The sequence below is a fragment of the Streptomyces sp. NPDC107522 genome (assembly GCF_055657525.1).
Window position 1 is genome coordinate 336,926 of the sequence record NZ_JBVKAU010000007.1, and the last position, 57,671, is coordinate 394,596.

Consider the following 57,671-nt stretch of genomic DNA (forward strand, 5'->3'; position numbering starts at 1 on the left):
CCCATGCCGTACGAGCCGTGTGCGGCACGGGTGTCGAGCATCTCGCGCAGCCAGTGCGGGGGCAGCAGTCGGCCGCCGAGCAGTGCTGCGTAGAAGCGGTCGAGGTCGGAGAGCGTGGTCACCAGTTCTCCCGCGGCGCCGGCCACCCGCGGGTCGAGCTCGGTGACGTCGGTCCCGCCGGTGGCATAGGCGCGGCCGTGCGGGGAGGGCAGAGAGGTGCGGGAGCCAGGGAAGGAGGTGCCGGTCAGACCCAGGGGGGCGATGATGCGCCGCTCGGCCTCGGCGGCGTACGAACGGCCGGTCACCTGCTCGATGACCAGGCCGAGCAGGACGTAGTTGGTGTTCGAGTAGGAGTAGCTGCCGGGTTCGGCAGGGGGGTGGGTGAGTGCGATGCGTACGGCCTGAAGCGGGGTGACGGGGACGGTGCCTCCCGTCTCGGCGGTGAAGTCGTGCAGGCCGCTGGTGTGGGTCAGCAGGGAACGAAGGGTCAGCGCGCGCCCGTAGTCCCCGGCTCCGCGCAGCAGGCCCGGCAGATGCCGCTCCACCGTGTCGGAGAGGGACAGCTGCCCCTCGGCGGCAAGTTGCAGGACGACCGTCGCGATGAAGGTCTTCGTGATGCTGCCGGCGCGGAAGTGGTCGGTGAGGGCGATGCCCTGGCCGGCCTGGGCGTAGCGGGTGCCGGTCTCGTCGCGGGCGAGCAGGGCCGCGGCGGGGGCCTCGCCCCGCGTGACGAGCAGGGGAAGGAGGGAGCCCGTAGCTCGTGCCGGGGACGCCGACGAGGCGATGGGGGCAAGGCCGAGGAGTGCCACGGACATCAGACCTGCGAGGGACAGACACACAGGGACGCCCACGAGCGTGCGGAACAGCGGCGTCGCCGGTCGTGCCATGAGGGTTCCTTCCCTTGTCGCGGACCATCATGCCGGGCGGCGGAATGTGCGATTCAGCGGGGCTCGGGTGTGTGGTGGCCGGGAGGTCCGGGCCGTGCGGCGGCGCGGTGACGCCAGGGGCACCCTGGGCGCTGGGCACTTGTCGGGTGAGAGACAATGGAGGCTCTGTCAGGGCGGGTTGTATGAGGGGACGCATGTCGGAGGCGGAGCGGGCGGGGACATCTCGTCAGGACACTCGTCAGGACGATCACGAGCGTCTCCTCGCGGGGCGATACAGGCTGGGAGGAGTACTCGGCCGAGGCGGCATGGGCACGGTGTGGCGCGCCGAGGACGAGACGCTGGGGCGGACGGTCGCCGTCAAGGAGCTGCGGTTCCCCTCGAACATCGACGAGGAGGAGAAGCGGCGGCTGATCACGCGCACCCTGCGTGAGGCCAAGGCGATCGCGCGGATCCGCAACAACAGCGCGGTGACGGTGTTCGACGTCGTCGAGGAGGACGACCGGCCCTGGATCGTGATGGAGCTCGTCGAGGGCAAGTCGCTCGCCGAGGTCATCCGGGAGGACGGCCTCCTGGAGCCCAAGCGGGCGGCCGAGGTCGGGCTGGCCATCCTCGACGTGCTGCGGTCCGCGCACCGTGAGGGCATCCTGCACCGCGACGTCAAGCCGTCCAACGTCCTGCTCGAATCCGACACCGACCGGGTCGTGCTCACCGACTTCGGCATCGCCCAGGTCGAGGGCGACCCGTCCATCACCTCGACCGGCATGCTCGTCGGCGCGCCCTCCTACATCTCCCCGGAACGGGCCCGCGGCCACAAGCCCGGCCCCGCGGCCGACCTCTGGTCGCTGGGCGGGTTGTTGTACGCGTCGGTCGAGGGTGTGCCGCCGTACGACAAGGGCTCCGCGATCGCCACGCTGACGGCGGTGATGACCGAGCCCCTGGAGGAGCCGAAGAACGCGGGACCGCTGAAGGACGTCATCTACGGCCTGCTCACCAAGGATCCCGCCAAGCGGCTCGACGACGCCGGTGCGCGGGCGATGCTCAACGCCGTCATCCACGCGCCCGAGCCCAAGGCCGAGCCGGAGCCGATGGACGCGACGAAGGTCGTGCCGTTGCCGCCACAGCCCGGCGCGCCTGAGGGCAAGGGCCGTTCGGGTGCCGGGTCCGGGGGGAAGCGGGGCGAGGAGGCTGGGGAGCGGCTGCGCGGGGCGCTGCGGTCCGTGCGGAAGGCAGCGGTGGCCGCGGGGGCGGCCGGGGCGGCTGCTGCTCGTACCAAGTCCGGGAGCGAGACCGCTGTTTCGGGGGCAGGCGCGCAGGAGCGCGGTGGTGCGGTCGGCGGGTCGTCTGCTGGAGCGGGTGCGGCCAAGGCGTCGTCAGGGGCGGGGGCTTCGGGCCGGTCGTCCGGGGTCGGCGCCGAGACGGCTGCCGGTACCGCTGCCAGTGCCAGTGCCAGTGCCGGCGTTGGCGAGCGGGAGAACGGGAACGGGAACGGGAACGGGAACGGGCAGGACAGCGGCCGGAGTTCGGGATGGCCCGTGGTGCCGCCGCCGGATCTGCCGCCGCGGCCCGTGCCGAGGGCGCCGCTCACCGATGTGGTGCCAAAGCGGACGCTGGTGATCATCGCGGTGGTCGTCGCGCTCGCCGTGATCGGGGCGGTGCTGGCCATCGCGCTCAACGGTGACGACGACTCGAAGGCGTCGGCGAGCGGTGGCGGGGCCGCCAAGTCCTCTGCCAGTGCGAGCGCCGACACCAAGGAGGACAAGAACGGCGGTACGCGCACGGACGGTGAGACGTCCGCGTCGACCGGAGCGGGATCCGGCACCGGGGAGAAGGCCGGCAGTACGCCGAGCGCGGGGGCGAGCGCGAGCGGCGGGAGTGGTGCCGAGGCGGGATCCGGGAGCGACAGCGGGGCCGCGTCGACCCACAAGGGCAGCCAGGGGTACTCGATCGGGCTGCCCAAGGGATGGAAGTTCCAGTCCACGGGCTCGGCGGGGGACCGGTTCACCGGGCCCGACGGGCAGAAGCTGCTCGTCGCCTGGACGTCCACGCCGAAGGGCGACCCGGTGGCGGACTGGAAGAACCAGGAGCAGTACATGACTCGCTCGCAGTACAAGATGATCCGTATAGAGGCGGTGGACTACCGCAGTTGGAACACGGCCGACTGGGAGTTCACCTATGTCGAGGGCGGGACGAAGTACCGGACGATCGACCGTGGGTTCGTCGTGAACGACCATCTCGGATATGCGCTGATGTACACCGCGAAGAGTGCGAACTGGGACAGTGACCTGCGCAAGGAGACATGGCGGACGCTGACGGGTTCGTTCAAGCCGAAGTCGTGAGCTGAGCGGGTCTCGGTTCCGGGTTGCGACGGCCGGGTTTGAGCCGTGAGATACGGCAACCCCTCTTTGCGAGTTGCCTCCGGCACGTATCGTGAATGATTGCGGACCGTACGCATCCAGTCCTGCGTCCGGAACGGGACGCAAGACGAGCGGGATTGACCAACCGGACGGCCGGGGGAGGCAACGTGGACGACTATGCGGGTCGGGTGCTCGCCGACCGCTACCGCCTGCCACTGCCGCCGTCCGACGAGTACGAACTCACCGAGACCCGGGCCTTCGACACCTACAGCGGGCAGGAAGTCCTCGTCCGGCAGGTGCCGTTGCCGGAGGTCGTCGAGGCGGAGGTGCTCGACGCCGAGGGGCTGCCCGACGGGTTCACCGCACGGGACGCGTGGGACCGGGGTGCGGGGCGGCGGACCGCGGCGCGTTCGAGTACGCGCCGGCCCAGTGATCCTGCCGTACGGCGGGCGGTGGAGGCGGCGCAGGCCGCGGCGCGGATCCCCGACCATCCGCGGCTGGACCAGGTCTTCGACGTGTTCGCCGAGGGCGGGTCGCTGTGGATAGTGAGCGAGTTGGTGGCCGCGCGTCCGCTGGCGGCGCTGCTCGCCGAGAAGCCGTTGACGCCGTACCGGGCGGCCGAGGTCGCCTCCGACGTCCTCATGGCACTGCGCGTGCTGCACGGGCATGGCTGGGTCCACCGGAACATCACCGCGCGCACGGTGCTCGTCTGCGACGACGGCCGGGTGATGCTGACGGGGCTCGCGGTCGGGGCCGCGGAGGAGGCACTGTGCGGGTATGACCCGGTGCCGGCCGAGGACGGTGACGGCCACGGCGGCTCCGGGGCCGGGGCGTTCGGTGGCGGACCTGCTTCGGGCGGTGGCTTCGGCGAGGCGGCCGACGTGGGCCGGCCCGGCCCGCTCCCGGGTGCGAATGGGGTCGGCGGGGTCGGAGTCGGTGCCGGTCAGGGGATCGGCGCGCCCAGCGCCGGTGGCACGGATCCCGAGGCCGCCCGGCGTGCCGCGATCCAGGCGCGTCCGGCGGGCGGACTGCCGGTGCCCGGAGCCGGTGCGGCGAGCGGGGCGGGTCCCGGCGGGCCCGGCGGTGCGGATCCCGAGGCCGCCCGGCGTGCCGCCATCGAGGCGCGTGCGGCCGGGGGGCTGCCGGTGCCCGGGGGCGATGCAGGCGACGGGACCGGGGCGGCCGGTGCGGCACCGGGCGGTGCCCTCGAAACCGGCGGCGACATCAGGGCCGCGCGGGCCGGAGCGATCGCCGCGTATCGGGCGGGGGCCCGGGCCGCGGCCCGCGTCCAGGAGTCGCAGCAGAACGGACGGGCCGCGTTGCCCGGGGCCCGCCCGGCGCCGGAAGGCGACCCCGCCACCCAGTCCAACGGCTCGGCGCAGCAGCCGTATCCCTCCCAGCCGTATCCCTCCGGCAACGGCATCGCCACGCCCCCGGGCCGGATAGCCGACCCCTACGGCGTGCAGGCCACGCCCTGGCATGGTGCCGCGCCCCGAAGCGGAGCGGTCGGTGGTGCTCCGACGGACGAGGGCCGCGGCCGCACGGCACTTCCCCCGGCGGGCCCGGGCTCCCAGTCCGGCCTCGGCACACCTCCCGACACGGCCGCACGGGGCGCCGGGCGCGAGCCCGCACCGGGCGTCGGTGGGTCCCCGGCGGGCGGCGTTCCCGCTGCCGACCACGGGGCGTTCCCTGTTGCGGGTGTCCCCGCTCCCGGCGCCGGCGGCTTCCCCACGCAGGGCGTCCGCAGTCCCGGCGCCCCAGGCGCCCCCGTGCACGGCGCACCCGCACCTGGCGTCACCGGCTCCCCCACCCGAGGCATCCCCGCCCCCGCCGGAGCCTCGACTGCTGAAGGCACTCCACCCCTCGCCCCCGACTCCCCCCACCCCCCGACCCGCTGGGACGACCTCGTCTCCCACACCCCCGCCCACCGCGGCCCCACCACCGCGCTCGCCGCGGAGCGGGCCCGGCAGGCGCGGATGGCTGTGGTCGGGCCGGTGACCGAGCGGTGGGCGCCGGAGCAGGCCGGGCCGGTGCACGAGAACTGGCAGCTGGCCGCGCCGATCGGGCCCGCGACCGACCTGTGGGCGCTGGGGGCGCTGCTGTTCCGGGCCGTGCAGGGGCATGCGCCGTATCCGGAGGAGTCGACGGCCGAGCTGGTGCAGATGGTGTGCGCGGAGCCGCCCGCCTTCGCCGAGGAGTGCGGGCCGCTGAGGCCGGTCGTGGAGTCGCTGCTGCGTCAGGACCCCACCGAGCGCCTCGACTTCGAGGAGCTGAGGGGCTGGCTGCGGTCGCTGGTGCGGTCGGCGCCCGAGCCGGATGCCGGTGTCCATGTCGTCGCCGCGCCGCCGGTCGACCCGAACCGGCTGCCGATCGTGCGGCGCCGGGGCGAGCTGGTGCGCCGGCGGCGGGCCGGACTGCCCGCGCATCATGGGCGGCACAAGCGGGCCAAACAGGAGGCGCGTTCGCCGAAGCGGCTCGGCCGTACGCTGCTGGTGCTGGTCCTGCTCGGCATGGCCGCCGCGATCGCGTACGCCATGCTGTTCATGCCGAAGGCCGACCAGGGCAGCGGCGCCACGGCGGACGCCGATCGCACCGGCGCCGCGGGCCAGGCCGATCCGGCGCCCGAGCAGTCCGCGGAGGCGAGCAGCGAACCGCGGCCCGACCAGACCTCCCCGGGTTCCGGCAACAGCCCCTCGGAGTCGGCCGGTTCGACCGAGACGCAGACCACCGGGCCCGAGGTCCCCGACGGCTTCACCCTGCGCAAGGACGCGGCCGGCTTCCAGGTCGCCGTCGCCAACGGCTGGAACCGCACACCGGAGAACGGCCGCGGACAGGTCGTGTACTCCCACGGCGACTTCGACCTCATCGTCGTACCGGGGCGGGACACCGCGGACGAGTACGGCAGCGACCCGATGGTCTACCAGCGGGAGCACGAACGGGAGCTGCAGCCGTACCGCGACTCCAGCTGGGCCTCGTCCAGTGGGCTGAAGACGATCCAGGTCGGCCAGCGGGCCATGGCCGAGGGGCAGTTCACCTGGACCGACGACGAGGGGCGCGAGCTGTTCGTGCGCAACCTCGCGATCCTGATCGACGGGCGGTACCACGTGGTGCAGGTGCGCGGTCCGGAGGCCGAGCGGGACGAGGTGACGCGGCTGTTCGAGCAGGCGTCGGCGACGTACCAGGTGACGGGCTGAACGCGCCTCCTAGACGCCGAGTGACCGTTGAGCGCTTACTGTCGGCGACAACCATCACAGTGCGGTTTCCTTGGTACCCCCGTGGTTCCCCGCTCGTCGGCCGGTCCTTAGTCTGACCCTGTCAAGAGCATTGCGGGGCAACGTGAATCAGATGCAGGGCCAGCTCGTATCGGGGCGCTATCGGCTCGCCGACACGATCGGCAGCGGCGGTATGGGCCGTGTGTGGCGTGCGCACGACGAGGTGCTGCACCGGGCCGTTGCGATCAAGGAGTTGACCGCCGCGCTCTACGTCTCCGAGAGTGACCAGGAGCGGCTGCTCGCCCGTACCCGCGCCGAGGCGCGGGCCGCCGCGCGCATCAACCACTCCGCCGTCGTCACCGTGCATGACGTGCTCGACCACGACGGCCGGCCGTGGATCGTGATGGAGCTCGTCGAGGGGCACTCGCTGGCCGACGCCGTCAAGGAGCGCGGACGTCTCGAGCCGACCGAGGCCGCCCGCATCGGACTGTGGGTGCTGCGGGCGCTTCGTGCCGCGCACTCCGCCGGCGTCCTGCACCGTGACGTGAAGCCCGGCAACGTTCTCCTGGCCGAGGACGGCCGTGTGCTGCTCACCGACTTCGGTATCGCCCAGATCGAGGGCGATACCGCCATCACGCGCACCGGAGAGGTCGTCGGCTCGGTCGACTACCTCGCCCCCGAACGCGTCCGCGGCCACGACCCGGGCGCCGCCTCCGACCTGTGGGCGCTCGGCGCGACGCTGTACACGGCGGTGGAGGGCCGCTCGCCCTTCCGCCGCACCTCGCCGCTGGGCACCATGCAGGCGGTCGTCGACGAGGAGCCCGCCGAACCGCAGCACGCCGGCCCGCTCGGGCCCGTCATCACCGCCCTGCTGCGCAAGGATCCGGCCACCCGGCCCGGCGCGGCGGAGGCCGAGCAGATGCTGGCCGAGGCGGCGGAGGGACGGCGACCGAACTCGGCGCAGGCGTACGTGCCGACGTGGCACGGGTCGTACGGACATCAGGGGACCCACGAGCAGCCGGGGACTGGTGTCACGAGGCTGCACCAGGCCGCCGTCACCCAGGTCGGCCGGTCCGCCGTGCCGCCGAAAAGGGGGCGCCGTCTGCGAACGGCCGCCCTCGTCGTCGCCCTTGCCGCGGTCATCGGCGCGGGAGCCGCGGTCGCGCTGCAGCAGTTCGGCACGGGCAGCCCCGGCGACTCCCCCTCTGTGTCGTCGACTCCGAGCGCCAGTGCCACGCCGAGTGCCGAGGGCGGTCAGGGGATGGTTCCCGCCGGTTGGGAACGGCGCAACGACCCAATGGGCTTCAGCATTTCCCTGCCCAAGGGATGGGAGCGGTCCGTCTCCATCGACCAGGACGGCCTCCGGCAGGTCGACTACTCGCCCGACAAGGGCAAGCACCTCGTGCGGGTCGCCGTCGACACCGCGCCGGACTTCCGCACCTCGTACGAGCACATGAGCAACCTGGAACAGCGGATCTCACGGCTGCATGACTACAAGCGGCTGAGCCTCAAGGAGGAGCTCTTCCGCGACCAGCCGGGCGCCCGCTGGGAGTACACGTGGAACGCGCTGGCCCAGGACGCGCCGCACCACTTCCCGGGGCCCTACCGTGCGATCGACATCGGGTACATGGACAGTGACGGCACCGAGTACGCCATCTACGCGGCCTCACCGGCCGACGACTGGGCCACCACCAGAAAGCAGTTCGACTGGATCCTGCGGGGCTTCCAGGAGGGTTGATCGAGAACGTCGTGACCTTCTGTGGACGACGACTTCACGGAAGGCGGTCGCGTATCGGCCCAACCGGACGTTGCGTGGGCCGATACGTCACTGTCTCACAGCGGTTGTCGCGCGGGAAGCTCAGGCCCAGTCCGTGCAAGAACGGACGATCGTGCTCCCTTCCCTGACCGCGACCTGGACGCCGATGGAGTCGAGATCATCGCCGGACGGTGCCGCATACGTGGTGAAGCTGGTAGTCGCATCCTTTCCGTCGTATTCGGTACGCCAGGGCCAGTCCGTCACCCATCCAGTGCCGTGGTCAATGGATCTGAATCGAATGGCCACATGGTGACCATCTGCAGCGGTGTCCTTGACCCAACCGCTGATGTCCACATAGCTGGCTGACCAGTTGGTGAACGTCATGCTCCCCGAGGCGCCGGTGACCGAGCACGCGGCTCCGCCGCTCGCCGCGCTGGCATTGGTCACTGTGGTCGTGGCGAATATCGCCACCGCCGCGACACTCGTGACGGAAAGGCGCTTCAATGTGTTTCCCATAAAGAAATGTTAAGGCTTCCATGATCCACCTGGCAGCAAGATTCCAGCCACCCGTATTGCCCGGAATGGTGCGTATCGCCTGTTTATTTGCCATGCTTTGCAATCATTCAAAAGCCGGCCATGGCTGAAAACGATCGCCCCTGGCCACCGTTCCGGCATGGTCCGCGCCAAGGCCTGCTACTTGGCCGGTCACCGCCCCGGAAGGCGTTCGTCCGGTGCGGCATGATGAGGCCCATGGGGACCGAGGGGGACAACTTCCGTGTGATCGCGGGGCGTTACCGTCTCGAGGCGAGGCTCGGTCGCGGCGGCATGGGCGTCGTGTGGCGGGCGACCGACCAGTTGCTGGGGCGAGCGGTGGCCGTCAAGGAACTCCCCCTCGACGAGACGCTCTCCGCCGCCGAGGCCCGGCTGCAGCGCGAACGCACACTGCGCGAAGCCCAGGCGGTCGCACAGCTCAGCCACCCGAACGTCATGGTCGTCCATGACGTCGTGGAGGACGACGAACGCCCCTACATCGTCATGGAGTTGATCGACGGCGACTCCCTCGCCGACCGGATCGCGACACACGGGCCCGTCGAAGCGCCGGAGGCCGCCCGGATCGGCGCCGACCTGCTGAACGCGTTGCGCACGGCGCACGCGGCCGGCGTCCTGCACCGGGACATCAAACCGGCCAACGTCGTCATCGAGAACGGCACCGACCGCGTCGTCCTCACCGACTTCGGCATCGCCCAGGTGCCGGGCACGCCCACGCTCACCGAGTCCGGGTCCTTCGTCGGCTCGCCCGAGTACACCGCGCCCGAGCGGATGTCCGGGTCCAGGACCGGTCCCGCCTCCGACCTGTGGTCGGTGGGCGCGCTGCTGTGTGCGGCCCTGAGCGGTGAATCGCCGTTCCGGCGCGACTCGTTGAGCGGCACCGTGCTCGCCGTCGTGTCCGAGGAGATACGTCCGCCGGCGCAGGCGGCGCCGATCCTGCCCGTCGTGCAGGGGCTGCTGGAGCGGGATCCGGGGCGGCGGCTGGATGCGGCGGGGGCCGAGCGGCTGCTGCGGGAATTCCTGGAGACGGGGCAGCCGCCCGTGTCCGCACCTGTGCCGAAACGGTTCGGCAGGGCTGAGCAGCGGTACTCGCCGCGCAGCATCCTGGCCACCGCGGTGCTGGTCGCCGCGATGGCGGTGGCGGGGGTGTCGGCGGCGGCGTTGCTCGTGAACGGAGACGGGAACGGGGGTGTCGCGCCGACCAGTTCGGCGCCGACGAGCCCCTCGACGAAACCCGGTACCGAGAGTTCCTCCAGCACACCCAGCACATCGGCCACACCCAGCACGCCTGGCGTGTCCCCCTCACCCACCACCTCGAGCCCCGTACCCACCAACTCTGAATAAAGGGGAGATAAGTCGCGACCTGAGTCACGGCTCTGTGACCGGAAAGCATTCCCGCTGGATGCCTGACCGCTTGCCGCGATATGGATTGAGCCATGAGCAGCAACGGGGGAGCCCCTTACCGTTCCGACGAGCCGACGAGTTTCGGCCTGCAACCGCCGCAGCCGAACCCGAACCCGTCCGCGCCTGTGCCGCACCCGGACAACCCGTATGCGGCGCCGACCCAGGTCGTACCCCAACAGGCCCCGGCCGCCCAGCCCCCCGCGCCCGCCCAGCCCCCCGCGCCCACCCCGGACCCCGGCACCGGACGTCTGATAGCCGGCCGTTACCGGCTGCTCGCCAAGCTCGGGCACGGCGGCATGGGCACGGTCTGGCGGGCCAAGGACGAGACGGTGGACCGCGAGGTCGCCGTCAAGGAGCCCCGCGTACCGGACCATCTTCCCGAACGCGAACGAGACAACGTCTTCGAGCGGATGCGCCGCGAGGCACGCGCCGCGGCCAGGCTCGACCACCCGGCGGTCGTGAACGTCCATGACGTGGCGGTCGTGGACGGACGGCCCTGGATCGTGATGGAGCTGGTGCAGGGCCGTTCGCTGGGCGATGCGCTGCAGGAGGGCACGCTCGGGGCCCGTGAAGCGGCGAGAATCGGCCTCGAAGTGCTCGGCGCGCTGGAGGCCGCCCACGCGGCGGGCATCCTGCACCGTGACGTCAAGCCGGACAACGTCCTGCTCGGCCGCCATGACCGCGTCGTCCTCACCGACTTCGGCATCGCCCAGATCGAGGGCGAGACCAACCTCACCGACACCGGCGGCTTCGTCGGTTCGCCCGAGTACATCGCGCCGGAGCGGGTGCTGGGCCAGCGGCCGGGTCCGGCGAGCGACCTGTGGTCCCTGGGCGTCGTGCTGTACGCGGCGACGGAGGGCGTCTCGCCGTTCCGCCGCAGCAACACCCCGGCGACCCTCCAGTCCGTCCTGAACGCCGTTCCCGCCCCGCCCGCCTCCGCCCAGGGCCCGCTCGCCGAGGCCATCAACGGCCTGCTCCAGAAGGACCCGGCACGCCGCCCGAACGCCGCGCAGACGCGTGCGCTGCTGGAACAGGCGGCCAATCCGCCGGCGCCGGTCGCCGCCACGCAGGTCGTGCGGGTCGGCGAGGACGCGAAGGGAGGCGTACGGCTGGGGCGCAAGGCGCTGATGGGACTCGGGGCGGCGGTGGTCGCGGGGGCGGTGGCGGCGTATCTGCTGCTGGCGGACCCGTTCGCGGGGCCGTTGCCGGACGGGTGGGAGCAGAAGGACCTCGGCACGAAGGTCGGCTCGAGCGTCGGTGTGCCCGGCGGGTTCGTGAAGAGCGTGCCCGAGGACACGGACGGCACCGTCGTGTACTTCAACGACCCGAGCGGGGCGGTCTGGATCAGTGTGGACCGCGACATCAAGAAGGACGACAAGGACGACGAGATCCCGGGTTCCGCGCTGGACAAGGCGTACGACGACTGGGAGCTGGTCAAGGACGGCGAGTACGGCTGGGGCATCGCCACCGACCCCGCCCCCAAGGGCCAGCCGCACGAGGCCACCTACAAGGAACGCAGGGCCGCCGAGAACACCGTCGTCTACACCAGCACGGACACAACGAACCCGCGCCTGCGCGAGGCCCGCGTCCTCTACTACCGGGCGGACAACGGCGACATGTACCGGCTCTGGATCGACTATCCGGGCAAGGGCCACTTCACCGACGAGGGCCGCGAAATCGCCCGGGCCGCGGTCGAGAGCTGGGACGTCGGCGAGCTCTGAACTGGCCAAGGGCCTGTCCCTCAAGGTAGGCATGGGACATGACCAACGACGGGGGCGGCCCCGGCCGCAAGGGGCGTGTGATCGGCGGACGTTACCGGCTGGTCGAGCGCATCGGCTCCGGCGGCATGGGCACCGTCTGGCGGGCGCTCGACGAACTGGTGGACCGTGAAGTCGCCGTCAAGCAGCCGAGGTTGCCCGGCGACCCGGAGGACGCGACTCATCAGCGCGCCGCCCACCGGCTCTACCGTGAGGCCCGCGCCGCCGCCCGCGTCGACCATCCGGCCGCCGTCTCCATCCACGACGTCGTCGTCGAGGACGGGCTGCCCTGGATCGTCATGGAACTGGTCCGCGGCGAGTCCCTGCACGAGGTCCTCCAGCGCGGGCCGCTCGAGCCCGCCGAGTCCGCCCGCATCGGCTTCGCCGTCCTCGGCGCCCTGCGCGCCGCGCACGACGTCGGCATCGTGCACCGTGACGTCAAGCCCGCCAACGTCCTGCTCGGCCGCCATGACCGCGTCGTCCTCACCGACTTCGGCATCGCCCACATCCAGGGCGAGGAATCCCTCACCGTCAGCGGCGAGTTCATCGGCTCCCTGGAGTTCATCGCCCCCGAGCGGATGTCCGGCCGCGGCGCCGGCCCCGCCTCGGACCTGTGGTCGCTGGGCGTGCTCCTGTACGCCGCCGTGGAGGGCTGGTCGCCGTTTCGCCGTACGACCCTGGAGTCCACGCTCGCCGCGATCCTCTCCGCCGATCCGCCCGAGCCGAAACAGGCGGGGCCGCTCGGGTCGTTGATCGTACGGCTCCTGGAGAAGGATCCCGAACGGCGACCCCGCGCGGAGGAGACGGGCGCGGTTCTGGAGGCGGTGGCGGAGGGGTGGCCGGTGCCGGAGCCCTCCGGGGGTTCGGCACCGGCGGGGCCGCAGGACGCTTCGGGCTTGCGGGAGTTCGCGGAGGATTCGGGGACGGTACGGCTGGGAGGCGCGGCGGTTTCGGGGGGACCGGCGGCGGATGGACCGGCGGGTGAGCCGGGGCCCGGGGCGGCTGCCGGAGGGGCGCCGGAGTCGACTGCCGGGGCGACACCGAAGCCGGTGTCCGAGTCGTCGTCCGACGCGACGTCCCCCACCGTGACCCCATCCCCCTCCGCGTCCCCGTCCCTCAAGCACAGGAGCCGCTTCCTCCTCCGCCCGGTCCCCGTCGCCGTGCTGGGCGCCCTCCTCGTGGCCGGCACCTGGTTCACCACCTCCTCCTTCCTCGTCGACAAGGGTGACGACGTCAAGGAGACGAACCCCACCTACAGCTCGGCCCCCTCGGCCCCGGCCCGAACCCCCAGCCCCACCACCCCGACACCCACCCCCGGCGGCGGCACCTGGATCGCCCACACGGAGAAGGACATGAACGCCGTCCTCTCCCTCCCCGCCGACTACAAGGAGGCCGCGCGGGAGGGCAGCGCCACCGACCAGCCCCGGCTCGTCGTCTACGACATCGAGGCCGGCCTCGTCCAGGTGCGCCTCACCCAGTGGGACAAGTCGCCGGGCCCGTTGCTGGACCAGGCCGAGCAGGCGCAGGAGACCTGGAACAGCTACAACCACGACGCGAGCGGCCAGTACACACGCACAACCTTCAAGGGCTACGACGCCGTCCTCGTCGACACCGCCTACGACAAGGAGGAGTCCCCGACCCGCTGCATGCAACTGTTCGTGGCCACCGCCGACGACCGCATGTACGAGCTGCGCGTCGACATGCCCAAGGGAACGCCCACGGAGAAGAAGGGCACTGCGGTCTTCAAGGGAGCCCGTGACCGACTCGAGATCGGACCGGACTGACCGGCACCCGATCATCGTCGGCAACGCCCTGATCAGCGCGTTTGTTGCCAGTGGACACTGGCGGCATGTGAGCACTCGGTGAATCCGCGTTACCGACGGGTACACAAAGGCCCCGCTCCGGCATACCCTGCGCCTCATGACGGACGCGCAGGCCCCGGCCAAGACCGGCACCAACCCCCTCGCCCCCGCCCCGGAGGGCGCCCGCACCGCCGCCGACGTGGTCACCCCCGAGCTGGTCGCCCAGCTCACCAAGGGCGTGGCCGGTTCGGGCCGTACCGCCAACCACACGCCGTTCACCGGCGAGAAGCTGGCCGACCTGCCCGAGTCGACGCCCGAGGACGTGCAGAATGCCTTCGAGGCGGCCCGCCGGGCCCAGGCCGTCTGGGCCCAGGTCCCGGTGCGGCAGCGTGCCGCCGTCCTGCTCCGCTTCCACGACCTGGTGCTCGAACGCCAGGCCGAGGTCCTCGACCTCATCCAGCTGGAGACCGGCAAGGCCCGCCTGCACGCCCACGAGGAGGTGCAGGCCGTCGCCGTCGCGGCCCGCCATTACGGCCGTAAGGCACCGTCGTATCTGAAGCCGAAGCGGCACGCGGGCGCCATGCCCACGCTCACGCGCGTCACCGAACTGCGCCATCCGCGCGGCGTCGTCGGCCAGATCGCCCCCTGGAACTACCCCCTCGAACTCTCCGTCGGCGACGCGCTCCCCGCCTTCGTCGCGGGCAACGCGGTCGTGATGAAGCCCGACACGGAGACCTGCCTCACCGCGCTGTGGGCCCGTGACCTGCTCATAGAGGCCGGCCTGCCCGCCGATGTCTTCCAGGTCGTCCTCGGCGAGGGCCCGGTCATCGGCCCCGAGGTCGTCCGGCACGCCGACTACGTCTCCTTCACCGGCTCCACCCGCACCGGCCGCGAGGTCGCCCAGGGCGCCGCCGCCCGCCTGGTCGGCGTCTCCCTCGAACTCGGCGGCAAGAACGCCATGCTCGTCCTGGAGGACGCCGACGTGGAGAAGGCCGCCGCGGGCGCCGTCCGCGCCTGCTTCTCCTCCGCCGGCCAGCTCTGCATCTCCATCGAGCGGCTGTACGTCCACGAGTCCGTCGCGGACGCCTTCGTCGAGCGCTTCGCCGCCCGCACCAAGGCGATGCGGCTGGGCAGGTCCCTGGCGTACGGCGCCGACATGGGCTCGCTGGTCGGCGAGCGGCAGCTGGAGACCGTGACCCGGCATGTGGAGGAGGCCGTCGCGAAGGGCGCGAAGCTCGTCGCGGGCGGTGTGGCGCGCCCCGACATCGGCCCGTACTTCTTCGAGCCGACGATCCTCGACGGGGTCGAGTCCGAGATGACCGTGTGCGCCGAGGAGACCTTCGGTCCGGTGGTCTCCATCTACCGTTTCAAGACCGAGGACGAGGCGATCGAGCTCGCCAACTCCACGCCGTACGGCCTCAACTCGTCGGTCTGGACGAAGGACGGCCGCCGCGGCCGCGAGGTGGCGGCCCGCCTGCGCACCGGCACGGTCAACGTCAACGAGGGCTACGCCCCCGCCTACGGCAGCGTCCAGTCCCCGATGGGCGGCATGAAGGACTCCGGTCTCGGCCGCCGCCACGGCTCGGAGGGCATCCTCAAGTACACGGAGGCCCAGACGGTCGCCCAGCAGCGGCTGCTGCCGATGGCGCCGTCACTGGGGATGGACGACGAGAAGTACGCGCAGTTCATGAGCCGGAGCCTGCGGGTGATGAAGGCGTTCCGTTTCCGCTAGGGCCCGCTTTCGAGCCCGCCGCACCACAGCTTTCAGCGAGGAGAGCACGTGTCACAGGAGAACTCTGCCCAGAAACAGGACGACGGCTCCGGGTACGACTATGACGTCATCGTCGTCGGGTCGGGTTTCGGCGGGTCGGTAACGGCGCTCCGTCTGACGGAGAAGGGCTACCGCGTAGGCGTCCTCGAAGCCGGCCGCCGCTGGACCCGCGAGACCCTTCCGAAGAACTCCTGGGACCTGAAGAACTACCTGTGGGCCCCCAAGCTCGGCATGTACGGCATCCAGCGCATCCACCTGCTGGGCAACGTCATGGTGCTGGCCGGAGCGGGCGTCGGCGGCGGCTCCCTCAACTACGCCAACACCCTCTACGTACCGCCGAAGCCGTTCTTCGAGGACCCCCAATGGCGGGACATCACCGACTGGCAGGAGGAGCTGAAGCCGTACTACGACCAGGCCCAGCGCATGCTCGGCGTACGGCTCAACCCGACGATGACCCCGTCCGACGTCCACCTCAAGGCGGCCGCCGAGCGGATGGGCGTGGGCGACACCTTCCACATGGCGCCGGTCGGCGTCTTCTTCGGGGACGGCAAGGACGCGGGCGGGGATGCCAAGGCCGAGCCGGGGGAAGAGGTGTCCGACCCCTACTTCGGCGGGGCGGGCCCGGCCCGCAAGGCGTGCACCGAGTGCGGCGAGTGCATGACCGGCTGCCGCCACGGCGCGAAGAACACCCTCAACGAGAACTACCTCTACCTCGCCGAGAAGGCCGGCGCGGTCGTCCACCCCCTGACGACGGTCGTCTCCGTCACGGACGACTCGCAGGGCGGCTACGCGGTCGCGACGCTGCCGACCGACCGCAGGAAGAAGGGCGAGGGCAGGATCTTCAAGGCCCGCCGGGTGGTGCTCGCGGCCGGCACGTACGGCACCCAGACCCTTCTGCACCGCATGAAGGCGGGCGGCCAACTGCCGTACCTCTCCCCGAAGCTGGGCGAACTGACCCGCACCAACTCGGAGGCCCTGGTCGGCGCGCAGACCGACAACCGGCGCTACCGCAAGGCGACCGGTGAGCCGAAGGTCGACTTCACCCGTGGAGTCGCCATCACCTCGTCCATCCACCCCGACGAGAACACCCACATCGAGCCGGTCCGCTACGGCAAGGGCTCCAACTCGATGGGCGGCCTGTCGATCCTCCAGGTGCCGTACGCGGAAGGCCGGTCGAGGGTCGGCGCCTGGCTGGCGAGCGCGGCCCGCCACCCCCTCCTCGTCCTGCGCTCCCTCTCCAACCGCCGCTGGTCGGAGCGGACCATCATCGGCCTGGTGATGCAGTCGCTGGACAACTCTCTGACGACGTACCTGAAACCGGACGGCGTCGGCAAGGGCCTGCTGACGGCACGCCAGGGCCACGGGTCCCCCAACCCCAAGCAGATCAAGGCCGCTTCTCAGGCCGCGTCCGCCATCGCGGCCGACATCAACGGCTTCGCCGGCTCCAACGTCGGCGAACTCATGGGCACCCCCCTCACCGCCCACTTCCTCGGCGGCTGCCCGATCGGCGACTCGCCCGAGACCGGCGTGATCGACCCGTACCACCGCTTGTACGGCCACCCCGGAATCTCGGTCGTGGACGGCGCCGCCGTCTCCGCCAACCTGGGCGTGAACCCCTCCCTGACGATCACCGCGCAGGCCGAGCGGGCGATGTCTTACTGGCCCAACAAGGGCGAGGCGGACCCGCGCCCGCAGCAGGGAGCGGCGTACGAACGCCTCAAGCCGGTCGAGCCGAAGTCACCGGCGGTCCCGGCGGAGGCGTTCGGGGCGTTGAGGCTGCCGTTCCTGGGGATGCCGGCGGTGCCGCCGAAGAAGTAAGGCGACAGAAGTGCGGCGGCACAAGTAAGGCGACGCTGCCGGACGAACGCCAAAGAAGGACCTGCACCCCCCTCCGAGCGCAGGTCCTTCTCCGTCTTGCGTAGAGCTCTGGTGAGGCTTAGGCCTCCGCACCGACCTTGCGGCGCCTCATGGCGAACACGACACCCGCACCGGCGACGATGGCGACGCCACCGACGGTCGCGATGACCGGGAGGTTGGAGCTGGAGCCGGTCTCGGCCAGGTTGCCGGTGACCTCCGGCGTGTCGCTGCTCGGCTCCTTGTCCGTGATGGGGGCCTTGCCGCCCTCCTGCGGCTTGGTGCCGTCCGTGTTCGTCCCGGCGGGCACGATCTGGAACTTGTAGGCGACCTCGCCGAAGCCGACGCACTCGTCGTCGGCGTCGCCGTAAATGGTCGCGCCGAGCGTGAAGCCGGCACCGACCGGGGCGCTGGACTTCACGTTGAGCCGCATCGGGATGTTGACCTCGTAGTCGGGCTTCAGCTCGTCGGTGTAGCCGACGTAGCCGACCGCCAAGCCCTCCTCGTCGAGCGTCACCCAGGCCTCGGCGTCAGGGTCCCAGGCCTGCAGTTCGACCTGCTTGCTCTGGAACAGCTCCATGCCCTCGGCGTCGGGGGAGGCCCCGGCGAAGAAGTCCAGGTCCTGGAGGGTCGAGTCGGAGTTGTTGAGCACGTTCAGCGAGAACTTGTGCCAGCCGCTGCCCGCGGCGATCTTGCCGGGCAGGCCGGTGAAGGTGACGTCGACCTTGGAGTCCTCGCACGCCGACGGCTCGGGGTCCGGGGTCTCGGACTCCTCGGGAGCGGTGGTGCTCTCCTCCGGGGCCGGGCTGCTCTCCGTGGCGGTGGGCGCGGCGGACTCGGTGGGGGCGTCGGTCGTCGGCGCGTCGGTGGGCGCGTCGCTCGTCGGGGTGTCCGTCGGCGCGTCGCTGGTCGGCGTGTCGGTCGGGGCGTCGCTCGTCGGGGTGTCCGTCGGCGTCTCGGTCACGGTCTCGGTGGACGCCGACGTCGGCTCGTCCGTGGCGAACGCGGCCGGCGCGGACAGCAGCGCGATCGGCGCTATGACAGCCGTCGTGGCTGCGGCGGCCAGGGCACGGCGAAGCTTCATGAAGACCTCAGAAAGTCCGGAGTGCTGCGACGTCGCAACACGCGAGTAAAGGAGGCCTCCGCGTGTGGGGCGCGGGTGTGGCCCGTGATTCGCAGGGTTTGATCGGCGACGGATGTGAAAGGTTGTGCACCCTCTAACAGGTTTCTTATGTGGCCTGCATCACAGTCGGGGAGGCTCTGCTCGGCGGCCCGGAGCTGACGTACGCTCAGCCGGCCGACAGCCCGCTGAGAGGAAGCCCACACCGCCGTGACCGAGAAGCCGTCCGAGGAGTCGTCCATACCGGACGAGGCATGGGAGAAGTTCGTCCAGGACGCCGAGCGCGAAGCCGCCTCCGCCCCGAAGGAACCCTCCGCGCGCGCCCGCATGGTCACCGAGCGCCTGCGACAGCAGGAGGCCCGGGGGGAACTGCCCGCAGGCTGGCGCACCGGCCCCGCCTGGCAGGAGATGAACGGCCGGTCCGGGCGCCGGCGCAAGGTCTGGAGCGCTGTCGGCGTGCTGCTGGCCGTCGGCGTGGCCGTGATCGCCCTCAAGCCGTCCGCCGCGCTGTCCTGGCTGCCGGGTGGTTCGGGCGCCGTCTCGGACACGCCGTCGGCCTCACCGATGACGGCGGAGACGAGCCGGCCCAGCGGTGCGCCCGCCGACGCCGCAGGTCAGCCCACCCGGAAGCGGCCGTTCGCCGGTTCCCCGGCCGAGCGCTGGGCCGCGGGCGCGGATGCCGTCGAGGTGCCGGAGGCCAAGGCCGTCGACGGGGTCTCCGCCGCGCGGGTCGAGACGGCCCTGCGACTCACCAAGAAGTTCCTCGTCGCCTCCAACCTCGACCGCGACGTGCTGTCCGCCGCCGAACCGAAGCAGGCGCTGGCACTCATCGACCCGCTGGCGAAGGACTACCTCGCCGAGCTACGGGCGGGCCTGCGCCGCCCCAGCGTCGAGAACGACCCCAAATGGACCTTCACCCGCTTCGATCCGGACGAGATCGAGCTCGTCGGCACCGAGGTCAAGGTGCGCGGCCGTATGACCGTCGAACGCGGCAAGAGCGGAGACGGAAGAGCGCTGGTCAAGGCCGACTACACCTTCGTGTATCCGGTGGCGAAGGCCGGTGGCGGCGAGGAGGTCACCCGCGCGATCGTCCGCCGGGTCATCCAGGTGGACGTGGTGGACCCCGTCAAGTACCAGGCGACCGAGGGGCGCATCTGGCTGCTCGACGTCAGCAGCCAGATCGGCAACGACGCCTGCCGACAGGGTGACGGCTTCATCCGTCCGAGGTTCCGGTCCGACCTGTACGCCGGCGCCGAGCCGTCCGGCGACGTGGTCGATCCCTACGACCGCAGCAGGGGACTGGGCGGTGCCGGAAAGGAGTGCGGAACCGTCTCGCGCACATGACGGGGCGGTGGCAGCCCGGCAGGCATGACAGCAGCAGGCATGCCTGCACAGCAGACAGCACAGCGGACAAGAGAAGGGCCCCGCAGGCAGGAGCCGCGGGGCCCTTCTTTCGTCAGCACCGACGTCAGGGCAGCATCGGTGCCTGGGAAGCGGCGCCGGGGGGTTGCGCCGCTGGTACGGTCAGGCCTTTCGTGCCGCGGGTCGGCGCCCCGGCGCACGGGGGGGGCGCACGGAAGGTCTCGACCTCTGGCAGTGCCGTCGCGCAGCGGTGCGCGTCGGCTTCTACGCATCGTGCTGGATGGATGCGGCCACCGCAACCGCTCGACCCAGCCTTGTACGCCTTCTTGTGCTTCGTAGATCCTTCTTGCACTTCCGCCGGCCGGCCCCGGGCGTCCCCGGAGCCGACCTCTCTTGGGTGACCGGGCTGCTGTCCCCTGCCGTCCGGTCACTCACCTGGAGCGAGGTCCCACGGCGCACGGCACGATCCCGTACGCCTCATCGCTCCAGCGAGCCACGCGTGGTTCTTCGGGCCCGCCCCTGGCTGGAACGGACACCGGTACCAACGAAGGGCTGCGGGAGGCGTCACGCGCCGTACGGGTGAGAGGGGCCCCGAACTCAGATGCGACCGCGGCACAGTTCGAGCAGCGTCATGGCGAGCGAGGTGCCCGGCTTGCCCAGCGCCTCGCTGTAGTGGCTGAGGACCTCCATCTCACGCGAGAGGTTCACCCGCCGGCCGCCGGAATTGATCCGCGCCTCCTGGATGACGGCCGATACGGCCATGCGTTCCTGGATCAGCCCGATGATCCGGTCGTCCAGGGCGTCGATGCGTTCACGGGCACCGGTGATCACGTCCGCGGCCTCGGTGGTACGGGCGCCGGTCACGTCGATGGCGGTCATTTCGGGGCTCCTCGTGGAGGGGAAGGGCGGATGCCCCGGAGCGACAGGATCCGGAAAACGCCAGGCGCCCCGGACCTTGTCGGCCCGGGGCGCCTGGGAAGTCGCTTGTCAGTTGCTCAAGCAGCACGACCATGGCAGCCGGCGGGCCGGGTGCCATAGGTAAAGAGGAAGGTCGCCATCTTGAGCATGCGGCGAGTATAACCAGCCCGTCCGGGGACGAGGCCCTCTCGGGGCCGAAGCGGGGGTCTGGGGCGGCAGCGCCCAGCAGGCGGGACCGTGCCTGCAGTCACCCCGGTAGAATTGGCCAGCACAGAGACCCCGCCCCACCGCCGGAAGGCTCCCGTGTCACCAGCGACCCCCGCTGCCGCCGCCCCCGACACCGTCCTGGTCGTCGACTTCGGCGCGCAGTACGCCCAGCTCATCGCCCGTCGCGTCCGCGAGGCCCGGGTCTACAGCGAGATCGTGCCGAGCACCATGCCCGTCGAGGAGATGCTCGCCAAGAACCCGGCGGCGATCATCCTCTCCGGCGGCCCCTCGTCGGTCTACGAGGAGGGTGCCCCCCGCCTCGACCGCGCGCTCTTCGAGGCCGGCGTCCCCGTCTTCGGCATGTGCTACGGCTTCCAGCTGATGGCACAGGCCCTCGGCGGCACGGTCGACAACACCGGCGCCCGCGAGTACGGCCGTACGGATCTCCATGTCTCGAAGTCGTCCTCCACCCTCTTCGAGGGCACTCCGGCCGAGCAGCACGTGTGGATGTCGCACGGTGACGCCTGCTCCGCCGCCCCGGAGGGCTTCTCCGTGACGGCCTCCACGGACGTCGTCCCGGTCGCCGCCTTCGAGAACGACGAGAAGAAGCTGTACGGCGTCCAGTACCACCCCGAGGTCATGCACTCCACGCACGGCCAGCAGGTGCTGGAGCACTTCCTGTACCGGGGCGCGGGCCTGACCCCGAGCTGGACGACCGGCAACGTCATCGAGGAGCAGGTCGCGGCGATCCGCGAGCAGGTCGGCGACAAGCGCGCCATCTGCGGGCTGTCCGGCGGTGTGGACTCCGCCGTCGCCGCCGCGCTGGTGCAGAAGGCCATCGGCTCCCAGCTGACCTGCGTCTACGTCGACCACGGCCTGATGCGCAAGGGCGAGACCGAGCAGGTCGAGAAGGACTTCGTGGCCGCGACCGGCGTGCAGCTGAAGGTCGTGGACGCGGAGGAGCGGTTCCTCAAGGCGCTCGCCGGGGTCTCCGACCCCGAGGAGAAGCGGAAGATCATCGGCCGCGAGTTCATCCGGGTCTTCGAGCAGGCCCAGGCGGAGATCATCGCGGACGAGGGTCCGGCGGTGGAGTTCCTCGTCCAGGGCACCCTGTACCCCGATGTGGTCGAGTCCGGTGGCGGCACCGGCACGGCGAACATCAAGTCTCACCACAACGTGGGCGGGCTGCCGGAGGACCTCGAGTTCAAGCTCATCGAACCCCTCCGCAAGCTGTTCAAGGACGAGGTCCGGATGGTCGGCCAGGAGCTCGGCCTGCCGGAGGAGATCGTCCAGCGCCAGCCGTTCCCGGGCCCGGGCCTCGGCATCCGGATCGTCGGCGAGGTCACCAAGGAGCGGCTCGACCTGCTCCGCGAGGCCGACGCCATCGCCCGCGAGGAGCTGACTGCGGCCGGCCTCGACCGTGACATCTGGCAGTGCCCGGTGGTGCTGCTCGCGGACGTCCGCAGCGTCGGCGTCCAGGGCGACGGCCGCACCTACGGCCACCCGATCGTCCTGCGTCCCGTCTCCTCCGAGGACGCCATGACCGCCGACTGGTCGCGGCTGCCGTACGACGTCCTCGCGAGGATCTCGACCCGGATCACCAACGAGGTGCGGGACGTCAACCGTGTCGTCCTCGACGTGACCTCGAAGCCGCCGGGGACGATCGAGTGGGAGTGAGCCCGCTTTTCAGAGCTCAGGTGCGCTTGATCGTGCGCACGGGCTCACCGGGCTTCCAGACCTGGACGACCAGGTACTTGTCGTCCTCGACGTAGGTCCGTACGACCTCCGTCAGCTCGGTGCGGAAGAGGTGGAACGGCTCCGGCGGTTCCACCTCTTCGCCGTATGCGGCCTTGGTCTGCGGATCGTCGATCTCGATCGCCCGACCGCTGATCCGCACGTCACCGCCGCCCATGCTCTGCCCCTCCCCGGGGTTCGCCTGGAGCGCGAAGCGCGGGTCGCGGCGCAGGTCGAGCGCCTTGAGCGAGTCCGGCATCATGCCGAGCCACAGCTCGCCGTTCAGGAAGCGCACCTCCAGACCGGTGGTGCGCGGGGAGCCGTCCTTGCGGAGGGTCGCGAGGACGTGATGGGTGAAGGCGCCGAAGCGCTCCTCCGTGATGCGGGCGAGGTCCGGTTCCGCCTCGGTGAAGGCTGCCCAGTTCGCTGCCGTGTGCGTGGTCATACGGTGAGTGTCGCGCCGATACCCGACATCCGCTGTCTGGTATCCGGCCCGGGTGTCGTCCCCTGTCCCGGCGTCATGCCGCGTACGGCACAGGGCGGACGTATCTCTCCCGGCCCGCCTCGTCCCGGACCGGCGTGCATCCGGCGGCCGTGAGCTGCTGGGCCAGCTTCGCGCGCCGGGTCGTGTTGAGGCGCAGACCGCCCAGCAGGAGCGCCGGCATCAGGACGGCGAGCGGGAGCAGGACGGCGGGCTTGGCGGTCAGCAGGGCCAGGAGCGGGAACAGGACCGCGGAGCCCCACGCCATGGCGAGCAGTCGCTTGCGATCGCCCACGGCGCCGAGGGAGTCGTACTTGATGAGCGCGGTGATCAGGGCTACGTCCGGCTGCGCCTCGGGGACGGGAGTGAGCGAACCCGGCTGCATGCCGGGGACCGGGCCGCCGGCGCCCGCCTGCGGGAACGCGGCTGCGCCGGCCGCCGCGCGCTGCTGTGCCCGGGGGTCGGTGTCGCGGACCAGGTACACGTGCAGGGTCTTGTTCTCCCCGACCCGGCGGACGTCCGCGTACCGGAAGCCGTAGCACTCGGCGATGTACGCGAGTGCGCCGAGGGTCTGCAGCCGGGCGTACGGGTGGACGATCTCGACGACGTCCTGGGAGGCGATCTGACGCATGAGGGCGGTGACGCGGCGGTCGGCGAGGCTCACGGGGACTCCCGGCTGAAAAGTGCCGCTGAATTGCTGATCAGTGACACTGAATTTCTGGTTCCGCACACCAGACCCATGAGCCCGGGCAAGGGTTGCGTGCGTCATCTTCACGGAACATGTCTGTTCTCTTGCGCTGACCGACGGTAACTTCCGCCCCGTAAAGCACCCCAGTGCTGGAGGACACATGCACGGGACGCCCCTCGGGCCCACTCCGCCCACGCCGCTGCCGACCGACCGGCTGCAGTTCGCTATGCCGCCGATGCACGACTCGGTCGAGGAGGAGCGCCGGCACCGCAAGGAACGGCTCGCGGGTGCGTTGCGGATCTTCGGGCGGTTCGGATTCGAGGACGGGGTCTCGGGGCACATCACCGCGCGCGATCCCGAGTTCAGCGACTGCTTCTGGGTCAACCCGTTCGGGATGCCGTTCAAGCACGTCACCGTCAGCGACCTCGTGCTCGCCAACTCCGAGGGACAGGTGATCGACGGCCGCTACCACGTGAACCAGGCGGCCTTCACCGTGCACTCCCAGGTCCACGCCGCCCGCCCGGACGTCGTCGCCGTCGCCCACTGCCACTCGGTGCACGGACGTGCGCTCGCGGCGCTGGGCGAGCTGCTGGACCCGATCACCCAGGAGAGCTGCGCCTTCTACGAGGACCACGCCCTCTACGACGCCTACTCGGGGGTCGCCGTCGACGCCGTGGAGGGCCGCCGGATCGCGACCGCGCTCGGCTCGCACAAGGCGCTCGTCCTGCGCAACCACGGGCTGCTGACCGTCGGCGACTCGGTGGACGCGGCGGCCTGGTGGTTCCTGTCGATGGAACGCTCCTGCCAGGTGCAGCTGACCGCACGGGCGGCGGGCCGTCCGGTCCTCATCGACCACAAGCAGGCCGTGGCCACCCGCGAGCAGCTGGGCGGCGACCTGGTCGCGTGGATCAATTACCAGCCGCTGTGGCAGGACATCAGCCGGAGCGAACCGGATCTGCTGAGCTGACGGGTCTCCTGGGGAGGAGGGGGACGGCTGAGGGCTTGCGGTCAGAAACCCCGGAGAACGACCGCCTTCGTCATCGCGAACTCCTCGTCCGTGAGCACCCCGTCCCGGTGCAGCTCGCCCAACTCCCGCAGTCTGCGGAGCAGTATGTCGTGGTGGTCGGCCGGGGGCGGGACGGACGCCGGCTGGGGGCGGTCGGCGTGGTCGGCGTGGTCGACTCCGGCGCGGGTGGACGGGTGCGGGAGGCGGGCGGTGACCGCGGTGGCGACCAGCGCGGTGAGCAGGTCGCGGCGGGTGCTGCCCCACAGGTCCAGGGCGTACGGGTCCTTCTCCGGCGGCAGTTTGGAGAACACCGTCTCGCGGGTCACGAAGCGCAGGAAGCCGTCCTCGTAGCCGGAGTTGGGCAGCCACTCGACCTGGACGAGGTCGCCGACGTCGATGATCCTCGGGCCGGTCGCCCGTTTGACCCGGTCGGAGGTGTCCGACCAGTCGATCCGCACCTGGCTGCCGTCGAAGGAGACCATGCCGTCGGAGGAGCGGACCGAGACGGGGACGGGCGGGCCGGGGAGGAGGTACGTCTTGGTCGGCTCCTTGGGGATCTGGTCCAGGAGCAGGGCGTGGCGGATCTCCTCGGCGACGTACTCGGCGACCCCGGAACGGTCGATGTCCACCGTCAGCCGGTACGGATCCGCCGTGTCGGGCAGCCGGCCGCCGGTCGCCTGGAGCAGAGGGTCGGCGCCCTCCCGCAGCCGCATGCGCAGGCGTCCGCGCTTGCGTTCGGGTTCGAAGACGATGCCGGACACGGCTTCCAGGGGTACGGCGATCTCTCCGTACGTCTGCCGGAACAGCGGCACGGAGCGGTGGAGTCCCGGCGTGATCCGGACCGTTGTGCCGTCGAAGGCCCAGGTCCCGTCGCGCTGGATGATCTCGGCCATAGGGAAATTCTCGCAGCCGGGTCAACACGGGGGTCGTTCGTCACCCGGGGTGAGGGTGCTGTGGGGCGTGGGGTGGTGAGGTAGGGCACAATTCGCTGTCGGCGTGGGGGAGTTGCGGGTAGTGCGGTGGTGGGCGGTCGCGGGCTCGGTGGTGGCCCGGCGGTCGTCGGTCGGGCATTGGGGCGGCGGTCGTCGTGGCCGGTATCTGAGACGGGCTGCCGATCGTGCGGTCGTGAGGTTATAAGGCCGTGAGGGCTGTAAGACGTGAGGTCGCAGGGAAGGCGGGCGTCGGGCGTGGCGGTGCAGGAGGCTGGGCAGAGCGGCGCGGCAGGGGGCGTGCACGGGGGTGGCTGCGCCTGTGGGGACTGTCCGCACGGGGCGCGTGCGGGGCATCGGCGGGCCGTCGCCGAATTCCTGCTGAAACGGGACGAGTTCGCGGCCGGGCTGGGCCTGCCGGCCGCGGTGGCCCACTCCGCCTCCGCCTCCCGGCAGTGGGTCTCCGAGGAGTTGACGCAGTCGGCGGAACTGGTCGCCGAGCGCGGGCGGGCCGAGGGTGCGGCATGGCTGGCACGGCTGTGGTGGCGTACGGCGTGCGTGGTCTGGGGCCTGGTCGTGGTGTTGCTGCTGGTGCAGGCGCTCACGGCGATCGGGGCGGGGTGGACGGCGGCGCGTACGGCCGGGCTGCTGGCGGCGCTGGTGACCGCCGGGGCGCTCACCGCGGCCTCTTGGTTCCACCGGGCAGGGGGCGGGGCGCTCGCGCCGGTCATCGGTGAGGACAACCGGCTGTCTACGTCGCGTGCGGTGGCCGGGGCATGGGTGCTGTTCGTCGCGTACGCCGTGCTCGTGCTGGCGGGACGTCTGGCGGCGGCGTCCGGGCACGCCGAGCGCGATGCGCTGATCTCGGGTCTCGAGCTCGGGCGGGGCGCCGGGGTGGTGACGGTGCTGGCCGTTGTCTCGGCGATCGCGGTGCTGGTGCGGCGGGTCGTAGGGGTACGGGTGCTCGGGCAGCGGCTGCAGAAGGTGCGGGCGGATCGGCCTCGGGCGGCGGATCTGCTGACGGACGATGCGGGGCGGGGGACGTTCGCGGACATCCAGTACGTCGTGATCGGCGGGGTTGCGTTGCTGTTCGCGGCGGTGCGGTTGGGGCGGCGGCCGGATCAGTTGCCGGATCTTCCGTGGGGGTTGGCGGTGGTTGTGCTGATCTCGGCGGCGACGTATCTGGCCGGGAAGTACGCGGAGGGAGGTCGGCCGGTGATCCTTTCGGTAGTGCGGGCGCGGGAGGCCGGGGATCTGGACGGGCCGATCCGTACCGGGGACGACATCGAGATCCGGGGGGCCGGGTTTGTGCCGCCCGGGGCGCAGGGGGCGGACCGGCTGTCGCGGATGGTGGTGCGGATCGGGGCGGTGCATGTGCATGTGCCGTTGGTGCCGGTGGCCGGGGGGTTCAGCAATCCGACGGACGCGGTGCTGACGGTGCCTGTGCCGGCGGATGTGGAGCCGGGGAGGGTGGAGGTGCAGGTGGTTACTGCGGCGGGGGTGGAGACCAATCGGTACGCGATTGATGTGACCGAGTGACGGTGCCTCCGGCAGTGGGGCCGGGGTGCCGTGCGGCTGGGTGGGGGTGCGGGTTGATGCCTGCGGCGCCTGTGCGGGTTGGGTGGGGGTGCGCGTAGCGCCTGCGGTCGGTTTGTGGGTCGGGGCCGTGCCGGGGGGTGTCCGTCCTCGGACCGGCGGCTGGGGTCGGGCAGGGAGGTGCTGTTTCTTGACGCCGGCCACTGCGGGCGGACACCCCCCGACACGTCCCCTTCCCGCCATGGGCGACTGCGGGCCCGTGGGGATACGCGCCTCCGCTCCGGGATGCCCTGCCCGTCGTCCGGTGACCTCTCAACGCCGGTCGGCATCTTTCAGCCCGTCCGGCGTTTGAGGACGAGGCCCGTTCAGGGCCGAAGCGGGGGTCTGGGGGCCGCAGCAGGGCCCGCGGCGACGCCGGTGTCAGAAAGTCGCGGCGCGTGGTAGTGCGGTCCAGCCGACGCAGTCACGGGGCTGGATCGGGAAGTGCGGGGCGTACAGGATTGAGCCGCGCAGTCATTGCGTACGTATGGTCCTTTGAGGGGTCACGGCGCGGCGGGCGAGAGGCGGCTACTGGCGATGACTCACGGTATGCACACGGACACGCACCTCCCTTACCTCGACGGCGGCCGGGACTGGAGGGATACCGCCACCCGTTACGCACTGCTCCCGCTCCGGGTCTTCCTCGGCGTCACGTTCATCTACGCCGGCCTGGACAAGCTCACCGACAGCGCCTTCATGAAGGACGCCGGTTCGGGGTCGATCGGCGACATGATGCGTGCCGTTCGTGACTCATCGGCCATTCCGGCCCTGGTGGACCTGGCTCTGAAGAATCCCGTCGGCTTCGGCTATGCCATCGCCTTCGGTGAGCTGGCCGTCGGCATCGGCATGCTCATCGGGCTGCTCGCACGGCTGGCGGCGCTCGGCGGTGCGCTCATCTCGCTGAGTCTGTGGTTGACGGTGAGCTGGGCCTCCGATCCGTACTACTACGGCAATGACCTGGCCTATTTGATGGCCTGGCTGCCTCTCGTCCTCGCGGGCGCCCCCATGTTCTCCGTCGACGCCGCCCTGCGCGCACGGCGACGACAGCGGGCAGGGGGCTACCGGTAGGTGGCTCAAGTCGGCGGGCTGTCGGCGGGGGTACTGGTGGCGGAGGTCGGGCCGCCCGAAGTCAGTCGTCAGTGGGGTGCGTCCGGCTGTGGGTCCGGGGGTGTGGTGGTGGGGGTGCGGGGTGATCGGCGGCGTCTGCGTATGCCTCGGGTCACGGCCGCCACCGTGACCGCCAGGAACAGGCCGCCCACGACCAGCGGGATCACCACGAACCACGGCGTCTCCCAGGCGTCGCCCGCGTCACCGGCGTAGAGGATGCCCGCGAGGGTCAGGAAGGCGCCGGCGACCAGTCGGCCGGGCTGGAACTCATGACGTAGCACGGCTCACCTCCGCCTGTCCCACGCCGACACTGAGGTCGATGTCCAGGGTGCCCGACTGCTTGGTGCCCGTGGCCGGTGTCAGGGTCAGCTCCTTGTGCTTGCCCGGTGCCACGTCCACGTCTCCCTTGTCCTCGCCCGGCAATTGGATGTCCCCCACGCCCACGTCGATGCTCGCCTTCACCGTCACGCCCTTGGGGACGATCACCTTCAGCTGTCCCACGCCCACGTCGGCCCTGGTGGTCACGGTCCGGCCCTCGGTGAACTTCACCCGGGTCAGGTCGAGGGTGCCGACGCCGGTGCCGAGGTCGTACTGCTGCTGTACGTCCGCTGCGGTCGCCGGGCGCCAGTTCCGTTCGGTCCAGTGGGTGCTGATGTCCTTGGGCAGTGCTGCCGAGGCGGCCAGCAGGCCCGCGGTGACGACCGCGAGGAATATGGAACCCGCTCCGGTGCGGCCCAGGAACGCGCTGACCGCTATGCCCAGGCCGAGGACGAGCAGTGCGCAGGACAGGCCCGTCTGCAGGCTGGTGCCCAGGGCGTGGTCCTCCCAGGTCGCGCCCGTGCCGAGGGCGCCCGCCAGGACGGCCAGCAGGAACACCCAGCCGCCGATCCAGCGGGGGCCACGGGGCTTCGACTGCTGAGGGCGTCGGGCGCGCATGTCCTCGCGGCTGCCCCAGGTCGTGCCGAGGCTGATGTTGACGGCTGCCGCGATGTCGCGGGCCCGGGAGTCACGTGGGCCCCAGAGGTAGCCCGTGCCGCCCTCGTGGGTGCCGTCCTTGACGATGGGGTCGCGCCACCAGGAGGGGTAGGCGGCGGGGACCGGCGGTGCCTGGGCCTCCGGTGGGGCGTCGGCGACGGCCTGGGCCGCGAGCGGGTCGGGGTCGGTGGCGGTGCGGTGCCGTGACCAGTAACCGGCGCCCGCGAGGAGCAGGGAGAGGACCACGGCGAAGGTCAGCACGCCGCCGTTCGTCAGCAGCGTCAGGAACACACCGCAGCCGACCAGCGCGAACAGCACCGCTGTCAGCGCCTGGCCGTCCACACGGCCGGTCAGCAGTTTGCGCACCTCGTTCTCGTCCTCGTCGTCGTACGGGACGAAGAGCCAGGCGAAGCCGTAGAAGATGAGGCCGATGCCGCCGGTCGCGGAGAGCACGGCGAGGGTGATCCGGAAGATCACCGGGTCCATGTCGCACTGCCGCCCGAGCCCGGCGCACACGCCGGCCAGCATCTTGTGCCGTCGGTCGCGCCGGAACCGGTGCGGCGGGTCGAGTACCGCTTCGGCCGGCGCTCCTGCTTCTGCGCCCGCGTGTGCGCGCGGTTCCTCACCCGCGGCGCGCGCGGACGCCGCGTCGGACGGGGTGCCCGTGGGCACGGCGTCCGGCTCGGGCACGGAGTCCGCGGCGTGCTGGTGATCTGTCATGTGTCCATGGTGACGGCCGGGTCGGCGTGGCGGGAGTCGGAACGACCCTGGTCGGACCCTGATATCGGCCCTGAGGCGAGGGCCCGGGATGCGTTCGACGCGGCGGGCCGCGAAGATCAGGGGAGTCTAGGGGGTCGACCCTGGTGCCCCGGTCGTCCGGGCGTGTGACCATCGTTGGCATGCCGGAAGCCGCAGCAGCGCCCCTCGCCGAACCGCGGCCGCCGCGCAAGCTCTACCGCAGCAGCGACGGACGCTGGCTCGGGGGCGTGGCGCGGGGGCTCGCCGGACATCTCGGCCTGCCCGTCATCTGGGTGCGGCTCGTCTTCGTCGGCCTGTTCATGGCGGACGGCCTCGGCGCACTGCTGTATGCCGCGTTCTGGTTCTTCGTGCCGCTCGGCGTCGGCGGCGTCGACGCACAGCGGCCGTCCCCCTTCACGACCGAGACCGCGGCCGACGGCCGCCGCAGACTCGTCGCCCGCAAGCCGGACAAGGGGCAGATCGTCGCGCTGCTCCTCATGGTCGTCGTGGCGATGGTCTTCGTCGGCAGCGTCGACCTGGGCAATGGTGCCAAGGCCTACCTCCTGCCCGCCGTGCTCGTCGGCGCGGGCGTCGCCCTGGTCTGGCGCCAGGCGGACAACGCCCGCCGGGCCCGCTGGATGGAGGCCGGGAAGCGGCGGCGCACCCTCACCCTGCTGCGTGCCGCGGGCGGCGTCGTCCTGGTCACGGCCGGTGTCTCCGGCATCTTCGTGCTGCAGGGCTCCGCCGCCCACCTCGGCTCCGTCCTGCAGGCGGCCCTGGCGGTCCTCGTCGGCATAACGCTCCTCGCGGGGCCGTACCTGGTCCGGATGACCCAGGACCTCTCCGAGGAGCGGCTGATGCGCATCCGCGCCCAGGAGCGCGCCGAGGTCGCCGCGCACGTCCATGACTCGGTGCTGCACACCCTGACCCTGATCCAGCGCAACGCGGAGAACGCCGGCGAGGTCCGCCGCCTCGCCCGCGCCCAGGAGCGCGACCTGCGCACCTGGCTGTACAAACCCGAGGGCACCGGCAAGGACGAGGCCGACGAACCCACCAACCTCGCCGACGCGGTCCGGCGCAACGCCGCCGAGATCGAGGACAAGCACGGCGTTCCGATAGAGGTCGTGGTCGTCGGTGACTGCCCGCTCGACGAGAAGATCGGCGCACAGATGCAGGCCGCGCGCGAGGCGATGGTGAACGCCGCGAAGTACGGTGGCGAGGGCGGCGCCGTCCAGGTCTACGCCGAGGTGGAGGGGAAGACCGTCTTCGTGTCCGTCCGGGACCGCGGTCCGGGCTTCGATCTCGATTCGATACCCGCCGACCGCATGGGTGTCAGAGAATCGATCATCGGCCGCATGGAGCGCAACGGCGGCACGGCCCGGCTCAGGGCGGTGCCCGATGGTGGTACGGAGGTCGAGTTGGAGATGGAGAGGGCGGAGAAGACGTCATGAGCGACCCGACCGAGGCGAACGAGCCTGTGGAGTCGACCGGCGGGAGCGCGGGCGAGCGGCACGTGCGCGTGGTCCTCGTCGACGACCACCGCATGTTCCGTACGGGAGTCCAGGCCGAGATCGGCCGCACCGAGCAGACCGGCGTCGAGGTCGTCGGCGAGGCCGCGGACGTCGACCAGGCGGTCACCGTCATCACCGCGACCCGGCCCGAGGTCGTCCTCCTCGACGTGCACCTCCCGGGTGGCGGTGGCGTCGAAGTCCTGCGCCGCTGCGCCGCGTTGATGGCGGACACCGAGCAGCCCGTCCGCTTCCTCGCGCTCTCCGTCTCGGACGCGGCGGAGGACGTGATCGGCGTGATCCGGGGCGGTGCGCGCGGCTACGTCACGAAGACGATCACCGGCACGGATCTGGTCGACTCCATCTTCCGGGTCCAGGAGGGCGACGCCGTCTTCTCGCCGCGCCTCGCCGGGTTCGTGCTGGACGCCTTCGCGTCGACGGACGCGCCGCCGGTCGACGAGGACCTGGACCGGCTCACCCAGCGCGAGCGGGAGGTGCTGCGGCTGATCGCCCGTGGCTACGCCTACAAGGAGATCGCCAAGCAGCTCTTCATCTCCGTCAAGACGGTCGAGTCCCATGTCTCGGCGGTCCTGCGCAAGCTCCAGCTGTCCAACCGGCACGAGCTGACGCGGTGGGCCACGGCCCGGCGCCTGGTCTGAGCCCGGTCCCGGCCCGCTCGCTCACACCACCCGGGTGGCGCCCGCGAACGGCATCTCGTCGAGCGGGGCCACCCGGACCGGTGCCGACGGGTTCGGGGCGTGGATCATCTGGCCGTTGCCGATGTAGAGGCCCACGTGGCTGATGCCGGAGTAGAAGAACACCAGGTCGCCCGGGAGGAGTTCGGAGCGCGAGACACGGCGTCCGGCGTCGATCTGGGCGTAGGTCGTGCGGGGCAGGGAGAGGCCGGCCGCGCGGTAGGCGGCCTGGGTGAGGCCGGAGCAGTCGAAGGCGTCGGGACCGGTCGCGCCCCAGACGTAGGGGCTGCCGAGTTTGGAGTAGGCGTACGAAATAGCGGCCGCCGCCCGTGAGTTGGGGGCCTGTGCCGTGGCGGAACCGAGGGCCGTCAGGGCGTCGCGGGTGCCCGTCGAGGAGCGTGCGGCGCGGTCCGCGCCCCCCTGGAGCTGGGCGCGCTCCTCGGCGGTCAGCCGGGCGAGCAGGCCCCGGGCCGTGTCCAGCTTGCCGGTGATCGCGCCCTTGTGCCGGTGCAGTTCGGCCTGGCGGGACCTCAGCGAGGTCAGTTCGATACGCGCGGCCCCGCGCAGCTGCTCGATCTCCCGCAGCTGCTCGCGGACACCGGCGACGGACGCCGCCTGCCGGTTGCCGGCGCGTTCGGCGAACTCCGCTCCGTCGAGGTAGCGGTCGGGGTCGGCCGAGAGCGCGAGCTGGAGGGCCGGGTCGAGACCGCCGTCGCGGTACTGTGCCGCCGCCATCGAACCCAGCGCGTCCCGCGCCGAGTTGAGCTTCTCCGTCCTGCGCGCGGCCTCGTCCTGCAGGGTCCGGATCCGCCGCTCGGCCGCGTCCGCCTTCTCCTTCGCGCCGTTGTACTTCTCGGTGGCGACCTCCGCCTCCTGGTACAGCTTGTCCACCTTCGCCTTGACCTGCGCCGGTGTCAGCTGCGGCTCGGCATGTCCGGTCCCGTCGAATCCGGTCGCGCTCGCCGCGCCCGCCAGGGCGATCGTCCATGCCGTGCGGGCCGTGTTGCCGCCGACCGAGCGCTGACGGGGCTTTCGATGCGCTGCCACGTGGACGTCCCTTCGTGCGACCGCCTGGTCCCGCTGCGTCTGCCGGAGCGGCGGACGCATCACCGCCCCGGGAGAACGGCGGCGTATGAGCGCCTGGGGGGAGCGGACGTACGACCGTCCCGGGGCGGGTTACGCGTCCGGCGGCGGCCCACACAGGGGGAGCGGGCCGCCGCCGGACCTTTCTCGGCGGTGGTGTCCGACTGCCGCCCCTGGCCCGGGCGGCGGTGGGGAGCCGGTCACCTGGTGGAGGACGCTAAACCTCACTGTGTCGGGTCGGTGACGCGTTGTGCGGAAGTGCCGGGAGCGGACCGGGGGATGACCGTAAGTGAGCGTGATCCCCGAAGGGGGGCGTCGGGTCGACGCGGGGTGATGACCGATGTGGCGGTTTCGGGGGTCGCGGGGAACGGGGGGTGCTATGGGGCGCATATATGCAGCGGATTAGGCTCCGGCTTCATGGACGTACTCATCCATCTCTTCGTCGGCCTGCACATCATCGGTATCGCCGCGCTGCTCGGTGGCTTCTTCACGCAGATGAAGGCGATGGGTCAGGGCACCGCCCGGTTCGTCCCCGCGATGCTGCACGGCGCCGTGACCATGCTGGTCACCGGGGTGATCCTCGTCGGGCTCAACCAGGCGGACGACCAGTCCGTCAACAACATCAAGATCGGTGTGAAGCTGGCGCTGCTGATCGTGATCCTCGGGCTCGTCTATGTGAAGCGGGACGAGGAGGAGGTGGAGAAGGGGCTGTTCGGGCTAGTGGGGCTGCTGACCGCGGCGAACGTTTTTATTGCCGTTCTGTGGACGTGACCTCGGTCTCGGGGGCCGTTCCGGGGGCGGAACCGGATCCGCGTGCGCGTTGATGCCTGCGGCGGCCCGTGTCGCTGAGTGGGGGTGCGCGTAGCGCTGCGGGTCCGTTGTGGGTCGGGGCCGCGCCGGGAGGTGTCCGTCCTCGGACCGGCGGTCACCTTGGGCCGGGACGTGCTGCGTGTTGACGCCGGCCACTGCGGGCGGACACCCCCCGGCACGTCCCCTTCCCGCCGTACGCGACTGCGGGTGCGTGGGGGCGCGCCGCCAAGGGGCTCCTTTACGCGCGCGTGTCGGAAATGACTGACACGCGCGCGTGTCGGAGACAGGGCGCCACGCGCGCGTGTGGAGAGCAGGGCGTCACATGCGCGTCAGGCCGGGCGGACCACGCTGTGGATCGACGACTCTCCGTCGTAGTAGATCGACTCCTCGCGGACGTACGCGCCGGGCTTCGGGGCGTGGATCATCATGCCGTTGCCGATGTAGAGGCCCACGTGGGTGACGTCGTCGTAGAAGAAGACCAGGTCGCCGGGCTGGGCGTTGGACAGGGAGACCGTGGTGCCGGCGTTGACCTGGTCGTAGGTGACGCGGGGGATGTCCACGCCGGCGGCCTTCCAGGCGGCCTGGGTGAGGCCGGAGCAGTCGTAGGAGTCGGGGCCGGTGGCGCCCCAGACGTACGGCTTGCCTATCTGGGCGCGGGCGAAGGCCAGGGCCTTCTCGGCCTTGGTGGCGTACGAGGAGTCCGTCGCGGACGGGTCCGAGGTGCTCGGGGCGGACGGCTGCTCGGTGCTCTCCTGCTGCTGGGCGGCCTCCTGGCGCTGGCGCTCCGCCTCCGCTTGCTGCCGGGCCAGCTCCGCGGCCTTGCGCGCGGCTTCCTCCTGCTTGCGCTTCTCGATCGCGGCGAGGCGTGCCTTCTCCTCCGCCGTCAGCTTCGAGAGGAGTTCCCGTGCGTCGGAGAGCTTCTGCTGGACCGTGGACTTGGCCTGCTGCAGGTCGTTCTGCGACTCGGTGAGCGTCTCGAGGCTCTTGGTGGCCTCCTGACGCTTCTTCATCGTCGTGGACTGCTGCGTGAAGTAGTCGTCGACCGCCTCCTTCTGACGGCCGGTCATACGGTCCATCAGCTGGGTCTGGTCGAAGTAGTCCTGCGGGGTGTCCGCCAGGAGGAAGGTCGCGGTGTCGGGGGCGGCGGCTCCCGTGCGGTACTGGGCGGCGGCGTTGCGGCCGAGCTCCTCGCGCGCGTCGTTGAGCTCCTGGGTGCGCTTGGCGACGTCGTCCAGGAGGGTGTCGACGCGCTTGCGCTGCTTCGCGGTCTTCTCTTTGGCCGCGTTGTACTTCTCGGTCGCCGACTCTGCCTGGCGGTAGAGGTCGTCGACCTTCTTCTCGACCTCTTCGAGGCTCGGCTTGTCGTCCGTCGAGGGGCTCGCGTTGGCCGTCTGGGACAGCAGGGCCACGGAAGTGAGGGCCGCCGTGGCGAGGGCGGGGGTCCGTATGCCTGCTACGCGTGTCCCTGCGGGACGCGACTTGCGGTGCGACGCCAAGGGAGGCGACTCCTTCCGTGCTCCGCCTACCGAGTTAGCTGTCGGGTTCGGGCGGGTGGTTCCGGAAGGGTTGCCCTACGGCCGGTCCCGGGAGGGAAGTCCGGCCGATTCACCCCGGGTTCGGTGGGTCCCCGGCTCCGGTCGCAGCGCGGCGTACCGGACTCGGCGGAGGCCGTGCGGCCCGGCGACGTTCGCCGGTGGGGGTCGTACGGCCTGCCCGGCACGGTAGCCAACTCGTGTGGCCCCTGTGAAGGTTGATGTTCGATATGCCCGATACATTTTCGTGACCTTGAGTCAGAGCCTTGGTGATCACGGTGGGTGACGGCGGGTTTGGGTGGACTTGGACTGTTTGGGCTGACTGTTGGCGTGTGTGGGTGCTTGGGCCGCTTCCTTCATATTGAGGGCCTCGATCACGGGTCGTGGTGGGGTGGTTCTGGAGGGTGAGGTTCCGTCGGGTGGGCCGGTTTCCGGAGATCATCGAGGCCTGAAACAGGTGATGTTCTCGGGGTGGCGGCGGGCTGTCAGTGGAGCGCCCTAGACTCGGAGAGCGATGAGCAGCCTCTTTGACGACAGCTTCCTGGCGGACCTCCAGGCCCCACGGGCCCACGAGGAGGAACCCCCGCCGCCGCCCGAGGACGATCACGCTCCGGAACCGGTTCCGGACGATCTGTTCGGTGGGAAGTTCGACGTGCCTCCGGACCGGGACGCCTACTACCGCGACGGCGCCCCGCGCCCGGCCATCGACGCGGCCGCGCTCCTGGAGGGGCTGAACGACAACCAGCGCGCCGCCGTCGTCCACTCCGGCAGCCCGCTGCTCATCGTGGCCGGCGCGGGATCCGGCAAGACGCGGGTGCTCACCCATCGCATCGCCCATCTGCTGGCCGAGCGGAACGTGCATCCGGGGCAGATCCTCGCGATCACCTTCACCAACAAGGCCGCGGGCGAGATGAAGGAGCGCGTCGAGCAGCTCGTCGGCCCGCGTGCGAACGCGATGTGGGTGATGACCTTCCACAGCGCGTGCGTGCGGATCCTGCGGCGGGAGAGCAAGAAGCTCGGGTTCACGTCGTCGTTCTCGATCTACGACGCCGCCGACAGCAAGCGGCTGATGGCGCTCGTGTGCCGGGACCTGGACCTTGATCCGAAGCGGTTCCCGCCCAAGTCCTTCAGCGCCAAGATCAGCAACCTGAAGAACGAGCTGATCGACGAGGAGGACTTCGCTGCGCAGGCGAGTGACGGCTTCGAGAAGACCCTCGCCCAGGCCTATGCCATGTACCAGTCGCGGCTGCGCGAGGCGAACGCCCTGGACTTCGACGACCTGATCATGACGACGGTCAATCTGCTGCGGGCGTTCCCGGACGTCGCCGAGCACTATCGCCGCCGCTTCCGGCACGTCCTGGTGGACGAGTACCAGGACACCAACCACGCCCAGTACGCGCTCGTGCGCGAGCTCGTCGGCACCAGCGAGCACCCCGTGGACGTGCCGCCGAGCGAGTACGACATCCCGCCCGCCGAGCTGTGTGTCGTGGGTGACGCCGACCAGTCGATCTACGCCTTCCGCGGCGCCACCATCCGCAACATCCTCCAGTTCGAGGAGGACTACCCGGACGCGACGACGATCCTGCTGGAGCAGAACTACCGCTCGACGCAGACGATCCTGTCCGCCGCCAACGCGGTGATCGAGCGCAATGAGTCGCGTCGGCCCAAGAACCTGTGGACCAACGCGGGTGCGGGGGCGCGGATCACGGGCTATGTCGCGGACACCGAACACGACGAGGCGCAGTTCGTCGCCGACGAGATAGACCGCCTCACGGACGCGGGCGAGGCGAAGGCCGGGGACGTCGCCGTCTTCTACCGGACGAACGCCCAGTCCCGTGTCTTCGAGGAGGTCTTCATCCGCGTCGGCCTGCCCTACAAGGTCGTCGGCGGGGTCCGGTTCTACGAGCGCAAGGAAGTCCGGGATGTACTGGCCTACCTGCGGGTGCTGGCCAACCCCGAGGACTCCGTGCCGCTGCGGCGGATCCTGAACGTGCCCAAGCGGGGCATCGGCGAGCGCGCCGAGGCGATGATCGACGCCCTTGCGCAGCGGGAGAAGATCAGCTTCCCGCAGGCGCTGCGGCGCGTGGACGAGGCGTACGGCATGGCCGCGCGGTCGACCAATGCCGTCAAGCGGTTCAACACGCTGATGGAGGAGCTCCGTACGATCGTCGAGTCCGGCGCGGGACCGGCGACCGTCCTGGAGGCCGTGCTCGAACGCACCGGCTATCTCGCCGAGTTGCAGGCATCGACCGATCCGCAGGACGAGACCCGCATCGAGAACCTTCAGGAACTCGCGGCCGTGGCCCTGGAGTTCGAGCAGGAATCCGGTGAGGAAGAGGCCTCGGGCGGGCTCGCGGACTTCCTGGAGCGGGTCGCGCTCGTCGCCGACTCCGACCAGATCCCGGACGAGGAGGAGGACGGCTCCGGCGTCATCACCCTGATGACCCTGCACACCGCCAAGGGCCTGGAGTTCCCGGTCGTCTTCCTCACCGGCATGGAGGACGGTGTCTTCCCGCACATGCGCGCCCTCGGCCAGACCAAGGAGCTGGAGGAGGAGCGGCGGCTGGCATACGTCGGCATCACGCGCGCACGGGAACGGCTGTATCTGACGCGCTCGTCGATGCGCAGCGCGTGGGGGCAGCCGTCGTACAACCCGCCCTCCCGCTTCCTGGAGGAGATCCCGGCGGCGCACGTGGACTGGAAGCGGACGGGGGCGACCGCGCCCATGTCCTCCGGTCCCGCGGCCGGCGTCGCGGCCTCGCTGTCTTCGTCCCGCTCGCGCTCCTCGGCGTCGGGCGCATCCGGTTTCGCCACGCGCCGTACGTCGGAGAAGCCGGTCGTCCAGCTCGCGGTGGGGGACCGGGTCACGCACGACCAGTTCGGGCTCGGCACCGTGATGGCGGTGAAGGGCACAGGCGCGAACGCCGAGGCGACGATCGACTTCGGGGACACCAAGCCGAAGCGGTTGCTGCTGCGGTATGCGCCGGTGGAGAAGCTCTAGCTTGCCCGTGCAGTGAACCCCCGCTGGAAGGGCGGGGGTTCACAGGGTGAGTCGCGTGCGCTGCCTTACGTCGGGTCCAGGCCGTGGCTGCGCAGCCAGGAGAGCGGGTCTATCGCCGAACCGCCGCCCGGCCGGACCTCGAAGTGCAGGTGCGGGCCGGTGGAGTTGCCGGAGTTGCCGGAGTACGCGATGGGGTCGCCGGCCTTCACCGTCGTACCGGAGGCGACGCGGTAGCTGGAGAGGTGGCAGTACCACGTCTCCGTGCCGTCCTTCGCGGTCACGATCATCATGTTGCCGTAGGCGCTGTTCCACTGCGTGCGGACGGTGCCGTCGGTCGCGGCCATCACCGTCGTGCCGTACGAGACGGGGAAGTCGATCCCGGTGTGCACGGACATCCAGTTGATGCCGGACTGGCCGAAGTAGGCGCTGAGGCCGTGGTTCAGGACCGGAATCGCGAACTTCGGGCGCAGCCGCTCCTTGCGGGCCGCCTCTTCGGCGGCCTTCCGCTTCTCGGCCGCCTGCTGAGCCTTGAGGTCGATGCGTTCCTGCGTACGGCTGGCCCGGTCGGCGAAGTCGTCGGCGCCGGCGGCGAGGGTCTCGAGCTGGGCGTCCAGCTTGTTGTTCGCGGTGGACGGCTTCACGGCCTCGCCGTCCGAGGCCGTCGTCGACGTGTCCTTGTCGCCGGTCAGGGTGCCGACGGAGGCGGCGGCGATCCCCGCGACGCCCATCACACACGCCGAGGGCACGGCGACCGTCAGCAGCGCCGAGCGCTTGGGAGGCGTACGGCGGCGGGAGCGGGACCCGCTGCGGGAGGCGGCTCGCGGGGAGGGGGAGGGGGCCGGGGTGGCCTCTTCCTGGTCGTCCAGGAGCGGGGCCGCTTCGGGGAGTTCACCGGTGGCGCTCAGGTCGGTGTCGCCCTGCGCGGCGTGGTCGTAGCCGGTCGCAGGGTCGTCGTAGCCGGTGGCGGCGTGGTGCTCGATCTGCTCGAAGTGCGCGGTCGCCTGCTGATCGAAGGATTCTGCTGACTGCTCGTACTCTGCGGCCGTCTGCGCGGTGCCGCCGTCGGCGTTCCACTGCGTGGCGTCGTACGTGCCCGTCTCGAAGGTCTGCGTGCCCCATTCCCAGTGCTGGGTCTGGTCGGCCGGGGCGCCGGACTGGTCGGGCTGGACCCAGGCGCTCGCGTCCCACTGCCCGGAGGCGTCGTGGCCGGTGGCCTGGTGCGGGACGAAGGGCAGCTGCTGGTGATCGACTGCCCAGGCGGTGGTGTCGTACGCGCCGGTGTCGTAGGCGGCGTGGTGCTGGGCCGCGTAGGCGTCGTAGTTCAGCGTCTGGTGGCTGCCCGTGGACCACTGCGTGGCGTCGTACGCGCCCGTGCTCTCGCCGGGGAGACAGCCGAACAGGGGGTCCGCGTCGAAGGTCGTGGTGGAGTGGCCGGCGGCGTCGAAACCGGTGGTGCCGTACGTGCCGTACGTGGTGGAGTCACCGTAGTGGGCTTCCTGGGCGCCGTACGACGCGTAGTGCGCCGAGGCGGCATCGGAAGCCGGAGCCGGGGAGGTCATGGTCCCCGACGGGTGACGATCGTTCACCAACTTCTCTCTCGCCTCGACAACAGGGGCTGCCAGAGCAGTGCGGCGACTGTACCCGGCGGTATGCGGGCGCGACAATCTTCGGCAGGTTTCGCGCGCGCAGGAAACGGGCATTCGGCCGTGTTTTGGCGGACTGCGGGCGCGAGTTTGGCCTTGTGTTCGAAGGTTGTTCGATGTCGCTCGGCTGTCCCGAGGCTGTGCGGCGGGTGTGATTCAGGTGTTGAGGCGGATGCGGAAGGTGTCGCTGGGGCAGCGTCGGCGGGGCCGGCGAGGGGTGGCGGTCACGCCACGGTGAGACCGTCGGCCTGGGTGGCGGCTTCCGTTCCTGCCATGGCTGTGTCCAGGGCCTGCCGTATTCCGGTCGCCACGGCGGGGTGCACCGGCAGGGCGAGGTGGCCGATGCCGCTCACGCGGATGTTCTGCGCCATCAGGTCCGGGTGGTCGATGCAGGCCGTCTCCAGCGGATCCATCAGGTGGTCGAGGTCGCTCCAGAAGCTCACGAAGTGCGTACGGCAGCCGGGTGCGGGGCGGGCCAGCTCCTCGAGGACCGCTGAACCGGGGCGCATCTGACGGACGATCGGGTGCGCGTTCGCCAGCGGGACGACACTGGTGCCGGAGTGCGGCGTGCCGAGCGTGACGAGCATGCGGACCCTGAGGTCGCCACCGAGGCACTGCGCGTAGTAACGCGCTATGAGCCCGCCGAGGCTGTGGCCGACGACGTCGACCTGCCGGCTCCCGGTGCGCTCGCAGATCTCCTCTATGTGCCGGCCGAGCAGCTCGGCCGCGGTGCGGATGTCGCAGGTCAGCGGAGAGTAGTTGAGCGACTCGATCTGGTGCCTGCCGTGCTGGGCGAGGCTGCGGCGCAGCAGGACGAAGACCGAGCGGTTGTCTATGAAGCCGTGCAGCAGGACGACCGGCGGGCTGGTCTCCGTCGGCAGCTGGGTGGTGCTCCGGGCCTCCGGGGAGCCCTGCGCGGGCAGCTTGGGGGTGGGCCGGCGTTCCTGGGTGATGCCGGAGGGATAGAGGAGCAGATGTCCGGCGAGGATCGCGATCTCCAGGGCGGTCGCCTTCAGCAGGGCCAGGGAGAGACCGGCGAGCCTGCTTGGGAGCAGGCGCCGGCAGAGCGGGAGAAAGGGGAGTGCTGCCCCGGTGACCTTCATGGCCGACCTCCTTGCGGCACGCAGGAGGACGGCTCCGGCCCCCGTGTGCCCTCGTGGGAAGTCGCGGCGGAGGTGGTCGGCGGGGCTAGCGGAGGGTGTATGGGGCAGGCGAGGCACGTGACGCGAGTCGGCCCGGTCGGCCGTGGTGCGCCGGTGACCCGACGAGGCTCCCTGCCGGTGTGGCGACGAGGCTCCCCGCTGTCGTGCCTTACCTGTCCTACGTGCCCTTCGTACCACCGTCGATGCGCCGCACCACCACGTCTCGCGGCCCTGTGGCGCGGTGGTGCGGCGACCTCGTTGCGGCTCCCGTTGCGCGTGGTCCCGCTGCGACGCGTGTACCGCAGGTGCTGCGGCCCGTGTGCCGCAGTGATGTCGGACGGTGCGCGGCGAACGTGTCCCACCGTGTGATTTCCCCCTCGGTCTGCACCGCGAAACTGCCGGTTGCGGGATGCTGGAGATAACGTTCGTTCACTTCCCCGGGCGGTGTGGCCCGGGCGTCCGTGCCGTGGAGGCGCGTCCGGCGCGGTGAGCGGCGGAAACGCGCGATACGCGCACCATGTATGACATGTGCGCCGTGTGCGGCATAACTCGTATATGGGCAGTACTTGTCGGTACGGATGGATGTAGTCGCTTCATGGAGGCAGTGATGGGTGTGGCAGCCGGTCCGATCCGCGTGGTGGTGGCCAAGCCGGGGCTCGACGGCCACGATCGGGGAGCCAAGGTGATCGCGCGGGCGCTGCGTGACGCCGGTATGGAGGTCATCTACACCGGGCTCCACCAGACACCCGAGCAGATCGTCGACACCGCGATCCAGGAGGACGCCGACGCGATCGGCCTGTCGATCCTCTCCGGAGCCCACAACACCCTTTTCGCCGCGGTGATCGACCTCCTCAAGGAGCGGGACGCGGAGGACATTCTGGTCTTCGGTGGCGGAATCATTCCGGAAGCGGATATTCCGCCGCTGAAGGAGAAGGGCGTCGCCGAGATCTTCACGCCTGGGGCGACGACGCAGGCGATCGTGGACTGGGTGCGGGCGAACGTCCGTCAGCCGGCGGGAGCATAGACCGTCGTGCGGTGCGGGTGGGCCGGGGTGAGCGCCGGCTCCAGCTCCTCGATCATGGCCGCCCGCAACCGCAACGTCGTGACGAGGCGCTGGAAAGCCTCCGCCCAGTACCAGCCTGCTCCCGGTGACGCGTCCTCCGGTTCGTCCGGTACCGCCAGCAGGCCGTCGAGGCGGCCCGCCTCGGCCGGGTCGAGGCAGCGCTCGGCCAGGCCCATCACGCCACTGAAACTCCATGGATAACTCCCCGCGTCCCGCGCGATGTTGAGCGCGTCGACCACCGCGCGCCCGAGCGGCGCCGCCCACGGCACCGCGCACACCCCGAGCAGCTGAAACGCCTCGGACAGACCGTGCGTCCCGATGAACCCGGCGACCCACTCGGCCCGTTCGGCCGAGCCCAGCGTGCCGAGCAGCTTCGCCCGCTCGGCCAGGGACACCGCGCCCGGGCCGCCGGCCTCGGGTGCCGAGGGTGACCCGAGGAGCGCCCGCGCCCACTCGGCGTCCCGCTGCCGTACCGCCGCCCGGCACCAGGCCGCGTGCAGCTCGCTCTGCCAGCCGTCCGCCACCGGAAGCTCCACGATCTCCCGAGGCGTACGCCCCCCGAGCCGCCCCGGCCACGCACCCAGCGGTGCCGACTCCACCAACTGGCCGAACCACCAGGACCGTTCACCCCGCCCTGCCGGAGCCTTGGGCACGACCCCGTCGCGTTCCATGCCCGCATCGCACTCGTGCGGGGCCTCGACACTGATCGTCGGCGTCTGCTGCGTGTGGTCCAGCGCCACGCACGCCCCGGCGCGCGCCGCCATCCGCGCAGCCAGCGCCGAACCCGGCAGCGCCGACAGCAACTCCGCCGCCGTAGCCCGGACATTACGGCTCCGGTCGGCCAGCGCCTGCTCCAGGAACGGCTCGTCCGGCGGACCCAGCCCCGTCCGCAGCGAGTCGAGGAACATCAGCCGGTCCTCGGCCCGCTCCGTCGCCCACGTGGAGGCCAGCAGCTCGCGCGCGGCGGCGGGCTCACGCGCCCGTATCGCGGAGAGCAGCGCGACCCGCTCGGCGAACAACCCCTCCTGCCAAAGCGCTTGAACCCCGGCCGCGTCCTCGAGGTGCGGCAGCGCCGCGCCGCCGCCCGGTGCCGCGCGCAGGGCGAAGCGCCAGTCCGGGTTCAGCCGGGCGAGCCACACCGCCCGTGGGCCCGCGAACGTCAGCGCCGCAGGCCGTAGATCCGTACGCCCCCGCGCCGCGTCCAGCAGCGCGGGAAGCGCCTGAGGGGGTGGCGCGAAACCGCGGTCGTTCGCCGTCGCGAGCCACTGGGGGAGCAGCTCCATGAGGTCCGGTGCCGTGCCTCTGCGGCCGCCACCGGCCGCGCCCGCACGGTCGGCCAGCAGCATCGCCAGCCTGCGGGCCGCTGCCGGGGGCAGCGCGGGACGCGGATCCTCGGGAGCCGGCTGCGGCCGCTGCGCCGCCCGCGCCGGCCGAAGCCCCGCCCGCCGCCGTACGGTCTCCACGGCCGCCGCGTCCAGCAGCGCCGCGGGCGCCTCCCGGCCCGGCTCGCAGCCCGGGGGCGTGCGCCGGTCCGTGCCGAGCAGGGCGGCTGTGACGAGTTCCTCCCAGGTGCTCGGCGTCGGCGAATCCACAGGAACGGAGGGCCTGTTCATGATGGTCCTTCCTCTCTGTCTTCTGTGCCGTCTGTGCCTGCGCCGTCGATGCCGTGTGGGCCTTCTCTGCCTTCTTTGCCTGCTCTGCCTTCGTGCCGGGTGTCGTGGAGTGGGTGAAGGGGTGTCTGGGTCGGGTGGCCGGCGTGACGGATGGGCGTGCCGCCAGGGCGCTGGGCGTCGGGCGGCAGGTGCCGCACGGCTGCCGCGACGATCGTGCCGGTCAGCACAGCTGCACCGCCTCGCCCGCGCCCGCCGGCCAGGCCGTCAACGGGGTGAAGCCGCGGTGGCCGCACTCCCCGAACACCTTGATCGGGGCGCCGCCCGACAGCGCGACCAGGCGCCACAGGCCCGGGCGGGCTCGGGCGGCTGGGGTGAGCGGCAGGGCCGTGTCGGCGTCGGCGTCCGCCAGCTGCCACGAGTCGCCGTCCGGGGCCGGTACGACCCGGTCCAGGGTCACCGGGACGGAGTCCAGCCATGGATCGTCGCGGAGCGCCTCGCCGTAACGGGCCGTGGCCTCGGCCGTCGTCACGCCCGGCGGGCGTATCGCCGACGGAGCGGGCGGTGCGAACTGCTCGCCCAGGGCAGCCCGCAGCTGTCCGGCGCCCGGATACGCCGACACCTCCGCCTCCAGGGTCAGACCGACAGGCAGGGCGAGCTCGGGTGCCCGTCCGGCCGCCCCATAAGAGAGGAGCAGCGCGGTACGGCCCGAGTCGGCGCCGTACAGCCATATCCGGCGCGTCGTCAGTTTCACGTCGGCCGTGTCGTACTGGGCGAGGACCAGCCAGCGGTCCCGCACGGGCGGGCCGTCCGCCGAGGCGGGCAGGCCGATGCGCGAGCGGACCGTGTCCGCGAGGCCGTCGGGCAGCCGCTCGCGGCGCAGCCAGCCCTGGTCGAGGAGGTGGAGAAGGGCGCACTCCTCCAGCAGGCGCACCGGCCAGCCGGGTCCCGATGCCGGGATCGCACCCAGTTCCCGTACCCGGGCGGCCAGTCCGGGCGCCTGGGCGTCGACCATGCGGGCCGCCGTCTCCTCCCACAGGCCGTACCCCGCCTGTTCCGCGCCGGCCAGGCCGCCGCGCAGCAGGTCCGTCAAACGCTGCTCCAGCTCCGTCGCCCCCGCGGTGACCCGCACGGCCCGGCGCTCCGCCCTGCGCCGCGCCGCCTCCGGGTCACCGGTCCCCGACGAGGAACCGGACGCGCCCGCGGTCCGCTTCTCCTCCGCGCGCTGCCTTCTCCCCTTTATCCACTGCTCCGCCCAGTCCGGCGGCGGCCCGGGCGGCACCGCACCCTCTCCGCCCGCCCAGAGCAGCAGCAGCCCGAGGGCGTGCTTGCACGGGAACTTCCGGCTCGGACAACTGCACTTGTACGCGGGGCCGGACGCGTCCGCGATGTCGATGACCGTCTGATACGGCTTGCTGCCACTGCCCTTGCACAGCCCCCACACCGTCCCCTCGTCGGAACTCCCCGCCTCGGACCACGGCCCCGCCGCTCCGAGTTTGCTTCCCGCTTTGCGTGACGCGGCGTCAGGCGCCAGTGCCAGCACCTGGTCCGCGGTCCAGCGCACCCCCTGCTGAGTCATGCCATCGAAGGTAGATCCCACCACTGACAATCGGCCGGGGCGGAGAACCCGCGAGCGGCTCTGCGAGCGCGTTTGCGCAGGTCGGAACGCATTGTCAGTGGCGTGGTGCAACGTGGATGCCAGATCCGAAACGGCGGCTGAACCGGCCGAGCTGGAGGGGGACTTTGCCATGCCTGTGTCCGTAGAACCGACGTCCGTCGAAGCAGGGGAGACGGAGCCGTCCGCGGCGTTGCGACCGCACGCCGAGGACGCCTTCGCCCATGAACTGGCCTCACTGGCCGCGCAGGACGACCGTCCGCGCCCGGCCCGCTGGAAGCTGTCGCCGTGGGCCGTGGCCACGTATCTGCTCGGCGGCACGCTTCCCGACGGGACCGTGATCACGCCGAAGTACGTGGGGCCGCGCCGCATCGTCGAGGTCGCCGTCACCACCCTCGCCACCGACCGGGCCCTGCTCCTGCTCGGCGTGCCCGGGACCGCGAAGACCTGGGTCTCCGAGCACCTGGCCGCCGCCGTCAGCGGCGACTCGACACTGCTGGTGCAGGGCACGGCGGGCACGCCCGAGGAGGCGATCCGGTACGGCTGGAACTACGCGCAGTTGCTCGCGCACGGGCCGAGCCGGGACGCCCTCGTGCCCAGCCCGGTCATGCGGGCCATGGCGGAGGGGATGACCGCCCGGGTCGAGGAGCTGACCCGTATTCCGGCCGACGTTCAGGACACACTGATCACGGTCCTGTCGGAGAAGACACTGCCGATACCGGAGTTGGGGCAGGAGGTGCAGGCCGTCCGTGGCTTCAACCTCATCGCCACGGCCAACGACCGCGACCGCGGCGTCAACGACCTCTCCAGCGCCCTGCGCCGCCGCTTCAACACGGTCGTGCTGCCGCTGCCGGAGAGCGTCGAGGCGGAGGTGGACATCGTCTCCCGGCGGGTCGACCAGATCGGGCGCTCCCTCGACCTGCCGGCCGCGCCCGACGGCATCGACGAGATCCGCCGCGTGGTGACCGTCTTCCGTGAGCTGCGTGACGGGGTGACGTCCGACGGCCGCACCAAGGTGAAGTCGCCGAGCGGCACGCTGTCGACGGCCGAGGCGATCTCCGTAGTCACCAACGGCCTCGCTCTGGCCGCCCACTTCGGCGACGGGGTGCTGCGGCCCGGCGACGTCGCCGCGGGCATCCTCGGCGCCGTCGTCCGCGATCCGGCGGCCGACCGGGTCATCTGGCAGGAGTACCTGGAGGCGGTCGTGCGCGAGCGGGACGGCTGGACGGACTTCTACCGGGCGTGCCGGGAGGTGAGCGCGTGAACGACGACCTGGGGTGGGGCCGTCCCAATGGCGGGTCCAAGACGGGGGGATCCAAGCCGGGCGTGTCCGTGACCGGGCGCCTTACGGGGGCGGTGCCGCGACCTTGAGTGGACGAGGCGGCGTGGGCGGCCGGTGAGCGACGCCAGGGCGGTCCTGGCCGGAGGGCCGGTGCGGGGCATCCGTGGTGGTCCTGACCGGAAGGCCGGTGCGGGGCGTCCGTGGCGCTCGGGACCGGAGGGCCGGTGCGGGGCGTCCGTGGCGCTCGGGACCGGAGGGCTGGTGCTGGCGTCCGGGTCGGGTCGGCGGCGTGAAATTCACGCGCGACCGTGGTGGTCATGACGGGAGTGCCGGTGCGGGGCGTCAGTGGCGGTCTTGACTGGGCCGGCCCGTGAAGGACGTCAACGGACGTTCTGACTGGGGCGGTTCGGTGGACGGGGGCAGGGCGCGGCCAGGTGGTGCGGAGCGGCGTGGGCCGTGGATGCGAAGGCGAGTCGGTAAGCGGCGGGCCGGTGGTGCGGTCTGTGGCCGTGTGGCACTGCGAGGTCGGGCTCGGGAGGGCGTGCGATGAGGACACGTGGTAACCGCGGAGGCGAGGGGGTTCGGTGTGACAGGCGTTGACAGGGCGGGGAGCGGCGACTCGGAGACGGGCGCCCGTCCACTGGGTGATGCACGGGCGCAGGCGGGCGCCTCGGCCGCGCCCGGCCCGATGCCGAAGCCCCCGGGCCCGCTGCTGCTCGGCGTACGGCACCACGGGCCGGGGTCGGCGCGGGCCGTGCGGGCGGCGCTGGACGCGGCCCGGCCGCGCACCGTGCTGATCGAAGGACCGCCCGAGGCCGATGCCCTGATCCAGCTCGCCGCCGACGAGGCCATGCGGCCGCCGGTCGCCCTCCTCGCCCACGCCGTGGACGAGCCCGGACGCTCGGCCTTCTGGCCGCTGGCCGAGTTCTCCCCGGAGTGGGTCGCGATCCGCTGGGCTCTGGAACATGGCGTCCCGGCCCGCTTCATCGATCTGCCGGCCACGCACACGCTGGCGTGGGGAAAGCAGGATGAGGCCGCGCTCGATGCGGAGTCGGGTGACAGGCGCGAGCCGGATGCCGAGGCTCAGCCGGGGGCCGAGGGCGGCGTCCAGGACGGCGAGCCGGCTGACGCCGATGGGGCGGGAGGCCTTGTGCCCGCACCGGGCTCGGCCGAAAGGGACAGGCCGGACGAGAGCGATCCTCGTGCCGACGTCCGGCTCGACCCTCTCGCCGTGCTCGCCGAAACCGCCGGCTACGACGACCCCGAGCGCTGGTGGGAGGACGTCGTCGAGCACCGGGGCGTGGGGGACGGGGATGCGTTCGTGCCGTTTCTCGGGCTCGAGGAGGCCATGGGGGCGTTGCGGGAGGCGTACGGGAGCGGCGGGCATGAGCGGGATCTCGTGCGGGAGGCGTATATGCGGCTCCAGCTTCGGGCCGCTCAGAGGGAGTTCGGCGACGAGGTGGCCGTCGTGTGCGGGGCGTGGCACGTGCCCGCGCTGCGGCAGAAGAGCACCGTGGGCGCCGACAAGGCGCTGCTGAAGGGGCTGCCCAAGGTCAAGGCGGACATGACCTGGGTGCCGTGGACGTATCGCCGGTTGGCCCGGGCCAGCGGATACGGGGCGGGGATCGACTCGCCGGGCTGGTACGGGCACCTCTTCGGCGCGCCGGACCGGCCCATCGAGCGGTGGATGACCAAGGTGGCCGGGTTGCTGCGGGACGAGGACCGGATCGTGTCCTCGGCGCACGTCATCGAGGCGGTACGGCTGGCGGAGACGCTCGCGGCGATGCGTGGGCGCCCGTTGCCCGGGCTGAGCGAGACGACCGACGCGGTGCGGGCGGTGATGTGCGAGGGCTCGGACGTGCCGTTGGCGCTGGTGCAGGACCGGCTCGTGGTGGGGGACGTGCTGGGGGAGGTGCCGCAGTCGGCGCCGGCCGTGCCGTTGCAGCGGGACCTCGACCGGATCCAGCGCCGGCTGCGGCTCAAGCCGGAGGCGCTGGAGCGGGAGCTGGAGCTCGACCTGCGCAAGGAGAACGACGCCGATCGCAGCAGGCTGCTGCACCGGCTGCGGCTGCTCGGCGTGCGGTGGGGGGAGCCGGTCGCGTCGCGGGGCAGTACGGGGACGTTCCGGGAGACGTGGCGGCTGCGGTGGGAGCCCGAGCTGTCCGTGCGGGTCGCGGAGGCCGGGGTGTGGGGGACCACCGTGTTCGCCGCGGCGACCGCCAAGGCGGAGGCGGACGGCGTCGCCGCGCAGAGCCTCGCCGACGTCACCGCACTCGCCGAGCGCTGCCTGCTCGCCGAACTGCCGGACGCGTTGCCCGCGGTGATGCGGATCCTCGCCGACCGGGCCGCCCTCGACGCCGACGTCGGCCACCTCGCCCAGGCCCTGCCCGCACTGGTCCGCTCCCTGCGGTACGGCGACGTACGCGGCACGGACACCGGGGCGCTCGCGGAGGTTGCCGCGGGCCTCGCCGAGCGCATCTTCGTCGGCCTGCCCCCGGCCTGCGCCGCCCTGGACGCGGACGCGGCCGAGGAGATGCGGCGGCATGTGGACGCGGTGCATGGAGCGGTGGGTCTGCTGGGCGACGCGGTGGGGGCGGGGCGGGGTGCCCGGGACGAGGCCGTCGTTGCCGGGGACCGCACTCAAGGGGACCTGCGTCACCGCTGGCATGGCGTGCTCCGGGTGCTGTCCGGGCGGGACACCGTGCCCGGCGCCATCCGGGGGCGCGCCGTGCGGCTGCTCCTGGATGACGGGGAGTTGGTGCAGGACGAGGCGGCGCGGCTGATGGGGCTCGCCCTGTCACCGGGGACGCCGCCGGCGGACGCGGCCGTGTGGATCGAGGGGTTCGTCGGCGGGGGATCCGGCGGCGGGATGCTGCTCGTGCACGACGAGCGGTTGCTCGGGCTGGTCGATGCGTGGCTGACGGGGGTGTCGGCGGAGGCGTTCACGGATGTGCTCCCGCTGCTGAGGCGCACTTTCTCGGCGTATGAGCCGGGGGTGCGGCGGACCCTGGGGGAGCTGGTCCGGCGGGGGCGGGGGCGGGGGCAGCGGGGGAGCGCGGGGGCCGGCGGCGCCGGCATACCCGGCTTCGCCGCCGGGCTCGACGCCGGGCGGGCGGATGCCGTGGTGCCGGTGGTGCGGTTGCTCCTCGGTCTTGAGCAAGGGGAAGGCGACGTCGAGCGCAAGCTCAACGACAACCGCCTGGGCGACAGCAGCCCTGGCCAGAACAACCTTGTGGGGGCGACGGGATGACTACTGACGGAATGAGGGAACCGAGGGCGGGGGCCGCGGCGATGGGAGCCGTCGGGCAACCGCAAGGGTTCCCGGCGCAAGGCAGGCCCACGACGACAACCGTGCCGGTGATCCCGTTGTGGGAGCGGCCTCGTGAGGGAGCGTGCCGATGACGACCGAGGCGATGGATCCGGCGCGGGAGCGGCTGCGGCGGTGGCGGATGGTGCTGGGCGGGGACGACGCCGACGGCACCGGGTGTGCGCTCTCCGGCCGGGACGCCGCGATGGACGGGGCACTGACCGCTCTCTACGGCAAGGGGGGCAAGGCACAGTCGGGGCAGGACCGTTCGGCGGGGCTGGGAGCGTCGGCGCCGGCCGTGGCGCGGTGGCTCGGGGACATCCGGACGTACTTCCCGTCGTCCGTCGTCCAGGTCATGCAGCGGGACGCCATCGACCGGCTCGGTCTGTCCACGCTGCTGCTGGAGCCGGAGATGCTGGAGGCCGTGGAGGCGGACGTGCACCTCGTCGGCACGCTGCTCTCGCTCAACAGGGCGATGCCGGACACCACGAAGGAGACGGCACGGGCCGTCGTGCGCAAGGTCGTCGAGGACCTGGAGAAGCGGCTCGCCACGCGCACCCGGGCCACCCTCACCGGCGCCCTGGACCGCAGCGCCCGCGTCACCCGGCCACGCCACCACGACATCGACTGGAACCGCACGATCGCGGCCAACCTCAAGCACTACCTCCCGGAGTACCGGACGATCGTGCCGGAACGGCTCATCGGGTACGGGCGGGCGTCGCAGTCCGTGAAGAAAGAGGTCGTCCTCTGCATCGACCAGTCGGGGTCGATGGCGGCGTCGGTGGTGTACGCGTCGGTGTTCGGGGCCGTGTTGGCGTCCATGCGGTCCATCAACACGCGGCTCGTGGTCTTCGACACATCCGTCGTCGACCTCACCGACCAACTGGACGATCCGGTCGACGTCCTCTTCGGTACCCAGCTCGGGGGCGGCACGGACATCAACCGGGCGCTCGCGTACTGCCAGTCGCAGATCACCCGGCCCGCCGAGACGGTGGTCGTGCTGATCAGCGACCTGTACGAGGGAGGCATACGGAACGAGATGCTCAAGCGGGTCGCAGCGATGAAGGCGTCCGGGGTGCAGTTCGTTGCGTTGCTCGCCCTGTCGGACGAGGGGGCGCCGGCGTACGACCGGGAACACGCGGCCGCGCTGGCGGCGCTGGGCGCACCGGCCTTCGCCTGTACGCCCGACCTGTTCCCGGAGGTGATGGCGGCGGCGGTCGAGAAGCGGCCGATTCCGGTGCCGGACGCCGCCAGGGGAGACAGATGAGCAGAGAGATCGAGGAGGCGGGGTGAGGAGGGCAATGGCGCGGATCCGCGGGTGATTTGTCGACCTGGTGACGACCGACTTGGCCCAGCAAAACGGACATGAGTACCCATCGGTAACGGGGGGCTTGCGCGACATCGGGAGGGGCGTGCGAGGATCGACGCCTCTTCAGCGGTGCGCCGCGCTCCGCTCGTCCGTACCGCGTCGCGCCGACTCGTTGCTCGTCACGTGTACTTCGTTCCGCCGCACGGGAGGACCCACCTCGCCTTGACCTGGCCAGCCGCCTTGCCGCTAGCCGCTCTGCGCGTCCTGCGCACGGCGGCCGGACGGCGTGCGCTGCAGGTGGGGTTGGTGGTGGGCGGCCTGTTCGCGCTCGGGTTCCTCTGCGGGGAGCGGGCGTATGCGGCGGACGGGGTGCCGTTGGACACGGGCACTTCGTCGGTCGAGCGGTTGGTGACCGACGCGGCCGAGGCCGGCGTGCCGGCCCCCGGCAAGCCCGGCCCGCAAGCCCCGGCCGACCCGGCAACTCCGCAGCTACCGGCCTCCAGCGCGCCGGCCACGCACCCCATCGACGGCACCGACGACGACTCCACCGACAGCGCCTCCGACACGGACAACACCGACGGCAACACCGGGACCAACGACACCGGCAACACCGACGGCAGCGGCGACCAAGTCCTCCGCCCTGTGACCGACCCCGTCACAGGCGGCGTCGGTGAGCGCGTCCTCGAGCCGGTCGGGGACGTCGTCGAGTCGGTGACCGCGGACTTGGCCGAGGCGCCGCCGCTGTCGTCGTTGCCCGCGCTGCCGGTGCTGCCGACGGCGCCGGAGTCGCCGGCCTGGCCGAGCCTGCCGGGGTTCGAGATCCCCGGCCTGCCCGAGGCCCCTGACTTTCCCGGAGCGCCGGCTCTCCCCGGCGTCCCGGCCCAGACCCTGCCCGCGCCCGTCACCTCGACGCCGCGACCGGGATCGGAGGCGCCCGCCGCCGGTGGCGTACGCGACGAGGAGAGCCGTTCGGACACCGCCGCTTCCGGCACCTACGGTCCGCGGTTCGTCGCCGGTGCCGCGGCGGCCGGCACCTCGGCAGCCGGCGACGCACACCGCGTCGCGCGTTCCGGCTACGCCCCCGTCCACCAGGCGCCGGCCGATCACCCGGACGGTGTGCTGGGCAGCCGTTCGGCGGGCGACAACAACACGTCACGGCACGGGGACGCGCATGCCGTCTCGCTGAGCCGACGGGCGCCGTTGCGGCTGGTGCCCGGCGCCGCCGCGCGCACCGTGTCGGACAAGATCCAGGACCGGCACGGGGACATTCCCGTTTCCCCCGCATAGGCCAGTAGGCCGGCCTTCCCCGCCGTAGACCTGCCGCGCGGGGGCGGAAACAGGTCTGCCCGCCCGTCCGGACCCCCCAGTTCCCGGATGTCCCCGACATCCCCCGGACGGAAGCCGCCGGAGCCGTACCCGGTCCCGCTGGTCCCCGACTCCCCGGACCGCGACCGAAACAGGCACCGGAATGTCCCCAAACCGTCCGAAGCCCCGGAGTCTTTCCCAACTCCGTTCCTCCGGGAGCCTTCGGAGCCCCGAGATCTAGGGATCCGACGCACGCATGAACAAGAACATCCGCCGTTCGATCGTCATAGCCGCCGGTGTCACCGGCGCCTGGGCGCTCGGCTCGACCGCCGCCAGCGCGGACGAGTTGCCCGCATCCACCCTCTCCGTACCGGACACGACCACCGACGCGACTGACGCGGCCGACGTCAACGTCACGGCCGACGGCACCGACGCCACGGGCCTGCTCGGCGTGGTCACCGACACCGTCGACGGTGTCGTCTCCGACGTGACGGGCACCGTCTCCGGCATCACCGACGGCGCCGCCGACACGGTCACCGACACGGCCGGCTCGGCTGTCGGCACGGCCAAGACGGCTCCCGTCAGCACCGCCGACCAGGCCCGCCGCTACGTCGACGCCGACCTCACGGTCCCGTCCGCGGCCAAGGCCCCCAAGGCCAAGGGCGCAGCCCAGGTCATCCAGGGCGCCAAGGCCGCCCGCGCGGACAAGGCGGCGCTGAAGGCCGCCGGTCAGGCTCAGGCCAAGGTCTCCGAGGGCGCCGCCGACATCGCAGGCGACGTCAGGGACCAGGACGCCCCGCACCTCCCCCACGCCATCGACTACCTCTTCGGCCCCCTCGCCGCCTTCGCCCCCGAGCTGGAGCAGGCGCTCGCCGCCGCCCAGACGAAGCTCCAGGGCACCCAGGCGGCGGCGCGTTCGCAGGCGCAGGGCGTCGAGGGCGCCGTCCGGACGAAGGCGCAGTACGCCGTCGCGGGCGCGGGCCGCACCGGAGTGGGCGCGCAGGACGTCGCCCACGCCGCCGTCAGCCACGTGCAGGCCACGGCCACCGGCACGGCAGCCGACGCGCGGTCCACCGCCACCGGCAAGGCCACCTCGGCCACGTCGGCCGCCGAGGCCTCCGTCTCCGCCGTCCCCAGCCACGTCACCGGCACCGTCGGCGGCGTCAAGCAGAAGGTCGTCGGCACGGTCAGCACCGTCCCCGGCACCGTCACCCCGGTCGTCGAGCAGACCGCCGACGCGGTCGTCCCGCCGATCGTCACCGAGGCCGTGGGCGGTGTGGTGCCCGTCGCGGGGCACGCCGTCGCGGGCGTCGTCCCGGCCGCCCAGCACGCCGTCGCCGGTGTCGCCCCCGCCGCCACGCACGCCGTGGCCGGGGTGACCCCGGTCGCCGGAAACGCGGTGGACGGCGTCCAGCCCGTGGCCGGCGGCGCGGTGGCCGGTGTGCAGCCGGTCGTCGGCCAGGCTGTGGACGGCGTCGTTCCGGTCGCCCAGAGCGCCGTGGCCGGGGTCGCCCGGACCGCCGGTCACACCGTCGACGCCGCGACGGCGCTGGCGTACGGCGTCGTGAACGACGTCCAGCCCGTGGCCGCCCACGCCGTCGCGGGCGTCCAGCCGGTCGCGGCGGGTGCCGTCCAGGGGGTCCAGCCGGTCGTCGCCGGGGTCGTCCAGGGCGTGCAGCCGGTGGCCCACGGCGCGGTCGGCGACGTCCAGGACTTCGCCTACGGCACCGTCGCCGACGTCCGGCCCATCGCCTCCGGCGCCGTCGCCGACGTGCAGCCGGTCGCGCAGGGCGTCGCCGCGGACGTACCGCCGTACGCCACCGGTCTGGTCGGCCAGGTCGCCGCGGACGGCACGGGCACGGTCCTGCCGCCCGTCGCCGGCACCGCCGTGCACGGTGTCGTGCCGGTCGCCGGGCAGGCCGTCGCGGACGCGGGTGCGCTGACGTACGGCGTGACCGGCGACGTGCGGCCCTTCGCGGGCGGCGTCGTCGGTGAGGTCGACCCCTTCGTGCACGGGGTGGCCGGACCGGCCGTCTCCTTCGCCGAGGGTGCCGCCGCTCACGTGCAGCCGTTCGCGTACGGCGTCACCGGCACCGTGCACCCCGTCGTCGACACGGTCGTGGACGCCGTCCAGCCGGTCGTGCAGGGCGTCGGCGGCAGCGCCACGACGCTGGCGTACGGCGTCGTCGGTGATGTGCAGCCCTTCGCGGGCGGCGTCGTCGGCGAGGTCGACCCCTTCGCCCACGGCGTCGCGGGCCAGGTCGCGCCCTTCGCCGAGGACCTGACCGGCACGGTCCAGTACTCGGCCGACCCGCTGGCCGGCAACGCGGTCGGCGGCGTGCACGGGGTCGCCCGGTCGGTCACGCCGGGTTACGCGCAGGACCTCCACCAGGGCGGCACGTACCACCTCTGACCGCAGCACCCCGCGTCGTACGGCTGCCTCCGGCGGAGCCACGTACGACGCACCCGCCGCCACGGCGGGCGCACAGCGGACGCAGGACCACTCGCATCCGCGACCGCGGACGCACGTACCACCGCATCCGCGACCGCGGACGCACGCACCACCGCATCCGCGCCCCCGCGCCCGCCGCGGCGACCGACCGACTCCGCGGGGCAGACGCCCCGGACGGCCGAAAGCCGTCGGCCGTTCCGACCGGAACCCCGCGGAAGGGCCGGGTGATCCCCATTGGGGTGGGGATCGCCCGCCCAAAGCCCACAGGGGCGGCCCATTCGTGCCCCTTCGGGCTGCTCAGAGGACCTCACCGGGTCAACCCCAACCCGGTGAGGTCCTTCCGCGTTGTGGTCCGGCGTGTTCCCGATTCCTCACAGTCGGCACGCCGTGCCAGAGATCTTTGCTGATCGCGGCATCATGTGACAGGTATCACCGCTCAGGTGTGACCCTCGATTTAGGGGCCTCCTGCAAGCAGCGATAACCTGCGAGACGGACATGCCGCGCGCTCGGACACCGTGTGCGCCTCCCTTGTGACACAGGCGGACCGTCACGTTGCCCTTCGCGGCACGCCCACGCATCCAACGAACCGCGAGATCACTGATAGGGACGGAAGCGCGTGGACCTGTTCGAGTACCAGGCGAGGGACCTCTTCGCCAAGCACGATGTACCGGTGCTGGCCGGTGAAGTCATCGACACGCCTGAGGCGGCCCGCGCAGCCACCGAGCGTCTCGGTGGCAAGTCCGTCGTCAAGGCCCAGGTGAAGGTCGGCGGCCGCGGCAAGGCCGGCGGCGTCAAGCTCGCCGCGACCGCGGACGAGGCCGTCGCCCGGGCGACCGACATCCTCGGCATGGACATCAAGGGCCACACGGTCCACAAGGTGATGATCGCCGAGACGGCCCCGGAGATCCTGGAGGAGTACTACGTCTCCTTCCTCCTCGACCGTGCCAACCGCACCTTCCTCTCCATCGCCTCCGTCGAGGGCGGCATGGAGATCGAGGAGGTGGCGGCCACCCGTCCGGAGGCCGTCGCCAAGATCGCGATCGACGCCATCGACGGCGTGGACGAGGCCAAGGCCCAGGAGATCGTCGCTGCGGCGAAGTTCCCGGCCGAGGTCGCCGACAAGGTCGCCAACGTCCTGATCAAGCTGTGGGACACCTTCATCAAGTCGGACGCCCTCCTCGTCGAGGTCAACCCGCTCGCGAAGGTCGCCTCCGGCGAGGTCATCGCGCTCGACGGCAAGGTGTCGCTCGACGAGAACGCCGAGTTCCGTCACCCCGAGTACGAAGAGCTGCACGACAAGGACGCGGCCAACCCGCTCGAGGCCGCCGCCAAGGCCAAGGGCCTCAACTACGTCAAGCTCGAGGGCGAGGTCGGCATCATCGGCAACGGCGCCGGTCTCGTCATGAGCACCCTGGACGTCGTCGCGTACGCCGGTGAGAACCACGGTGGCGTCAAGCCCGCCAACTTCCTGGACATCGGCGGTGGCGCCTCCGCCCAGGTCATGGCCAACGGCCTCGAGATCATCCTCGGCGACCCGGACGTCAAGTCCGTCTTCGTCAACGTCTTCGGTGGCATCACCGCCTGTGACGAGGTCGCCAACGGCATCGTCCAGGCCCTGAAGCTCCTCGAGGACCGCGGCGAGAACGTCACCAAGCCGCTCGTCGTCCGTCTCGACGGCAACAACGCCGAGCTCGGCCGGCAGATCCTCACCGACGCCAACCACCCGCTGGTCCAGCGCGTCGACACCATGGACGGCGCGGCCGACAAGGCCGCCGAGCTGGCCCACGCCGCCAAGTAAGCACTCAGGACGAGGACACAACACACCATGGCTATCTGGCTCGACAAGGACAGCAAGGTCATCGTCCAGGGCATGACCGGTGCCACGGGCATGAAGCACACCAAGCTCATGCTGGGCGACGGCACCAACGTCGTGGGCGGCGTGAACCCGCGCAAGGCGGGCACCACCGTGGACTTCGACGGCACCGAGGTTCCGGTCTACGGCACCGTCAAGGAGGCCATCGAGGCCACCGGCGCCAACGTCTCCGTCATCTTCGTGCCGGAGAAGTTCACCAAGGACGCGGTCGTCGAGGCCATCGACGCCGAGATCCCGCTGGCCGTCGTGATCACC

General features: G+C 71.6%; 40 protein-coding genes and 1 riboswitch (2 of these 41 running past the window's edge). Of the genes, 25 read left to right on the forward strand and 15 right to left on the reverse strand.

Going from position 1 to position 57,671, the window contains the following annotated elements; translation table 11 throughout:
- Positions 1-815: the 5' portion of a serine hydrolase domain-containing protein gene (locus tag ACZ7L6_RS24845; RefSeq protein ID WP_471927530.1), read on the reverse strand. It extends 193 nt beyond the left edge of the window; the window shows 815 of its 1,008 coding nt (coding positions 1-815); its start codon is at positions 813-815; its stop codon lies off the left edge, out of view.
- Positions 816-1,081: 266 nt separating this feature from the next.
- On the opposite strand from ACZ7L6_RS24845, the gene ACZ7L6_RS24850 reads away from it, so the two are divergent.
- The 3 genes from ACZ7L6_RS24850 to ACZ7L6_RS24860 all read left to right on the forward strand — a co-directional run bounded on the left by ACZ7L6_RS24850 (position 1,082) and on the right by ACZ7L6_RS24860 (position 8,191).
- Positions 1,082-3,223: a serine/threonine-protein kinase gene (locus tag ACZ7L6_RS24850; protein WP_471927370.1), complete on the forward strand. Its 2,142-nt coding sequence runs from the start codon at positions 1,082-1,084 to the stop codon at positions 3,221-3,223.
- A gap of 185 nt (positions 3,224-3,408) precedes the next feature.
- Positions 3,409-6,435, forward strand: coding sequence for a protein kinase (locus ACZ7L6_RS24855; RefSeq protein WP_471927372.1), 3,027 nt, complete (start codon positions 3,409-3,411; stop codon positions 6,433-6,435).
- A gap of 151 nt (positions 6,436-6,586) precedes the next feature.
- Positions 6,587-8,191 (forward strand): serine/threonine-protein kinase, encoded by a 1,605-nt coding sequence (locus ACZ7L6_RS24860; RefSeq protein ID WP_471927374.1) that lies wholly within the window; start codon positions 6,587-6,589, stop codon positions 8,189-8,191.
- A 120-nt stretch (positions 8,192-8,311) separates the two neighbouring features.
- Here ACZ7L6_RS24860 and ACZ7L6_RS24865 read toward each other — a convergent pair whose 3' ends face one another.
- Positions 8,312-8,725, reverse strand: a complete 414-nt coding sequence (locus ACZ7L6_RS24865) for a hypothetical protein (RefSeq protein ID WP_471927376.1) — start codon at positions 8,723-8,725, stop codon at positions 8,312-8,314.
- Positions 8,726-8,959: 234 nt separating this feature from the next.
- Here ACZ7L6_RS24865 and ACZ7L6_RS24870 point away from each other — a divergent pair, with 234 nt between their 5' ends.
- From ACZ7L6_RS24870 to ACZ7L6_RS24890, 5 genes are all read left to right on the forward strand, one after another.
- Positions 8,960-10,102, forward strand: coding sequence for a serine/threonine-protein kinase (locus ACZ7L6_RS24870; protein WP_471927378.1), 1,143 nt, complete (start codon positions 8,960-8,962; stop codon positions 10,100-10,102).
- 92 nt (positions 10,103-10,194) lie between these two features.
- On the forward strand, positions 10,195-11,883 hold the full coding sequence (locus ACZ7L6_RS24875; RefSeq protein ID WP_471927380.1) for a serine/threonine-protein kinase: 1,689 nt from the start codon (positions 10,195-10,197) through the stop codon (positions 11,881-11,883).
- Positions 11,884-11,921: 38 nt separating this feature from the next.
- Positions 11,922-13,703, forward strand: coding sequence for a serine/threonine-protein kinase (locus ACZ7L6_RS24880; RefSeq protein ID WP_471927382.1), 1,782 nt, complete (start codon positions 11,922-11,924; stop codon positions 13,701-13,703).
- A gap of 136 nt (positions 13,704-13,839) precedes the next feature.
- Positions 13,840-15,453: a succinic semialdehyde dehydrogenase gene (locus ACZ7L6_RS24885; protein ID WP_471927384.1), complete on the forward strand. Its 1,614-nt coding sequence runs from the start codon at positions 13,840-13,842 to the stop codon at positions 15,451-15,453.
- Positions 15,454-15,501: 48 nt separating this feature from the next.
- Positions 15,502-17,310 carry a GMC oxidoreductase gene (locus ACZ7L6_RS24890; RefSeq protein WP_471927386.1) on the forward strand — a complete coding sequence of 603 codons (1,809 nt, stop codon included), beginning with the start codon at positions 15,502-15,504 and terminating at the stop codon, positions 17,308-17,310.
- Between the two features lie 118 nt (positions 17,311-17,428).
- Here ACZ7L6_RS24890 and ACZ7L6_RS24895 read toward each other — a convergent pair whose 3' ends face one another.
- On the reverse strand, positions 17,429-18,430 hold the full coding sequence (locus ACZ7L6_RS24895) for an LAETG motif-containing sortase-dependent surface protein (protein ID WP_471927388.1): 1,002 nt from the start codon (positions 18,428-18,430) through the stop codon (positions 17,429-17,431).
- A gap of 246 nt (positions 18,431-18,676) precedes the next feature.
- Here ACZ7L6_RS24895 and ACZ7L6_RS24900 point away from each other — a divergent pair, with 246 nt between their 5' ends.
- Positions 18,677-19,810: a hypothetical protein gene (locus ACZ7L6_RS24900; RefSeq protein WP_471927390.1), complete on the forward strand. Its 1,134-nt coding sequence runs from the start codon at positions 18,677-18,679 to the stop codon at positions 19,808-19,810.
- A gap of 615 nt (positions 19,811-20,425) precedes the next feature.
- Here ACZ7L6_RS24900 and ACZ7L6_RS24905 read toward each other — a convergent pair.
- The gene (locus tag ACZ7L6_RS24905; protein ID WP_433045978.1) at positions 20,426-20,707 is read right to left on the reverse strand and encodes a chorismate mutase; all 282 of its coding nucleotides are present in this window, start codon (positions 20,705-20,707) and stop codon (positions 20,426-20,428) included.
- A gap of 342 nt (positions 20,708-21,049) precedes the next feature.
- Between ACZ7L6_RS24905 and guaA the strand changes: the two genes are divergently transcribed.
- Positions 21,050-22,630 carry a glutamine-hydrolyzing GMP synthase gene (guaA, locus tag ACZ7L6_RS24910; RefSeq protein ID WP_471927392.1) on the forward strand — a complete coding sequence of 527 codons (1,581 nt, stop codon included), beginning with the start codon at positions 21,050-21,052 and terminating at the stop codon, positions 22,628-22,630.
- Positions 22,631-22,646: 16 nt separating this feature from the next.
- Here guaA and ACZ7L6_RS24915 read toward each other — a convergent pair whose 3' ends face one another.
- Positions 22,647-23,132, reverse strand: a complete 486-nt coding sequence (locus tag ACZ7L6_RS24915) for a pyridoxamine 5'-phosphate oxidase family protein (RefSeq protein WP_471927394.1) — start codon at positions 23,130-23,132, stop codon at positions 22,647-22,649.
- Between the two features lie 73 nt (positions 23,133-23,205).
- A complete protein-coding gene (locus ACZ7L6_RS24920; RefSeq protein ID WP_471927396.1) occupies positions 23,206-23,832 on the reverse strand; it encodes a hypothetical protein in 627 nt (208 codons plus the stop codon).
- 184 nt (positions 23,833-24,016) lie between these two features.
- Between ACZ7L6_RS24920 and ACZ7L6_RS24925 the strand changes: the two genes are divergently transcribed.
- A complete protein-coding gene (locus ACZ7L6_RS24925; protein ID WP_433045990.1) occupies positions 24,017-24,823 on the forward strand; it encodes a class II aldolase/adducin family protein in 807 nt (268 codons plus the stop codon).
- Between the two features lie 41 nt (positions 24,824-24,864).
- Here the strand turns inward: ACZ7L6_RS24925 and ACZ7L6_RS24930 are convergent, their stop codons facing one another.
- Positions 24,865-25,755, reverse strand: a complete 891-nt coding sequence (locus ACZ7L6_RS24930; protein WP_471927398.1) for a DUF4429 domain-containing protein — start codon at positions 25,753-25,755, stop codon at positions 24,865-24,867.
- Between the two features lie 294 nt (positions 25,756-26,049).
- On the opposite strand from ACZ7L6_RS24930, the gene ACZ7L6_RS24935 reads away from it, so the two are divergent.
- A complete protein-coding gene (locus tag ACZ7L6_RS24935; protein WP_471927400.1) occupies positions 26,050-27,330 on the forward strand; it encodes a hypothetical protein in 1,281 nt (426 codons plus the stop codon).
- A 573-nt stretch (positions 27,331-27,903) separates the two neighbouring features.
- Positions 27,904-28,434 carry a DoxX family protein gene (locus ACZ7L6_RS24940; protein WP_471927402.1) on the forward strand — a complete coding sequence of 177 codons (531 nt, stop codon included), beginning with the start codon at positions 27,904-27,906 and terminating at the stop codon, positions 28,432-28,434.
- Between the two features lie 68 nt (positions 28,435-28,502).
- Here the strand turns inward: ACZ7L6_RS24940 and ACZ7L6_RS24945 are convergent, their stop codons facing one another.
- Both ACZ7L6_RS24945 and ACZ7L6_RS24950 read right to left on the reverse strand, forming a co-directional pair.
- Positions 28,503-28,754: a hypothetical protein gene (locus tag ACZ7L6_RS24945; protein ID WP_471927404.1), complete on the reverse strand. Its 252-nt coding sequence runs from the start codon at positions 28,752-28,754 to the stop codon at positions 28,503-28,505.
- The gene (locus tag ACZ7L6_RS24950; protein WP_471927406.1) at positions 28,741-30,168 is read right to left on the reverse strand and encodes a PspC domain-containing protein; all 1,428 of its coding nucleotides are present in this window, start codon (positions 30,166-30,168) and stop codon (positions 28,741-28,743) included. The genes ACZ7L6_RS24945 and ACZ7L6_RS24950 overlap by 14 nt, the downstream gene beginning before the upstream one ends.
- A 179-nt stretch (positions 30,169-30,347) precedes the next feature.
- Here ACZ7L6_RS24950 and ACZ7L6_RS24955 point away from each other — a divergent pair, with 179 nt between their 5' ends.
- Together ACZ7L6_RS24955 and ACZ7L6_RS24960 are read left to right on the forward strand one after the other, a co-directional pair.
- Positions 30,348-31,637, forward strand: a complete 1,290-nt coding sequence (locus ACZ7L6_RS24955) for an ATP-binding protein (protein ID WP_471927408.1) — start codon at positions 30,348-30,350, stop codon at positions 31,635-31,637.
- Positions 31,634-32,353 carry a LuxR C-terminal-related transcriptional regulator gene (locus ACZ7L6_RS24960; RefSeq protein WP_471927410.1) on the forward strand — a complete coding sequence of 240 codons (720 nt, stop codon included), beginning with the start codon at positions 31,634-31,636 and terminating at the stop codon, positions 32,351-32,353. Before ACZ7L6_RS24955 ends, ACZ7L6_RS24960 begins: the two co-directional genes overlap by 4 nt.
- A 21-nt stretch (positions 32,354-32,374) precedes the next feature.
- On the opposite strand, the gene ACZ7L6_RS24965 is transcribed toward ACZ7L6_RS24960, so the two are convergent.
- Positions 32,375-33,436, reverse strand: a complete 1,062-nt coding sequence (locus ACZ7L6_RS24965) for a C40 family peptidase (RefSeq protein ID WP_471927412.1) — start codon at positions 33,434-33,436, stop codon at positions 32,375-32,377.
- Positions 33,437-33,889: 453 nt separating this feature from the next.
- Between ACZ7L6_RS24965 and ACZ7L6_RS24970 the strand changes: the two genes are divergently transcribed.
- Positions 33,890-34,243 (forward strand): hypothetical protein, encoded by a 354-nt coding sequence (locus tag ACZ7L6_RS24970; RefSeq protein WP_471927414.1) that lies wholly within the window; start codon positions 33,890-33,892, stop codon positions 34,241-34,243.
- A 368-nt stretch (positions 34,244-34,611) separates the two neighbouring features.
- Here ACZ7L6_RS24970 and ACZ7L6_RS24975 read toward each other — a convergent pair whose 3' ends face one another.
- Complete coding sequence (locus ACZ7L6_RS24975) at positions 34,612-35,778, reverse strand: C40 family peptidase (protein WP_471927416.1); 1,167 nt, start codon at positions 35,776-35,778, stop codon at positions 34,612-34,614.
- An 8-nt stretch (positions 35,779-35,786) separates the two neighbouring features.
- Positions 35,787-35,956, reverse strand: a riboswitch (cyclic di-AMP (ydaO/yuaA leader).
- A gap of 372 nt (positions 35,957-36,328) precedes the next feature.
- On the opposite strand from ACZ7L6_RS24975, the gene pcrA reads away from it, so the two are divergent.
- Positions 36,329-38,815, forward strand: a complete 2,487-nt coding sequence (gene pcrA, locus ACZ7L6_RS24980) for a DNA helicase PcrA (protein WP_471927418.1) — start codon at positions 36,329-36,331, stop codon at positions 38,813-38,815.
- A gap of 65 nt (positions 38,816-38,880) precedes the next feature.
- On the opposite strand, the gene ACZ7L6_RS24985 is transcribed toward pcrA, so the two are convergent.
- Positions 38,881-40,374, reverse strand: a complete 1,494-nt coding sequence (locus tag ACZ7L6_RS24985) for a M23 family metallopeptidase (protein WP_471927532.1) — start codon at positions 40,372-40,374, stop codon at positions 38,881-38,883.
- Positions 40,375-40,682: 308 nt separating this feature from the next.
- Complete coding sequence (locus ACZ7L6_RS24990) at positions 40,683-41,561, reverse strand: esterase/lipase family protein (RefSeq protein WP_471927420.1); 879 nt, start codon at positions 41,559-41,561, stop codon at positions 40,683-40,685.
- 646 nt (positions 41,562-42,207) lie between these two features.
- Here ACZ7L6_RS24990 and ACZ7L6_RS24995 point away from each other — a divergent pair.
- Complete coding sequence (locus tag ACZ7L6_RS24995) at positions 42,208-42,624, forward strand: cobalamin B12-binding domain-containing protein (protein ID WP_433046029.1); 417 nt, start codon at positions 42,208-42,210, stop codon at positions 42,622-42,624.
- On the opposite strand, the gene ACZ7L6_RS25000 is transcribed toward ACZ7L6_RS24995, so the two are convergent.
- Both ACZ7L6_RS25000 and ACZ7L6_RS25005 read right to left on the reverse strand, forming a co-directional pair.
- Complete coding sequence (locus ACZ7L6_RS25000; RefSeq protein WP_471927422.1) at positions 42,606-44,276, reverse strand: DUF5691 domain-containing protein; 1,671 nt, start codon at positions 44,274-44,276, stop codon at positions 42,606-42,608. The two genes, ACZ7L6_RS24995 and ACZ7L6_RS25000, sit on opposite strands and share 19 nt — an antisense overlap.
- Positions 44,277-44,496: 220 nt before the next feature.
- Positions 44,497-45,852 carry an SWIM zinc finger family protein gene (locus tag ACZ7L6_RS25005; RefSeq protein WP_471927424.1) on the reverse strand — a complete coding sequence of 452 codons (1,356 nt, stop codon included), beginning with the start codon at positions 45,850-45,852 and terminating at the stop codon, positions 44,497-44,499.
- 169 nt (positions 45,853-46,021) lie between these two features.
- On the opposite strand from ACZ7L6_RS25005, the gene ACZ7L6_RS25010 reads away from it, so the two are divergent.
- The 7 genes from ACZ7L6_RS25010 to sucD form a co-directional block, all read left to right on the forward strand.
- On the forward strand, positions 46,022-47,152 hold the full coding sequence (locus ACZ7L6_RS25010; protein ID WP_471927426.1) for an ATP-binding protein: 1,131 nt from the start codon (positions 46,022-46,024) through the stop codon (positions 47,150-47,152).
- A gap of 706 nt (positions 47,153-47,858) precedes the next feature.
- Positions 47,859-50,420, forward strand: coding sequence for a DUF5682 family protein (locus tag ACZ7L6_RS25015; protein ID WP_471927534.1), 2,562 nt, complete (start codon positions 47,859-47,861; stop codon positions 50,418-50,420).
- A gap of 148 nt (positions 50,421-50,568) precedes the next feature.
- A complete protein-coding gene (locus ACZ7L6_RS25020; protein WP_471927428.1) occupies positions 50,569-51,744 on the forward strand; it encodes a VWA domain-containing protein in 1,176 nt (391 codons plus the stop codon).
- A 264-nt stretch (positions 51,745-52,008) separates the two neighbouring features.
- Positions 52,009-53,073, forward strand: coding sequence for a hypothetical protein (locus ACZ7L6_RS25025; RefSeq protein ID WP_471927430.1), 1,065 nt, complete (start codon positions 52,009-52,011; stop codon positions 53,071-53,073).
- Positions 53,074-53,347: 274 nt separating this feature from the next.
- Entirely contained in the window at positions 53,348-55,504 is a 2,157-nt protein-coding gene (locus ACZ7L6_RS25030) for a hypothetical protein (protein WP_471927432.1), read from the forward strand.
- Positions 55,505-56,159: 655 nt separating this feature from the next.
- Positions 56,160-57,341, forward strand: a complete 1,182-nt coding sequence (gene sucC, locus ACZ7L6_RS25035) for an ADP-forming succinate--CoA ligase subunit beta (RefSeq protein WP_471927434.1) — start codon at positions 56,160-56,162, stop codon at positions 57,339-57,341.
- Positions 57,342-57,368: 27 nt separating this feature from the next.
- Positions 57,369-57,671: the 5' portion of a succinate--CoA ligase subunit alpha gene (gene sucD, locus ACZ7L6_RS25040; protein ID WP_471927436.1), read on the forward strand. It continues 582 nt past the right edge of the window; the window shows 303 of its 885 coding nt (coding positions 1-303); the start codon lies at positions 57,369-57,371; the stop codon falls past the right edge of the window.

Bases quoted from the DNA above. Each gene is read 5' to 3' on its own strand.
- ACZ7L6_RS24850 (WP_471927370.1), top strand. From the start codon at position 1,082: ATGTCGGAGGCGGAGCGGGCGGGGACATCTCGTCAGGACACTCGTCAG.
- ACZ7L6_RS24860 (WP_471927374.1), top strand. From the start codon at position 6,587: ATGCAGGGCCAGCTCGTATCGGGGCGCTATCGGCTCGCCGACACGATC.
- ACZ7L6_RS24865 (WP_471927376.1), bottom strand. From the start codon at position 8,725: ATGGGAAACACATTGAAGCGCCTTTCCGTCACGAGTGTCGCGGCGGTG.
- ACZ7L6_RS24870 (WP_471927378.1), top strand. From the start codon at position 8,960: ATGGGGACCGAGGGGGACAACTTCCGTGTGATCGCGGGGCGTTACCGT.
- ACZ7L6_RS24875 (WP_471927380.1), top strand. From the start codon at position 10,195: ATGAGCAGCAACGGGGGAGCCCCTTACCGTTCCGACGAGCCGACGAGT.
- ACZ7L6_RS24880 (WP_471927382.1), top strand. From the start codon at position 11,922: ATGACCAACGACGGGGGCGGCCCCGGCCGCAAGGGGCGTGTGATCGGC.
- ACZ7L6_RS24885 (WP_471927384.1), top strand. From the start codon at position 13,840: ATGACGGACGCGCAGGCCCCGGCCAAGACCGGCACCAACCCCCTCGCC.
- ACZ7L6_RS24895 (WP_471927388.1), bottom strand. From the start codon at position 18,430: ATGAAGCTTCGCCGTGCCCTGGCCGCCGCAGCCACGACGGCTGTCATA.
- ACZ7L6_RS24905 (WP_433045978.1), bottom strand. From the start codon at position 20,707: ATGACCGCCATCGACGTGACCGGCGCCCGTACCACCGAGGCCGCGGAC.
- ACZ7L6_RS24915 (WP_471927394.1), bottom strand. From the start codon at position 23,132: ATGACCACGCACACGGCAGCGAACTGGGCAGCCTTCACCGAGGCGGAA.
- ACZ7L6_RS24925 (WP_433045990.1), top strand. From the start codon at position 24,017: ATGCACGGGACGCCCCTCGGGCCCACTCCGCCCACGCCGCTGCCGACC.
- ACZ7L6_RS24930 (WP_471927398.1), bottom strand. From the start codon at position 25,755: ATGGCCGAGATCATCCAGCGCGACGGGACCTGGGCCTTCGACGGCACA.
- ACZ7L6_RS24940 (WP_471927402.1), top strand. From the start codon at position 27,904: ATGACTCACGGTATGCACACGGACACGCACCTCCCTTACCTCGACGGC.
- ACZ7L6_RS24950 (WP_471927406.1), bottom strand. From the start codon at position 30,168: ATGACAGATCACCAGCACGCCGCGGACTCCGTGCCCGAGCCGGACGCC.
- ACZ7L6_RS24955 (WP_471927408.1), top strand. From the start codon at position 30,348: ATGCCGGAAGCCGCAGCAGCGCCCCTCGCCGAACCGCGGCCGCCGCGC.
- ACZ7L6_RS24960 (WP_471927410.1), top strand. From the start codon at position 31,634: ATGAGCGACCCGACCGAGGCGAACGAGCCTGTGGAGTCGACCGGCGGG.
- ACZ7L6_RS24970 (WP_471927414.1), top strand. From the start codon at position 33,890: ATGGACGTACTCATCCATCTCTTCGTCGGCCTGCACATCATCGGTATC.
- pcrA (WP_471927418.1), top strand. From the start codon at position 36,329: ATGAGCAGCCTCTTTGACGACAGCTTCCTGGCGGACCTCCAGGCCCCA.
- ACZ7L6_RS24985 (WP_471927532.1), bottom strand. From the start codon at position 40,374: ATGACCTCCCCGGCTCCGGCTTCCGATGCCGCCTCGGCGCACTACGCG.
- ACZ7L6_RS24990 (WP_471927420.1), bottom strand. From the start codon at position 41,561: ATGAAGGTCACCGGGGCAGCACTCCCCTTTCTCCCGCTCTGCCGGCGC.
- ACZ7L6_RS24995 (WP_433046029.1), top strand. From the start codon at position 42,208: ATGGGTGTGGCAGCCGGTCCGATCCGCGTGGTGGTGGCCAAGCCGGGG.
- ACZ7L6_RS25000 (WP_471927422.1), bottom strand. From the start codon at position 44,276: ATGAACAGGCCCTCCGTTCCTGTGGATTCGCCGACGCCGAGCACCTGG.
- ACZ7L6_RS25005 (WP_471927424.1), bottom strand. From the start codon at position 45,852: ATGACTCAGCAGGGGGTGCGCTGGACCGCGGACCAGGTGCTGGCACTG.
- ACZ7L6_RS25010 (WP_471927426.1), top strand. From the start codon at position 46,022: ATGCCTGTGTCCGTAGAACCGACGTCCGTCGAAGCAGGGGAGACGGAG.
- ACZ7L6_RS25015 (WP_471927534.1), top strand. From the start codon at position 47,859: ATGCCGAAGCCCCCGGGCCCGCTGCTGCTCGGCGTACGGCACCACGGG.
- ACZ7L6_RS25020 (WP_471927428.1), top strand. From the start codon at position 50,569: ATGACGACCGAGGCGATGGATCCGGCGCGGGAGCGGCTGCGGCGGTGG.
- ACZ7L6_RS25030 (WP_471927432.1), top strand. From the start codon at position 53,348: ATGAACAAGAACATCCGCCGTTCGATCGTCATAGCCGCCGGTGTCACC.